General features: G+C 65.4%; 50 protein-coding genes and 1 pseudogene (2 of these 51 running past the window's edge). 16 read left to right on the forward strand and 35 right to left on the reverse strand.

Translation table 11 applies throughout. The features are described from left to right. Positions 1-30, forward strand: the 3' portion of a protein-coding gene (gene treY, locus BH95_RS01520) for a malto-oligosyltrehalose synthase (RefSeq protein WP_037180733.1). The gene continues 2,409 nt to the left of window position 1, outside the view; the window shows 30 of its 2,439 coding nt (coding positions 2,410-2,439); its start codon lies beyond the left edge, outside the window; its stop codon occupies positions 28-30. Continuing rightward, positions 27-1,760, forward strand: a complete 1,734-nt coding sequence (gene treZ / locus BH95_RS01525) for a malto-oligosyltrehalose trehalohydrolase (RefSeq protein WP_052059939.1) — start codon at positions 27-29, stop codon at positions 1,758-1,760. The genes treY and treZ overlap by 4 nt, the downstream gene beginning before the upstream one ends. Positions 1,761-1,837: 77 nt before the next feature. Here treZ and BH95_RS01530 read toward each other — a convergent pair whose 3' ends face one another. Further along, complete coding sequence (locus BH95_RS01530; RefSeq protein ID WP_019665895.1) at positions 1,838-3,361, reverse strand: MFS transporter; 1,524 nt, start codon at positions 3,359-3,361, stop codon at positions 1,838-1,840. 112 nt (positions 3,362-3,473) lie between these two features. Here BH95_RS01530 and BH95_RS01535 point away from each other — a divergent pair, with 112 nt between their 5' ends. After that, complete coding sequence (locus tag BH95_RS01535) at positions 3,474-4,010, forward strand: TetR/AcrR family transcriptional regulator (protein WP_037180739.1); 537 nt, start codon at positions 3,474-3,476, stop codon at positions 4,008-4,010. Here the strand turns inward: BH95_RS01535 and ilvA are convergent. The 3 genes and pseudogenes from ilvA to BH95_RS01550 form a co-directional block, all read right to left on the reverse strand. Then, a complete protein-coding gene (gene ilvA, locus BH95_RS01540) occupies positions 3,998-5,359 on the reverse strand; it encodes a threonine ammonia-lyase IlvA (RefSeq protein WP_020111988.1) in 1,362 nt (453 codons plus the stop codon). The two genes, BH95_RS01535 and ilvA, sit on opposite strands and share 13 nt — an antisense overlap. Positions 5,360-5,402: 43 nt before the next feature. Then, positions 5,403-7,188: pseudogene (locus tag BH95_RS01545) on the reverse strand (pyruvate dehydrogenase). A gap of 16 nt (positions 7,189-7,204) precedes the next feature. Continuing rightward, positions 7,205-7,639 carry a nitroreductase family deazaflavin-dependent oxidoreductase gene (locus BH95_RS01550; RefSeq protein WP_019665899.1) on the reverse strand — a complete coding sequence of 145 codons (435 nt, stop codon included), beginning with the start codon at positions 7,637-7,639 and terminating at the stop codon, positions 7,205-7,207. 139 nt (positions 7,640-7,778) lie between these two features. Between BH95_RS01550 and BH95_RS01555 the strand changes: the two genes are divergently transcribed. Further along, positions 7,779-8,021, forward strand: coding sequence for a hypothetical protein (locus BH95_RS01555; RefSeq protein ID WP_037180741.1), 243 nt, complete (start codon positions 7,779-7,781; stop codon positions 8,019-8,021). 92 nt (positions 8,022-8,113) lie between these two features. On the opposite strand, the gene dnaE is transcribed toward BH95_RS01555, so the two are convergent. From dnaE to lspA, 4 genes are all read right to left on the reverse strand, one after another. Continuing rightward, entirely contained in the window at positions 8,114-11,650 is a 3,537-nt protein-coding gene (gene dnaE / locus BH95_RS01560) for a DNA polymerase III subunit alpha (protein ID WP_019665901.1), read from the reverse strand. A gap of 203 nt (positions 11,651-11,853) precedes the next feature. Next, complete coding sequence (locus BH95_RS01565) at positions 11,854-12,540, reverse strand: hypothetical protein (RefSeq protein WP_037180744.1); 687 nt, start codon at positions 12,538-12,540, stop codon at positions 11,854-11,856. Then, positions 12,537-13,463 (reverse strand): RluA family pseudouridine synthase, encoded by a 927-nt coding sequence (locus tag BH95_RS01570; RefSeq protein WP_020111985.1) that lies wholly within the window; start codon positions 13,461-13,463, stop codon positions 12,537-12,539. The genes BH95_RS01565 and BH95_RS01570 overlap by 4 nt, the downstream gene beginning before the upstream one ends. Continuing rightward, entirely contained in the window at positions 13,460-13,978 is a 519-nt protein-coding gene (lspA, locus tag BH95_RS01575; protein WP_230594098.1) for a signal peptidase II, read from the reverse strand. The genes BH95_RS01570 and lspA overlap by 4 nt, the downstream gene beginning before the upstream one ends. Positions 13,979-14,300: 322 nt before the next feature. Between lspA and BH95_RS01580 the strand changes: the two genes are divergently transcribed. Beyond that, positions 14,301-15,185: a hypothetical protein gene (locus BH95_RS01580; protein WP_037141918.1), complete on the forward strand. Its 885-nt coding sequence runs from the start codon at positions 14,301-14,303 to the stop codon at positions 15,183-15,185. Continuing rightward, positions 15,182-15,964: a hypothetical protein gene (locus BH95_RS01585; RefSeq protein ID WP_244164765.1), complete on the forward strand. Its 783-nt coding sequence runs from the start codon at positions 15,182-15,184 to the stop codon at positions 15,962-15,964. Before BH95_RS01580 ends, BH95_RS01585 begins: the two co-directional genes overlap by 4 nt. 86 nt (positions 15,965-16,050) lie before the next feature. Here BH95_RS01585 and BH95_RS01590 read toward each other — a convergent pair whose 3' ends face one another. The 25 genes from BH95_RS01590 to BH95_RS01710 all read right to left on the reverse strand — a co-directional run bounded on the left by BH95_RS01590 (position 16,051) and on the right by BH95_RS01710 (position 44,803). Then, on the reverse strand, positions 16,051-16,566 hold the full coding sequence (locus BH95_RS01590; protein ID WP_019665908.1) for a hypothetical protein: 516 nt from the start codon (positions 16,564-16,566) through the stop codon (positions 16,051-16,053). Between the two features lie 154 nt (positions 16,567-16,720). Continuing rightward, on the reverse strand, positions 16,721-18,016 hold the full coding sequence (locus BH95_RS01595; protein ID WP_441347090.1) for a DNA polymerase IV: 1,296 nt from the start codon (positions 18,014-18,016) through the stop codon (positions 16,721-16,723). A gap of 118 nt (positions 18,017-18,134) precedes the next feature. Continuing rightward, positions 18,135-18,797 (reverse strand): peptide deformylase, encoded by a 663-nt coding sequence (locus tag BH95_RS01600; protein WP_037180750.1) that lies wholly within the window; start codon positions 18,795-18,797, stop codon positions 18,135-18,137. Beyond that, a complete protein-coding gene (gene ileS / locus BH95_RS01605) occupies positions 18,794-21,979 on the reverse strand; it encodes an isoleucine--tRNA ligase (RefSeq protein WP_037180752.1) in 3,186 nt (1,061 codons plus the stop codon). Before ileS ends, BH95_RS01600 begins: the two co-directional genes overlap by 4 nt. A gap of 384 nt (positions 21,980-22,363) precedes the next feature. Next, positions 22,364-22,534, reverse strand: coding sequence for a hypothetical protein (locus tag BH95_RS28980; RefSeq protein ID WP_037180754.1), 171 nt, complete (start codon positions 22,532-22,534; stop codon positions 22,364-22,366). Between the two features lie 84 nt (positions 22,535-22,618). Beyond that, positions 22,619-23,467 carry a DivIVA-like cell division protein Wag31 gene (gene wag31 / locus BH95_RS01615; RefSeq protein ID WP_037180757.1) on the reverse strand — a complete coding sequence of 283 codons (849 nt, stop codon included), beginning with the start codon at positions 23,465-23,467 and terminating at the stop codon, positions 22,619-22,621. 161 nt (positions 23,468-23,628) lie between these two features. Next, positions 23,629-23,916 (reverse strand): YggT family protein, encoded by a 288-nt coding sequence (locus BH95_RS01620; RefSeq protein WP_019665915.1) that lies wholly within the window; start codon positions 23,914-23,916, stop codon positions 23,629-23,631. 101 nt (positions 23,917-24,017) lie between these two features. Then, positions 24,018-24,707 carry a cell division protein SepF gene (locus tag BH95_RS01625; protein ID WP_037160310.1) on the reverse strand — a complete coding sequence of 230 codons (690 nt, stop codon included), beginning with the start codon at positions 24,705-24,707 and terminating at the stop codon, positions 24,018-24,020. A 54-nt stretch (positions 24,708-24,761) separates the two neighbouring features. Then, a complete protein-coding gene (locus BH95_RS01630; RefSeq protein WP_037180759.1) occupies positions 24,762-25,523 on the reverse strand; it encodes a YggS family pyridoxal phosphate-dependent enzyme in 762 nt (253 codons plus the stop codon). 8 nt (positions 25,524-25,531) lie between these two features. Next, positions 25,532-26,278, reverse strand: coding sequence for a peptidoglycan editing factor PgeF (gene pgeF, locus BH95_RS01635; RefSeq protein WP_020111979.1), 747 nt, complete (start codon positions 26,276-26,278; stop codon positions 25,532-25,534). A 6-nt stretch (positions 26,279-26,284) separates the two neighbouring features. Next, on the reverse strand, positions 26,285-27,511 hold the full coding sequence (gene ftsZ, locus BH95_RS01640) for a cell division protein FtsZ (protein ID WP_019665920.1): 1,227 nt from the start codon (positions 27,509-27,511) through the stop codon (positions 26,285-26,287). A gap of 193 nt (positions 27,512-27,704) precedes the next feature. Further along, complete coding sequence (locus BH95_RS01645) at positions 27,705-28,610, reverse strand: cell division protein FtsQ/DivIB (protein WP_080737932.1); 906 nt, start codon at positions 28,608-28,610, stop codon at positions 27,705-27,707. Then, positions 28,607-30,103, reverse strand: a complete 1,497-nt coding sequence (gene murC / locus BH95_RS01650) for a UDP-N-acetylmuramate--L-alanine ligase (protein ID WP_026347911.1) — start codon at positions 30,101-30,103, stop codon at positions 28,607-28,609. Before murC ends, BH95_RS01645 begins: the two co-directional genes overlap by 4 nt. Before the next feature lie 38 nt (positions 30,104-30,141). Beyond that, complete coding sequence (gene murG / locus BH95_RS01655; RefSeq protein ID WP_026347912.1) at positions 30,142-31,287, reverse strand: undecaprenyldiphospho-muramoylpentapeptide beta-N-acetylglucosaminyltransferase; 1,146 nt, start codon at positions 31,285-31,287, stop codon at positions 30,142-30,144. After that, the gene (gene ftsW, locus BH95_RS01660) at positions 31,284-32,801 is read right to left on the reverse strand and encodes a putative lipid II flippase FtsW (protein ID WP_037160304.1); all 1,518 of its coding nucleotides are present in this window, start codon (positions 32,799-32,801) and stop codon (positions 31,284-31,286) included. The genes murG and ftsW overlap by 4 nt, the downstream gene beginning before the upstream one ends. After that, the gene (gene murD / locus BH95_RS01665) at positions 32,801-34,249 is read right to left on the reverse strand and encodes a UDP-N-acetylmuramoyl-L-alanine--D-glutamate ligase (protein WP_037180762.1); all 1,449 of its coding nucleotides are present in this window, start codon (positions 34,247-34,249) and stop codon (positions 32,801-32,803) included. The genes ftsW and murD overlap by 1 nt, the downstream gene beginning before the upstream one ends. A 27-nt stretch (positions 34,250-34,276) precedes the next feature. Beyond that, on the reverse strand, positions 34,277-35,356 hold the full coding sequence (gene mraY / locus BH95_RS01670) for a phospho-N-acetylmuramoyl-pentapeptide-transferase (protein WP_019665926.1): 1,080 nt from the start codon (positions 35,354-35,356) through the stop codon (positions 34,277-34,279). Continuing rightward, on the reverse strand, positions 35,353-36,831 hold the full coding sequence (locus BH95_RS01675) for a UDP-N-acetylmuramoyl-tripeptide--D-alanyl-D-alanine ligase (protein ID WP_371828304.1): 1,479 nt from the start codon (positions 36,829-36,831) through the stop codon (positions 35,353-35,355). Before BH95_RS01675 ends, mraY begins: the two co-directional genes overlap by 4 nt. A gap of 44 nt (positions 36,832-36,875) precedes the next feature. Next, a complete protein-coding gene (locus tag BH95_RS01680; RefSeq protein WP_020111973.1) occupies positions 36,876-38,492 on the reverse strand; it encodes a UDP-N-acetylmuramoyl-L-alanyl-D-glutamate--2,6-diaminopimelate ligase in 1,617 nt (538 codons plus the stop codon). Positions 38,493-38,667: 175 nt separating this feature from the next. Continuing rightward, positions 38,668-40,509 carry a peptidoglycan D,D-transpeptidase FtsI family protein gene (locus BH95_RS01685; protein ID WP_020111972.1) on the reverse strand — a complete coding sequence of 614 codons (1,842 nt, stop codon included), beginning with the start codon at positions 40,507-40,509 and terminating at the stop codon, positions 38,668-38,670. A 128-nt stretch (positions 40,510-40,637) separates the two neighbouring features. After that, positions 40,638-41,444 carry a hypothetical protein gene (locus BH95_RS01690; RefSeq protein ID WP_027498849.1) on the reverse strand — a complete coding sequence of 269 codons (807 nt, stop codon included), beginning with the start codon at positions 41,442-41,444 and terminating at the stop codon, positions 40,638-40,640. Next, positions 41,445-42,482 (reverse strand): 16S rRNA (cytosine(1402)-N(4))-methyltransferase RsmH, encoded by a 1,038-nt coding sequence (gene rsmH / locus BH95_RS01695; RefSeq protein ID WP_037180767.1) that lies wholly within the window; start codon positions 42,480-42,482, stop codon positions 41,445-41,447. A gap of 249 nt (positions 42,483-42,731) precedes the next feature. Then, a complete protein-coding gene (gene mraZ, locus BH95_RS01700; RefSeq protein WP_019665932.1) occupies positions 42,732-43,163 on the reverse strand; it encodes a division/cell wall cluster transcriptional repressor MraZ in 432 nt (143 codons plus the stop codon). 511 nt (positions 43,164-43,674) lie between these two features. After that, positions 43,675-44,106: a DUF3040 domain-containing protein gene (locus tag BH95_RS01705; RefSeq protein WP_019665933.1), complete on the reverse strand. Its 432-nt coding sequence runs from the start codon at positions 44,104-44,106 to the stop codon at positions 43,675-43,677. Positions 44,107-44,359: 253 nt separating this feature from the next. Next, on the reverse strand, positions 44,360-44,803 hold the full coding sequence (locus BH95_RS01710; RefSeq protein ID WP_037180770.1) for an SAV_6107 family HEPN domain-containing protein: 444 nt from the start codon (positions 44,801-44,803) through the stop codon (positions 44,360-44,362). 192 nt (positions 44,804-44,995) lie between these two features. On the opposite strand from BH95_RS01710, the gene BH95_RS01715 reads away from it, so the two are divergent. Genes BH95_RS01715 through BH95_RS01735 form a run of 5 tightly spaced genes read left to right on the forward strand, consistent with a single transcriptional unit; the run spans position 44,996 to position 49,951 of the window. Then, positions 44,996-45,610, forward strand: a complete 615-nt coding sequence (locus BH95_RS01715) for a GNAT family N-acetyltransferase (RefSeq protein ID WP_037180772.1) — start codon at positions 44,996-44,998, stop codon at positions 45,608-45,610. A gap of 19 nt (positions 45,611-45,629) precedes the next feature. Next, a complete protein-coding gene (locus tag BH95_RS01720; protein WP_080733920.1) occupies positions 45,630-47,243 on the forward strand; it encodes a phytoene desaturase family protein in 1,614 nt (537 codons plus the stop codon). After that, complete coding sequence (locus tag BH95_RS01725; RefSeq protein ID WP_208601133.1) at positions 47,240-48,055, forward strand: carotenoid biosynthesis protein; 816 nt, start codon at positions 47,240-47,242, stop codon at positions 48,053-48,055. Before BH95_RS01720 ends, BH95_RS01725 begins: the two co-directional genes overlap by 4 nt. A gap of 49 nt (positions 48,056-48,104) precedes the next feature. Continuing rightward, the gene (locus tag BH95_RS01730; RefSeq protein WP_019665939.1) at positions 48,105-48,803 is read left to right on the forward strand and encodes an LppM family (lipo)protein; all 699 of its coding nucleotides are present in this window, start codon (positions 48,105-48,107) and stop codon (positions 48,801-48,803) included. Then, positions 48,800-49,951, forward strand: coding sequence for a glycosyltransferase (locus BH95_RS01735; protein WP_037180777.1), 1,152 nt, complete (start codon positions 48,800-48,802; stop codon positions 49,949-49,951). The genes BH95_RS01730 and BH95_RS01735 overlap by 4 nt, the downstream gene beginning before the upstream one ends. A gap of 39 nt (positions 49,952-49,990) precedes the next feature. Here the strand turns inward: BH95_RS01735 and metF are convergent, their stop codons facing one another. After that, positions 49,991-50,917: a methylenetetrahydrofolate reductase [NAD(P)H] gene (gene metF / locus BH95_RS01740; RefSeq protein WP_170947570.1), complete on the reverse strand. Its 927-nt coding sequence runs from the start codon at positions 50,915-50,917 to the stop codon at positions 49,991-49,993. Between the two features lie 120 nt (positions 50,918-51,037). Here metF and BH95_RS01745 point away from each other — a divergent pair, with 120 nt between their 5' ends. The 4 genes from BH95_RS01745 (at position 51,038) to BH95_RS01760 (ending at position 56,603) form a co-directional block, all read left to right on the forward strand. Next, positions 51,038-52,225 (forward strand): polyprenyl synthetase family protein, encoded by a 1,188-nt coding sequence (locus tag BH95_RS01745; RefSeq protein WP_037180779.1) that lies wholly within the window; start codon positions 51,038-51,040, stop codon positions 52,223-52,225. Positions 52,226-52,259: 34 nt separating this feature from the next. Further along, positions 52,260-53,825 carry a phytoene desaturase family protein gene (gene crtI / locus BH95_RS01750; protein ID WP_037160296.1) on the forward strand — a complete coding sequence of 522 codons (1,566 nt, stop codon included), beginning with the start codon at positions 52,260-52,262 and terminating at the stop codon, positions 53,823-53,825. A gap of 143 nt (positions 53,826-53,968) precedes the next feature. Beyond that, entirely contained in the window at positions 53,969-55,615 is a 1,647-nt protein-coding gene (locus BH95_RS01755) for an alpha-(1->6)-mannopyranosyltransferase A (protein WP_033188558.1), read from the forward strand. Continuing rightward, a complete protein-coding gene (locus tag BH95_RS01760; protein ID WP_037109153.1) occupies positions 55,608-56,603 on the forward strand; it encodes a phytoene/squalene synthase family protein in 996 nt (331 codons plus the stop codon). The genes BH95_RS01755 and BH95_RS01760 overlap by 8 nt, the downstream gene beginning before the upstream one ends. Here BH95_RS01760 and BH95_RS01765 read toward each other — a convergent pair. Next, positions 56,575-56,946 (reverse strand): Rv2175c family DNA-binding protein, encoded by a 372-nt coding sequence (locus BH95_RS01765; protein ID WP_019665946.1) that lies wholly within the window; start codon positions 56,944-56,946, stop codon positions 56,575-56,577. The genes BH95_RS01760 and BH95_RS01765 overlap by 29 nt on opposite strands. A gap of 169 nt (positions 56,947-57,115) precedes the next feature. Between BH95_RS01765 and pknB the strand changes: the two genes are divergently transcribed. Next, on the forward strand, positions 57,116-57,671 hold the 5' portion of the coding sequence (pknB, locus tag BH95_RS01770) for a Stk1 family PASTA domain-containing Ser/Thr kinase (RefSeq protein ID WP_019665947.1). 1,469 nt of this gene lie beyond the right edge of the window; 556 of the gene's 2,025 nt are visible here — the first part of the coding sequence; it begins with the start codon at positions 57,116-57,118; its stop codon lies off the right edge, out of view.

The following is a 57,671-nucleotide window of genomic DNA, read 5'->3' on the forward strand; positions in this document are numbered from 1 at the left end:
AGCGATACGTCAGGAGAACGTGACGCATGACCCATCGTTTCGAAGTTTGGGCTCCGACCCCCACCACGGTGCGCGTGGACGTGAACGGCACCGTCCATGCGATGACCAGAGGTGACGGCGGCTGGTGGCACGCCGACGTCGACGCCTCCCCCGATGCCCGGTACGGTTTCGTCCTCGACGACGATCCGGCGGTGATTCCCGATCCTCGGTCGCCGCGGCAGCCGGACGGCGTGCACGCGCGGTCTCAGCTGCACACGCTCGATCCGTCGGGCTGGACGGACTCGTCGTGGACCGGTCGTCAACTGCCGGGTGGGGTGATCTACGAACTGCACATCGGAACGTTCACGTCCGAGGGTACGTTCGACGCGGCGATCGAACGCCTCGACCACCTCGTGGACCTCGGCGTGACGTTCGTCGAGGTCATGCCGGTGAACGGATTCAACGGTACCCACAACTGGGGGTACGACGGTGTGCTCTGGTACACCGTTCACGAGGGATACGGCGGCCCCGACGGTCTGCAGCGCTTCGTCGACGCGTGCCATGCTCGCGGCCTCGCGGTGGTGCTGGACGTGGTGTACAACCACCTCGGTCCGTCCGGCAACTACCTGGAACGGTTCGGCCCGTACATGACGCAGGGCGCCAACACCTGGGGGCAATCCATCAACTACGCGGAAGCTCAGTCCGGTGTGGTGCGTCGGTACGCAATCGACAATGCTCTGCGCTGGTTCTCCGAGTTCCACATCGATGGATTACGGCTCGACGCGGTGCACGCCATCGTCGATCACACCGCCGTCCATCTCCTCGAGGAATTGGCCGTCGACACCCGTCGGCTCTCGGCGCACCTCGGCCGACCGCTGACGCTGATCGCGGAGAGCGACCTGAACGATCCCACGCTGGTGACCGCGCGTTCCGGCGGCGGGTACGGGCTCGACGCGCAGTGGGACGACGACATCCACCACGCAATCCACGCTGCTGTCTCCGGTGAACGTCAGGGGTACTACGGCGACTTCGGATCGCTGAAGGGGCTCGCGAACACGTTGCGCCAGGGCTTCTTCCACGCCGGCACGTACTCGACGTTTCGGGGTCGAACCCACGGCAGGCCGCTCGACACGCGCCGAGTCCCGGCGAGCTCGTTCGTCACGTACACCACCACGCACGACCAGGTGGGTAACCGAGCCGTCGGTGACCGGCCTGGTTTCTACCTCAGCCCGGGTCAGCTGGCCGTGAAAGCCGCACTGGTTCTCACCTCTCCGTACACACCCATGTTGTTCATGGGCGAGGAATGGGGCGCGTCGACCCCGTTCCAGTTCTTCACCTCGCATCCGGAACCCGAGCTGGGCGAAGCGACGGCCGAGGGCCGCAAATCCGAGTTCGCCGAGCACGGTTGGGACAAAGAAGACATCCCGGATCCGCAGGACCCGGACACGTTCCTCCGGTCCAAGTTGGAGTGGACAGAACTGGGCACCGGAGATCATGCCCGGCTGTTGACCGTCTACCGGGATCTGTTGTCGCTGCGGCGTGCGCGGCCCGAACTCACCGATCCGTGGCTTCCGAATCTGAAGGTCGACTACGACGAGGACCAGCAGTGGATCGTGCTGCACCGTGGATCGCTCGCCGTCGTGTGCAACCTGTCCGATTCCACGGTGACCGTTCCGGTCGGGGGTCGCACCGTGCTGTCGTGGGAGGAGCCGACGTCGAACGACACCGGCTCCGCCACACGCGTTCCAGGTCACTCGTTCGCGGTGCTCGAAACGTCCTGAGCAACGCGGCCGAGGCTCGGTTGTCACGTCCGGCGGAGCCGAGCTTGTTTCTACTTCCGGCGGAGCCGAGCTTGTTTCTACTTGCGGCGGAGCCGAAGGACGACGTAGACGGCGGTCGCTGCCATGACGGCGGCCGTCGCCACCGACGCCGTGTGCATGCCCTGAACGAACGCTGCATGCGCCGACTCGGTCAGGGCCGTTCCCAGCTCCGCCGGGAGGTCACGCGCGACTGCAGCCGCGCCGCCGAGTGTCTCCTGGGCGGACGCCGCGCGCTCGGAATCGAGGCCGGAGACGTCGAGCCCTCGGCGGAAGTAGGACATGACCACGGTGCCGAGAACGGCCACGCCCAGCGCGATCCCCAACTCGTATGCCGTTTCCGACACGGCGGACGCCGCACCGGCGCGTTCGGGACGGACGGAACTGACGACGAGGTCCGACGTCAACGTCAGTGCCGTGCCCGCGCCCGCGCCGACGAGAACGAAGCCGATGATGAACAATGCCGGGCCGCTGTCGACGCGTAGCCCGAACAGCACGGCAGCACCGACAGCAGCAGCGGCAAGTCCTGCGCCGAGCACCGTTGCCGGAGACCAGATACGGACGAGGTACGCGGCCACCAGAGACGTCACGATGCTCGACGCCGTGCCTGGCAGCAGTAGCAAGCCCGCTTCCAGTGGGCTGTTGCCCAGCACGAGCTGAAGATACTGGGCGCCGAAGAAGAGCACGCCTGCCAGCGCGAACACCGACAGGAAGTTCGTGAACACCGCCGTCGAGAAGGCGGGGTTGGAGAACAGCCGTAGGTCGATCATCGGGTCGTCGAGCCGCCTCTGCCGCCGGACGAACAGAACGCCTGCACCGACACCGACCAGTGCCGCGCCGACGTTGACGGCGGATATGCCGTGGGCCGCGGTCTCTTTGACCGCGTAGACCAACGGAACCAGAGCGGCCATCGACAATCCCGAGCTGATCAGGTCGAACGTGCCGGGGTTCGGATCCTTCGATTCCGGTATCACGAGAGGACCGAATGCGATCAACGCGAGCATCACCGGGATGTTGATCAGGAACACCGAGCCCCACCAGAAGTGCTCGAGCAACCATCCGCCGACCAGTGGTCCGGCCGCTGCGCCGCCGCCTGCCATTGCGCCCCACACACCGATCGCCATGACACGTTGGCGGGGATCGGTGAAGATCGTCCTGATCAGACCGAGAGTGGCCGGCATCAAGGTCGCGCCCGAGACACCTTGCAGCACGCGAGCGGCAATCAACATTTCCGGGCTGGTGGCAAATGCCGCGACGACGGACGCGATTCCGAATCCGGCAGCACCGATGAGCAGGAGTTTCCGTCGTCCGATCCGGTCCCCGAGAGTGCCCATCGTGATGAGCAGGCCGGCCAGTACGAACGAGTAGACGTCGATGATCCACAGAAGTTGGTTGCTCGACGGTGACAGATCCGAGCTGATGAACGGTAGCGCCAGGTCCAGGACCGTACCGTCGACCGCGATCAAGAGAACCGCGAACGCCAGTACGACGAGACCGAGCCAGTCTTTCGGCGTCGCCCGCTGGGTCTGCGCCTGCGCGGCGGGTCCGACGCTGATGTCTTTCACTTCGTCACTCCTCGATGCTCTCACCCTCGACTGAACCGTCCAGCCGGTACAGCGACCGAGAGTAGCAGTGAACCGTCCAGCCGGTAAAGCGAAATTGGGTAGGGTGACGCACATGGCATCCGACACACGCGATCGCATTCTCGACGCCCTCGAAGAGATGCTCCTCGATCAAGGAGTCACGAAGGTCACCCTGGAAAGCATCGCAGCCAAGGCAGACGTCTCCAAAGGCGGCCTTCTCTACCATTTCAAGACCAAGGACGCGATGATCGCGGCCATGGTTCGACGCCTCGGCGAGCAGGCCGATCTACAACGTGCCGAGGCCGAGCGAGGCGGTACCACCGTCGCGCGGTGGTACCTGCAACCGCCCGAGGGCATCGCCGAGCACGAGGTGGCGCTGTACAGATCGACCCTCGCCGCCCTCCGCAGCGTCGACGGCAACCCCGGCGAGATCCATCAGGCGGTCATCGACATGATGCGACTGTGGGACGAGAGCCTGCGCACCGAGATACCCGACGAGGTGCACGCCGAGATCGTGCGCCTGGTCGGCGACGGAATCTACCTCGGCGCCCTGCTCGAACTTCCGCCCGTCGACGCCGACCTCCACCGGAAAGTGGTCGAGCGCCTGCTCGGGTCGGATCAGGTCAAGTAGCGATACGCGGGCGAACCCGGCTCGAGCTGCTCCACGGTCAACCCGGAGGCCCGCATCCGTTCGAGAAGCGCACTCAGGCCGCTGGCCACGCCCAGCTCGATGCCGACCAACGCAGCGCCCGTCTCCCTGTTGTTCCGCTTCACGTACTCGAACAGAGTGATGTCGTCGTCGGGCCCCAGGACTTCGTCGAGAAAACGGCGCAAGGCACCGGGCTCCTGAGGAAAGTCGACGAGGAAGTAATGCTTCAGACCGAGGTGAACGAGTGACCGTTCGAGGATCTCGCCGTACCGCGAGACGTCGTTGTTGCCGCCCGATATCAGGCAGACGACGGTGCTCCCCGGCTCCACCGCGATCTGCGTCAACGCCGCCACACTGAGCGCCCCCGCCGGCTCGGCGATCACGCCCTCGTTCTGATAGAGCTCGAGCATCGCCGTGCAGATTGCACCCTCGTCGATCTGTGTCATCAGAAATGGGCCCGCGCCCTCATCGCGCGACGGGAACGTCGGCATCGCCACCAGCGGCAACGACGCGTGCGACACGACCTCGGCGCCGAGCGAACGCAGCGCTTCGAACGGGACGTCACCGATCCGGCGCACGGCAGCGCCGTCGACGAACGGGTCGATGTCGGACAACGTCACCGGACCCCCGGCCACCAACGCCGCCGTCATCGACGCCGCACCCGACGGCTCGACGCCGACGAGCGCCGTACCCGGTGCGCGTTCACGCAGATAGGTCGAGATTCCGGCAATGCATCCCCCGCCGCCGACCGGCATGACGACGGTGTCCGGTGCAGAACCCAGTTGCTCGACGATTTCCGCGGCGATCGTGCCCTGCCCGGCCACTGTCCGCTCGTCGTCGAAGGGAGGAACCATGGTCGCTCCGGTGCGCACGACATCCGCGGCGGCCGCTGCCGCGGCGGCGTCGAACGTGTCACCGGTGACGATCAACTCGACGAAATCCCCGCCGTGCACTCGAATGCGGTCCCGCTTCTGCTTGGGCGTGTTGGCGGGCACGTAGATTCGGCCGCGCACCTGCATCGCCCGGCACGCGAACGCGACACCCTGCGCGTGGTTGCCTGCACTCGCCGTCACGACACCGACTGCGAGCTCCTCGGGTGTGAGCTGGGCCATCAGGTTGTAGGCACCGCGGATCTTGTAGGACCGGACGATCTGCTGATCCTCGCGCTTGAGGTAGACGACGGCACCGGTCTCCCGGGACAGCCGCTCGCAGTACTGCAACGGCGTCGTGGCCACGACCTTCGCAATGCGCTGCGCAGCGATGTCGATGTCATCCGCAGTCACTGCGAACGAACCGGTGCTGGGCGCGAAGACGTCAGGCGAGTTGGACACCCACCTATGCTGCCACCAGCGGCGGGTGCTCGACCAATCGGGACTAGCCTCGCGGCGAGAACTGAGACGGCAACGGCACGTTCCGGAGATTCGACTTCGCCATCTGCACGGCTTCCCCGACGCCTCCGTTCATCACCATCCTCGACATCGCGAGAGCGAACCCCTTGACCTGTTGGCCGGTGATGGTCGGGGGCAGAGACAACGCATTCGGGTCGGTGACGATGTCCACCAGGGCGGGGCCGTCGTGTTCGAGCGCAGCGCGAAGGCCTGCTTCCAGATCACCCGGCTCGACGATCCTCTTGGAGAAGATCCCCAGCGCTGCCGCGACCGCTGCGTAGTCGACCGCAGGCACGTCGACGCCGAAGTCCGGGATACCGTCGACGAGCATCTCGAGCTTCACCATGCCGAGCGTCGAGTTGTCGAACACGACGATCTTGACCGGCAACTTGTACATCGCCACCGTCACCAGTTCGCCCAGCAACATCGACAATCCGCCGTCGCCCGACACCGACACGACCTGGCGCGTCGGGAACGCCACCTGCGCACCGATCGCGTGCGGTAGAGCGTTGGCCATCGATCCGTGCAACGCCGAAGAGATGAAGCGCCGCTGACCGTTCGGGTTCAGGTAGCGGGCGGTCCAGACGTTGCACATGCCGGTGTCGGCGGTGAAGATCGCGTCGGCCGCCGCGAGGTCGTCGAGGATGGACGCCGCGTATTCCGGGTGTATGGGAGTGCGTTGCCCCACCGGCTTGGTGTACGCGCCCACGACCTTCGTCATCAGCTTGCGGTGACGCTCCAGCGTACGGTCCAGGAACCCACGGTCGTCCTTGCGCTGCACCAGCGGAAGCAACGCGGCCAACGTGCTCTTCGCGTCGCCGTGCACGGCCAGATCCACGCTGGTTCGGCGTCCGAGGTTCTCGGCGGCGCTGTCGATCTGGGCGGTGCGTACCTCGTCCGGCAGGAACTGGTCGTACGGGAAGTCGGTGCCGATCAGGATCAGCAGATCCGCGTCGTGAATACCGTCGTGAGCAGCCCCGTACCCCAGAAGTCCGGTCATCCCGATGTCGAAGGGGTTGTCGTACTGAACGAACTCCTTACCGCGCAACGAGTGCCCCATCGGAGCACCCACCTTCTCGGCGAGTTCGAGCAACTCGGGCCGCGCGTCCCGGACACCCGCTCCGGCGAAGATCGCGACCGTGTCGGCTTCGTCGATGGCGCCGGCCAGCGCTCGAACATCCTCGTCCGCAGGCACCAGCGCTGGCCTGCCGGTGCGGACGTACGCGGACGTACGCGGGCGCCGAGCGCGCCGCAGGTTCGTCCGCGATGTCCCCGGGCAACGTCACCACCGCGACGCCCGACCTGCCGACGGCATGCTGCAGCGCCGAGTGGACCACTCGCGGAGCCTGTTCGGGCGTACTGACCAACTCCGCGTACACCGAACACTCCACGAACAACCGGTCCGGATGCGTCTCCTGGAAGAATCCGGAGCCGATCTGCACGCTGGGAATGTGCGACGCGATGGCCAGCACCGGCGCGCCCGATCGGTTCGCGTCGTACAAGCCGTTGATGAGGTGCAGGTTGCCCGGCCCGCACGAACCGGCACAGACTGCGAGCTTGCCGGTCAACTGCGCCTCGGCGGCAGCGGCGAAGGCGGCGGCTTCCTCGTGGCGAACGTGAATCCAATCGATGCCACCCGCCTTCGAACCGCCACTGCGTCGTACCGAGTCGACGATCGGGTTGAGACTGTCGCCGACAATTCCGTAGATGCGTTGGACACCGGCCTCGATCAGTTGGCCGACGATCTGATCGGCGACAGTCTCGGTACTCAATTTCTTCGGGCTCCTTCTATGCTCTCGACAGTACGAACACGGGAATCTCGCGGTCGGTCTTCGTCTGGTAATCCGCGTAATCGGGGTACGCCTGGACGGCGCGTTCCCACCACACGGCCTTCTCCTCCCCCGTCACCTCACGGGCGATGTAGTCGGCACGATCGGTTCCGTCCTGCAACTCCACGAGCGGCTCGGCCTTCACGTTGTAGTACCAGACCGGGTTCTTCGGCGCGCCGCCCAGCGAGGCGACGGCCGCGTACTCCCCGTTGTGCTCGACGCGCATCAGCGGCGTCTTTCTCAGCTTGCCGGACTTGTTGCCGCGCGTCGTCAGCAAGATGACTGGCATTCCGTTCATCGTGGTGCCCTCGGTACCGCCGGACCCTTCGAGCAGTTCGGCCTGCTCGCGTGCCCAATCGGATGTGCTGGGTTCGTACTCTCCTGTCAATGGCATGCACTCGAGTCAACACCTGTACCGCCCGGCGCGCCACCGACCGTGCACACGCACATCGAACAGAGAAGTTCGGTGGACCGAATCCTTCTGTGCGTATACCCTGACGTAGGAGAACAGCACTGCCGAAGGAGTCAGCGTCATGACCTACGCACTTCCCAGCACCACCCCGCGTCGGCGCACTCATGTCGATACCGTCGACATCGCTGGGACCGCCTGGCCGGTCTACAAGGTCGAGGCGCTCGTGCTCGGAGCCCTCGTGTTTCTCGGCGCTCTGGCATTCACCACGTCGCTGCAGGTGGCAGTACTGACCAGTGCTGCGGCCACCGTCGTTACGTGGTGGACGCTGCTGTTCGCCGAACGCCGCGCGACCGTCCGCCGATAGCGTTCACGCATCCTTTGCTAGCCGCACCTGCTGTGAACCGGTGATCACGCACGCTCGGTGACCGAATGTGACTCTCGGTCACCGAGCGTGCATCAGCCGGCCAAGCAGCCTGGTCCGAGCAGCGCCTTCAAGTCACCCATCAAAGCCGACGTGGGCGTGACCCGCAGACTGTCGTCCAGCTTCATCGCCGTCACCTTGTCCCCACTGACCAGCCGGAGATGCACGTCGGACGTGCCCGGGTGACTCTTCAGAATCCGCTTCAGTGCTCCGACCTTGTCGGCCGTGCACTGACGGGTCGGGAGGCTGACGGCGAGAGGCTTCGCGACACCGACCGCCGAGAGGTCCGGCACAGCAAGGTCGTTGGCGATCAGGGAGATTCGATCGTCACGTACCGACACGCGCCCCTTGACGAGAACCACCGAATCCTCGGTCACGTCGGCGCCGAACACCGAGTAGGACTGCGGGAAGAACAGAACCTCGATTCCGCCGACGAGGTCCTCGAGTTGAGCCGACGCCCACGTGAGACCGTTCTTGTTGATCCGGCGGTTCACCGACGCGAGGATGCCGCCGATGGTGACCTGCGTACCGTCCTTGACATCGCCTTCGAGAATGGCAGGAATGTTGGTGTCCGACTGGGCCGCGAGCATGTGCTCGACGCCGAGCAGCGGGTGGCCGGACACGTACAGGCCGAGCATCTCGCGCTCGAGCGCCAATCGGTGCTTCGATTCCCACTCGTCCTCGGGGACACGAACATTGAACACCGCGGAAATCGACTCGTCGGCGTCCTCTCCGCCGAACAGATCGAACTGTCCGATTGCCTCGGCCTTCTTCGTGCCCATGACCGAATCGATGGCGTCGGCGTGAATGAGCATCAAGCCCTTGCGCGGATGATTCAGCGAATCGAACGCACCCGACTTGATGAGCGACTCGGTGACCTTCTTGCTGCAGGCCGTCGCATCGATCTTGTTCAGGTAGTCCGAGAAGTCGGTGTACTTGCTCTTCTCCTCGCGTGCCCTGATGATCGAGGCCACCACGTTGGTGCCGACGTTGCGGACCGCGCCGAGACCGAACCGGATGTCCTTGCCCACGGACGCGAAGTTGAGTTCGGATTCGTTGACGTCCGGGGGCAGGACGGTGATCCCGAGCTTGCGGCAGTCCGCCAGGTAGATGGCGGACTTGTCCTTGTCGTCGGACACGCTGGTGAGCAGACCGGCCATGTATTCGCCGGGGTAGTTGGCCTTGAGATAGCCGGTCCAGTAGGACACCAGACCGTATCCGGCTGCGTGCGACTTGTTGAACGCGTATCCGGCGAACGGAAGAATAGTGTCCCACAGGGCCTTGATCGCGGGCTCGGAGAAGTCGTTGGCCAGCATTCCCTCACGGAATCCTGCGTACGCCTCTTCCAGCACCGACAGTTTCTTCTTACCCATGGCGCGACGCAGAATGTCGGCCTGTCCGAGCGAATACCCGGCGACCTTCTGCGCGATCTGCATGATCTGCTCCTGGTACACGATGAGGCCGTACGTGTCCTTCAGGATTTCCGCGAGAGGCTCTTCCAACTCCGGGTGGATGGGCTTGACCTCTTGACGACCGTTCTTGCGGTCGGCGTAGTCGTTGTGGGCGTTCATGCCCATCGGTCCCGGCCGATACAGGGCCAGAACGGCGACGATGTCCTCGAAGCCGGTGGGCTGCATTCGTCGCAGAAGATCACGCATCGCGCTGCCGTCGAGCTGGAACACGCCGAGAGTGTCTCCGCGAGCAAGCAATTCGTACGTCGCGGGGTCATCGAGCCCCAGCGTGTCGAGGTCGAGTTCGATCCCGCGGTTGCTCTTGATGTTGTCGATGGCGTCACCGATGACGGTGAGGTTGCGTAGGCCGAGGAAGTCCATCTTGAGCAGGCCGATGGCCTCGCACGAGGGATAGTCCCAACCGGTGATGATCGCGCCGTCCTGCGCGCGCTTCCACACCGGGATCGCGTCGGTCAGCGGCTCCGAGGACATGATGACCGCGCAGGCATGGACGCCGGCATTACGGATCAGCCCTTCCAGGCCACGCGCGGTCTTGTAGATCGTCGCGACATCGGGATTGGAATCGATGAGCGCACGAACCTCGGTCGCTTCCTTGTACCGCTCGTGCGCCGGATCGGTGATGCCCGCGACCGAGATGTCCTTGGCCATGATCGGCGGAGGCAACGCCTTGGTGATCTGATCGGCGATCGCGAATCCGGGCTGCCCGAACTGGACACGAGCCGAGTCCTTGATGGCGGCCTTGGTCTTGATGGTGCCGAACGTGATGACCTGAGCGACGCGGTCGCTTCCCCACTTCTCCGTCGCGTACCGAACCATCTCACCGCGGCGACGATCGTCGAAGTCGATATCGATATCCGGCATCGACACACGTTCGGGATTGAGGAACCGCTCGAACAGCAGACCGTGCGGCAGCGGATCGATGTTGGTGATACCCATCGCGTACGCGACGAGAGAACCCGCGGCCGAGCCTCGGCCGGGACCGACGCGAATACCGACGTCGCGGGCGTGTGCGATGAGGTCACCGACGACGAGGAAGTACGCCGGGAAGCCCATCTCCAGAATCACGCTGATCTCGTACTTGGCACGATCGCGGTATTCCTGGGGCACACCGCCGGGGAACCGCCATTCCAGACCCTTGTCGACCTCTTTGGCCAACCACGTACCCTGCGTCTCGCCTTCCGGCACAGGGAAGATCGGCATCCTGTCACGGTGGGCCCACACATCGTCGTACGGCTGGACGCGCTCGGCGATGAGCAACGTGCTGTCGCACGCACCCGGCACCTGATCGTCCCAGAGGGCCCGCATCTCGGCGGCGGATTTGAGGTAGTAACCGTCGCCGTCGAACTTGAAACGGGTGGGATCGCTGAGCGTCTTACCGGTCTGGATGCACAGCAACGCCTCGTGGTTCTCCGCGGCGTCCTTGGTCACGTAATGGCAGTCGTTGGTGGCGAGCGGCGGAATCTGCAGCTTCTTGCCGATCTCGAGCAAACCCTCACGGACCCGACGCTCGATCGACAGACCGTGGTCCATGAGCTCGAGGAAGAAGTTCTCCGGACCCCAGATCTCACGCCACTTCGCTGCCGCTTCGAGCGCCTCACGGTCCTGACCGAGACGCAGACGCGTCTGCACCTCACCCGACGGGCACCCCGTCGTCGCGATGATCCCCTCCGCATGCGCGGCGATGATCTCCTCGTCCATCCGGGCCCACTTGCCCAACTGCCCTTCGATGGACGCGAGAGAGGACAGCTTGAACAGGTTGCGCACACCCGTCGCGTTCTCCGCGACCATCGTCATGTGCGTGTACGCGCCGCTACCGGACACATCGTCGGACTTCTGGCTGCGGTCACCCCACAGCACACGCTTCTTGTTGAACCGAGACTCCGGCGCGATGTACGCCTCGATACCGATGATCGGCTTGATGCCGGCCTTCTTCGCCTCGTTGTAGAACTCACTCGCGCCGTACATGTTGCCGTGGTCGGTCATACCGACCGCCGTCATCTCCAACCGACTCGCCTCTGCGAACAACGGCGCAATCTTGGCCGCTCCGTCGAGCATCGAATACTCGGTGTGGTTGTGCAGATGTACGAACGAGTCAGTCACGAAGATGTCTCCTACTGGGTCGAGCTAGATCGAGCCGGGTCGTACGGGCCGAGATGTCCGCGCGCGAAGTGCACCTGATTCTAAGCGCTCGAACCGACAGAGCATTCCTGGCTCTCGGTGTGTCCGGCCCCCGCGCGTGTCGGCCCTGGCCCGGCGTGCCGACGGTGTCGCCGCGCCTGCAACCGCTGCCGAACGGGCGTACGTCACGGAGTAGGAACGGGCCCGTCGTCCGGTAGCGGGCCGACGACGTCCGCATAGTCGGGAAGTAGGGCGCGCACGGCGAATCGGCCTGCGATCGCGTCCGCGGGCAAGGCCTCGACCGCCCGAACCCCGTCCCCGGCGTCGACGGTTCCGAGTTGCTCCGAAGAGCCGCGGACGATCAGTCCGACGACACATTCGCACCCCTCGAGCAAGCGTGCGGAAGACACTGCATCGATCTGCGATTGGCGATCCCACTGCCCGGTCGAACCATGAAGTCTCGATCCCGCAACGGCCGCCGAGCCCAGCACCGACGCCTCGGTTCCCGGCACTCCGATGGAGATGACCTGGGTCTGGACGCGCTCTAAGGGAACTCGGAGCAGAACCTGCGCGATCCGTACGTCCTGCACCGCGTCGTACGCGCGCGCGGGTGCAACCTCGGCGTCGAACGACACCAACGCCCACTGCATCTCGGAATTGCTCCCCGCCGAGTCCTGGTCGGCGGAGTCCTCCGCGAGCGTCTCCTCCGCCCGCGCCAGGTACTCGGACACTGCTTCTCCGGTGTCCGGACCGAGGGTGTCGGTGTTCACCCCTGGCCGGGGCACCGGATTCGCGGTTCCGAGGGCGAACAGCAGAACCACCGCGGCCAGGACCGTCGCCGCGGCCGTTGCCGCACCCGACATCCGCGTCATGCCGCGCGCAGCACCTCGAGTGCGTGCTCGAGGTCAGCTGGATACTTGCTCTCGATCTCGACCCACCGACCGTCCGACGGATGCGCGAATCCGAGTGTCTTGGCGTGCAGCCATTGACGTTCCAGGCCGAGACGGTCGGCGAGCTTCGGGTCGGCGCCGTAGGTGAGGTCTCCGCAACACGGGTGCCGCAATGCGGAGAAGTGAACGCGAATCTGATGAGTCCGACCGGTTTCGAGGTGCACGTCGAGCAGGCTGGCCGCCTGGAACGCCTCGATGGTGTCGTAGTGCGTGATGCTCGCTTTACCGTCGGCCCGCACCGCGAACTTCCAGTCGTTGCTGCCGTGCCTACCGATCGGTGCGTCGATGGTGCCACTGCTCGGATCCGGATGGCCCTGCACGAGCGCGTGATAACGCTTCTCGATCGTGCGCTGCTTGAACGCCCGCTTCAACACCGTGTACGCGCGCTCGCTCGTGGCGACGACCATCACGCCCGACGTCCCGACGTCGAGGCGATGCACGATGCCCTGCCGCTCATGGGCACCGGACGTGGAAATTCGGAACCCCGCTGCAGCAAGCCCACCGATCACCGTCGGTCCCGTCCACCCGACGCTCGCGTGCGCCGCGACCCCGACCGGCTTGTCGACCGCGACGATGTCGTCGTCCGCATAGAGAATCTCCATGCCCTCGACCGGCTCCGCTTCGATGGTCAGCGCGCGAGCAGGTTCGGGAAGCAGCACCTCCAAGTACGCACCCGCCGACAACCGATCCGACTTCCCCAGTGCCGACCCGTCGACGGAGACGGACCCTTCCTCGGCGAGAGTCGCCGCGACCGTCCTGGACAGACCCAGCAGCCGCGAGACGCCCGCATCGACCCGCATGCCGTCCAAGCCGTCGGGAATCGGCATGGAACGCGATTCCCTCATTTCTGTCCCGCCGTTCCCGAGTCGGTGCTCGCTGCGGCATTCTTCTTCGACGTGGTGGCCCGCTCACCGTTCGGTTCGAATCCGAACAGGCTCAGCGCGACGAGGAGTATCGCCCCACAGACGATCGACGAGTCCGCGACGTTGAACACCGGCCACCATCCGATGGACACGAAATCGACCACGTGTCCCTGCAGCGGTCCGGGCGATCGGAAGAACCGGTCGATGAGATTCCCGAGAGCCCCGCCGAGCACGAGTCCGAGGCCGAGAGCCCACCACGGAGAGCGAAGGGTACGGCCGATCCGGATCACCCCGATGACGACGCATACCGCGACGATCGTCAGAAGCCAGGTCATGCCGGTGGCCATCGAGAACGCTGCGCCGGGATTACGCACCATCCGAAGTGTGACGACGTCGCCGATGATCTCCACCGGGTTGCCCGGCTTGATCCAGTGCACGGCCGCGATTTTGGTGATCAGGTCGAACGCGAGGACGACAACGGCGATCAGGACCAGCATCCTGGTACGCAGCGGCTTCGGTGCCACACCGGTGGCAGGGTCTGCGTCGGTGCCGGACACCACGGTGTCGTCGGGTTCGGCCTTCTGATCGCGGTGCGGGTCGGAGCTCGTCGAATCGGTCGGGCGGTCGTCACTCACCCCCCTATCATGTCGCATCGCCCCGGCACAGCCGAATCCCGGATCGACACCGAGGGGTCCGCGGGCGGGCCGCACGCGCACGGCTTCGCCGACGGTGTCCGGTGAAGTGGCCGGAGCGTGTCCGTAGCCTGGTCCCGTGATCTCGCCTTCCCGAAACCCGATTCGACGTATCCGAGTTCTCGCTGTGGCCGTCGCCGCCACCACACTGCTGGCGGGGTGCGGGTCGTCCGACGACGAGGCATCGTCGGAGACGGACACCTCCGCCACGACGTCGAGTGTGTCGCTGCCGGTGACTCCGGTGACGACCACCCTCGTCGACCCGGGCGCCGAGCCCAGGACCGCGGTGACGCGAAACATCTCCGGCGAACAGTCGGTACGGTTGACGACGCGGTCGACCGTCACCCAGCAGATCGACGACCAGGCAGTACAGGACTTCTCGACGCCGAATCTGACGGTCCCGCTGACGGCACGTGCGTCGGGGGCCAGCGGTGACGAGGTCGATCTCACGATCGGGGTCGCGACGTCGGCGGATCAGCGTCTGACGGACCAGCTCGCCGCGGCCGACGGTTCCGGCGCCGGGTTGACCGTGACCGACGGCGGGGCCGTCACCGCGCTGTCCATCACGCCTGCGGACGCGGCACAGGACGCAGCACGTGCGGCAATAGAACAAGCGTTGAACCAAGCGGTGTACCGGTCGATTTCCTTTCCCGAGGAAGATCTGGGAATCGGCGCGGTCTGGACGGCTCAACAGCAAGTCATCAGCGGTCTGACGCTCAATCAGACGACCACCGCAACTCTGCGCGCGCGGGAGGGTGACGTGCTGACGATCGACCTGCGAATCGATCAGACGCCGGAATCCACGACCCTGGAACTGCCCGACGACGCCGGCCAACTCGCGATCGACAACTACACGATGTCCGGCACCGGAACTCTGCGCATCGACCTGACGAAACCGCTTCCGGTATCGGGAGAGGTGACCGTCGGTGGCAGTCAGCAATACAGCGACACCGACGGCACGACGGTTCTGCGTCAGGACATCAGTGACACCCTGGAATGGGCGTCGGAGTGAGGTCCGCAGCTGGATCGGTACGTACTGCCGCAGTGTGCGCGGGGGCTCTTCTGGTCCTCGGCGCCTGCGGTGGGACGGACGACGCGGGTGCCGCCGGTGCCGACACCGACACTTCCCCGGCTGCTCCGGTCACGGTCGTCGACGCCCCTGACGTTCTCTCCGGGTCCGTCGTCACCGACTCCGTAGATCTGCAATCCCGCATGCTGACGACCAGCGACCTTCCCGACGGGTATGCGGTGGTTCCGGATCCGGTGCGTGATCTCGGGCTGGACCCGGCTCCGGAGTACGACTCGCCTGATCGGTCCGGCACCGAGCCGCAGGAGTGCGCCGACGTTCTCGCGGCTGTGGGGACGCAGTCGGCGGGCGCATCGGCGGTGGCGGACGTCCGGTACTCGGGACCGAATTTCTCGTCCATCGACGAAGACGCCGCCAGTTACGCAGGCGGCGAGGACGGTGCCGGAGGCGCTGGAGAGGCGTTCCGCACCGTGCAGGACACGCTCGTCGGCTGCGCCGAGTACACGGGCACGGACGCCGACGGGATCGACGTCGACTTCTCGCTGTCGGCTCGGGACCAGTCCCCGGTGGGTGACGCGTCGACGTCGTTTCGGCTCGCGACCACCAGCGAAGGGTTCACGCTGGTGTCCGACGTAGTGATCGCAGTAGTCGACCACACCGTGTTCCAGCTGTCCGTCACCAGTCAGGAAGGCGTCGACGCGGCATCGTTCACCGCACTCGCCGATGCAGCAGCCGAGCGTATTCGTGGTGACCTCGGGTCCTGACCGAGACGAAGGCACACGAAAGCCGGTGCCGCACTCCGAACGAGGAGTACGGCACCGGCTTCGAGGTACCGCGAAAACCTAGGTGACTATGCGCACGCAGGCGAGGTCAGCTGCGCCAGCTGGACGAGACCACATGCGTTCTCCTTGGACAGCTTCCATGCGCCGTCCTCGGCAACGAAGATGAAGTTGCCCGGGTTCGCCTGACCGTTGATGGTCAAGGTCGCGCCCGTGTTCAGGGTGCCGTCGCCGAGGTCGTCGACACTGGTGATCTCGACGGTGGCGCCGTTCTGCACAGCAGCGGCCGCGACCTGCTCGATGAGGCCCGGATCTTCCTCGGCGCCCTGGATGAGGGCCGCCTTCTCCTCGACCGGGACAGCCGGGTCGAGACCGCGAGCGAGTTCGGCGTTGAGCTCTTCAGCCGTGGGCACAGGTGGGTAATCGCCCGATGCCTCCGGTGCCGCCGACGCCGAGGACGTCGTGGAAGCTGCCGACGTCGTGGTCGTCGTGTCGCCACCGTCGTCCGAGCTACATGCGGTCATCGTCAGCGCAGCAGCGATCGCCACGCCGGCGACTACGGCCTTTCGGGTGTTACGGAGCTTCAAGTGCTTATCCCTTCGGTTGTACTGCTCAGTCGTTCACGTGAACCGGACATAGAGGCCGGTCTCGGCTGTTCCACTATGCCATTGGAGGCCTCGGGCGGAAAGAAGCGTCGCTACTCGCCGGTAGCCGAGAGCGTCATTTCAGGACGAGTCACTGTCATTTCAAACTGTCCAGTGGATCCGCCACAACGAGCTGCTCGTCCCCCTCTGCGAAAGTACGGGCTCGACCCGGTCCGGTGGACCGTGTCTCGAACCGAACCGTCACCACGGAGTGGCCTGCCCCTTGCACCCATCCGTGTCCGTGTTCAGGATGCCTCACGTCCATGCCCGGATGCCACCTCTGCTGCGGTTCTCTTACCGAAGGCACAATTTCGCCCGTGGTCGTGGGCGACGTGGACGTGTCCTCCGGTTCGTGATCGAGTTCGGGAAACAGCGACCCTTGCTGCACGGTGGACAGCCCGGCGAGGCCGACACCGACCAGCCGGATCGGACCGAGTTCCACCGGGTCCAGCACCTGACGCTGTGCCGTCGCGACGATGGTCTGCTTGTCCACGGTCGCGTACGGCAACGTCGCCGACCGAGTCACGATGCTCATGTCCGATTTCCGCAGCTTCAGCACCACCGTGCGTGCGCCGCGCCCGTCCTTCACCAGGCGTCGGTGCGCGGCTTCCGCGCTCCGTTCCACCGCAGACCTCAACTGCGCCAAGGTCACCAGATCGTGTGCGAACGTCGTCTCGGCGCTGACCTGCTTCGCTTCGGCGCGCTCGGCGACGGCTCGATCGTCGATCCCACGCGCCAGCCTGTGCAGCCCCGGACCCACCGTCGCACCGAGGATCGACGCCACTTCCGACTCCGGCGTCGCGACGAACTTACCGATCGTGTCGATGCCGAGCTTTCGAAGTTTCTCGTCGGCGACCGGCCCGATTCCCCACAACTTCCGCACCGGCAACGCAGCCATGAGAGCACTTTGTTCGGCCGGCGCGACCACAGTCACGCCGTCCGGCTTCGCCAGACCGGACGCGATCTTCGCGATCTGTTTACCGGAACCGGCGCCCAACGACGCCACGAGGCCCGTCCGTTCCATGACGAGTGCCCGCAGCATCTCGCAGAACTCCGCCACCTCGGCCGCGGTGGCGCCGACGAGTTCGACTGGCTCGCCGAACGCCTCGTCCATCGACAGCTGCTCGAGAACAGGCATCCTCGTGCGCAGACCGTCGAACACCGTCCGACTGACGCTCTGGTACAGCGCGCCGCGCGGCGGCAGCACGATCGCGCCGCCGCCCACCAATCTGCGAGCCTGATGCATCGGCATGGCGGAGCGCGCGCCGAAGACACGCGCCTCGTAGCTGCAGCCGGCGACGACACCGCGACCGCCTGCTCCGCCGACCAGAACGGGGCGTCCGCGCAAGGTGGGCCGGGTGAGCTGCTCGACCGACGCGAAGAACGCGTCCATGTCGAGATGCAGCACCCATCGCCTACTGCGAGCGTCGGTCACGACCGAAAGATACTCCGGAACGCAGACATCACAGTCCGTGCCTCATGGGATGCCGACACGACGGTCGAAGGCCATGTCACGACGCGTCGCCTCGGCCGGTACCGAGGTCGAAGCCGAGCGCTGCAGCCGCGTGCTCGGGCGTCGGATCGGCCCACAGATCCGCGTACACGTCGTTCGCGGACAGCGACCGCGTCACCGCTCTGTCGATGTACACCGTCCCGTCGAGGTGATCGGTCTCGTGCGCCACGATCCGCGCGGGCCATCCAACGAACTCCTCGTCGACCACGGCGCCGTGCAGGTCGGTGCACCGAAGCCGCACCGACGCCGCCCGAGGGACGACCGCCTGGTAGCCGGGCATGCTCAGGCATCCCTCGTAGAAGCTTCGCCGAGCCGACCCGACGTCGTCGTAGCGCGGGTTGACGATCACTCGGAACGGCAACGGCGTGCGCTCCCGCTGCGTCGCGACCTCCTCGGACACCGGGTACATGTCCTCGATCACCGCGATTCGCAGCGGGACGCCGATCTGCGGCGCAGCGAGACCGACACCGGGCGCGTCGTGCATCGTGGCCCGCATGACCTCGACGAGGTGTTCGAGCGTGCGCGGCTCGAGCTGATCGGTCAACGCGGCTGCCGCTGTGCGCAGCACCGGATCACCGACCGTGACGATCGGAAGGACGCCGTCGTGCGCGTGCGACAGCAGCTCACGGACGGCGCCTTCCATCACCGCGTCGCGGGTCATCGCGAACGGGTGACCGATACGCGGGTACCTTCCCCGAGTTCGACGGCGTCGTCGCCCGGATCACCGTCGACCAAGCTCAGGGCCAGAACCTCGCCGGCGATCAACGAGCGGTGCGTGTCGAGCCATTCGCGGCGTTCGGCCGGAACCTCGATGACGATGTCGATCCGATCGGACACCTCGAGGCCCAGTGTTCGGCGGGCCTCCTGGAGCTCACGGATTCGGTCTTTCGCCCACCCCTCGGCCTCCAGCTCCGCGGTCACCTTGGAATCGAGCACGACCAGACCGGCGTTGCCCGGCAGAGCGGCAGTGGAGTCCGGTTCGGCCGCAACCAGCTTGCGGGTGTACTCCGTCGGGAGCAGTTCGATGCCTGCGGCACTGACCGTGCCCGATGCATCCTCGCTCCACTCCCCTGCTTTGACCGCCTTGATGACCTTCTGGACGTCCTTGCCGATCCGAGGACCTGCCGCACGCGCGTTGACGACCAGTTCGAATTTGCCGTGCACGGCAACATCGTCGGTGAGGTCGACCTTCTTGACGTTGACCTCGTCGGCGATGATGTCGGCGTACGGACGCAGTCGTTCCGCGTCCTCGGCGGCGACGGTCACCTCGGGGAGCGGCAACCGCACCCGAAGGTTCTGGGCCTTCCGAAGTCCGAGTACCGCGCCGCACACCGAACGCACCTCGTCCATCGACTCGACCAACTCCGGATCGGCAGGCAAGTCTGCTGTCGCCGGCCAGTCCGCGAGGTGGACCGACCGTCCACCGGTCACACCGCGCCACACCACTTCGCTGACCAACGGCAACAGCGGCGCAGCAAGTCGCGTCACGACCTCGAGCACCGTGTGCAACGTGTCGATCGCGTCGGAGTCCTCGCTCCAGAACCGCGAACGTGACCGTCGCACATACCAGTTGGTGAGCGCGTCGCAGAACGTACGCAGCTCGTCGCACGCCCCTGCGATGTCGTGGACCTCGAGCGCTTCGGTGATCGCGTCCCGCGTCGCCGCCAGCTTGGCCAGAACGTACCTGTCCAGCACGTTCGGCGAATCCGTTCGCCACGTACCCGGCTTGCCTGCGTACAACTGCAGGAAACTCCACGCATTCCAGATCGGCAGCAACGCCTGGCGGACGCCCTCACGGATGCCTTGCTCGGTGACGATCAGGTTGCCACCGCGCAGGATCGGCGACGACATCAGGAACCAGCGCATCGCATCGCTGCCGTCTCGGTCGAACACCTCCTTGACGTCCGGGTAGTTGCCCTTGGACTTGCTCATCTTGAGACCGTCGTCGCCCAGCACGATGCCGTGCGCCGCAACGGTCTTGAACGCAGGACGATCGAACAACGCGGTCGCGAGCACGTGCAACGTGTAGAACCAGCCACGAGTCTGGCCGTTGTACTCGACGATGAAATCGCCCGGGTTGTGTGCTGTGGCATCCCCCGTCGTTCCGCTCGCCCCGGAAAACCACTCTGCATTCTCGAACGGGAAATGCACCTGCGCGTACGGCATCGACCCGGACTCGAACCAGCAGTCCAGGACCTCGGGAACCCGTCGCATCGTGGACTTGCCCGTCGGATCGTCCGGGTTGGGACGCGTCAGATCGTCGATGTACGGACGGTGGAGATCGTTCGGACGCACGCCGAAGTCACGCTCGAGCTCGTCGAGGCTGCCGTACACGTCGATACGTGGGTACTCGGGATCGTCGGACGTCCACACCGGGATCGGGCTGCCCCAGTATCGGTTTCGACTGATGTTCCAATCGCGTGCGCCTTCGAGCCACTTGCCGAACTGCCCGTCCTTGATGTGCTCGGGCACCCAGGTGATCTCTTGGTTGAGCTCCACCATGCGATCGCGGAACTTCGTCACCGCCACGAACCACGACGGGACCGCCATGTAGATCAGCGGCTGCCCGCTGCGCCAACTGTGCGGGTAGGAGTGCTCGATGGTCTCGTGACGCAGCAACCGACCGGACGCCTTCAGATCCTTGATGATGACGGGGTTGGCGTCGAACACCATCAGGCCCTGATACGGCGGCACAAGTGCCGTGAACTTGCCACCGGGGTCGAGCGGCTGAACGACCTCGATGCCGTTCGCCGTCGCGACGTCCATGTCCTCTTCACCGAATGCCGGTGCGAGGTGCACGATTCCGGTACCCGAGTCGGTGGTGACGTAGTCCGCCTGCAGAACACGATGCGAATTGGCGTGTCCCAGAAAGAAATCGAACGGCGGAGTGTAAGTGAGGCCGACGAGTTCCGCGCCGGTGTGCTCGGACAACACCTCGGGCTCGTCGCCGAGTTCGCGGGCGTAGTGCGCGAGACGTTCCGCGGCCAACACGTAGCGTTCGCCGTCGGTTCCGCGGACCTGCACATAGCGAACATCGGGATGCACTGCGATCGCCAGGTTCGACGGCAGAGTCCAGGGCGTCGTCGTCCAGATCAGTGCACCTGCACCGTCGAGAGGCGACGCGGGTGCCGTCAGCGGCATCGTGACGGTGACCGCCGGGTCCTGACGCATCTTGTAGGCGTCGTCGAGCCGAGTTTCCTGGTTGGACAACGGGGTCTGTTCGTACCAGGAATACGGAAGGACTCGATAACCCTGATAGATCAGGCCCTTGTCGTACAACTCCTTGAACGCCCACATGACCGATTCCATGAAGTCGACGTCGAGCGTCTTGTAGTCGTTGTCGAAATCCACCCAGCGGGCTTGACGGGTGACGTAGTCGCGCCACTCGTCCGTGTACCGCAGAACCGACTGCCTGCAGTAATCGTTGAACTTGGCGAGACCCATCTCGTCGATCTCGGATTTGTCCTTGATCCCCAACTGCTTCTCGGCTTCGAGCTCCGCGGGCAACCCGTGGCAGTCCCACCCGAACCGACGCTCCACCTTCTTACCGCGCATCGTCTGAAAGCGCGGAACGAGGTCTTTGACGTACCCGGTCAGCAGGTGACCGTAATGGGGAAGACCGTTGGCGAACGGCGGGCCGTCGTAGAAGACGAACTCGTCCGCACCCTCGCGACGGTCGACGCTGGCACGGAACGTTCCGTCCTCGGCCCAGAAATCGAGCACTCTGCGCTCGAGGTCTGGAAACGACACACCCGCGGCTTTCGGACCAACCATGTCGACCAACGGGTACTTGTCACCGTCGGTCCTCGCGACATCGCCGCTCTTCGAATCTTCGGTACTCATGACGGACGCTCCTGCCGTGCCGACGCCGTCGCTTCTGCGACGGCGATAGTTTCCTCGGCACGGGGACGACGATCGACGTGTGGGACGTCGACTACCGCGGTACCACCCCGCTTGCTTCATCGACGCCGGAAAGCGATCCCTCGTCGACGAAGCCTCTCGCACTGCTGTGACGGGCTTACCCGTTCGGTTCTACTGAGCCGACCCGACCTCGACGGTCGATTCGGCCGTTCTTCCGAATGCTCCCCGGGGATGACCGGATCATCGCGTTCTTCTCGACAGTCGTTGTTCTCGACAGTCGTTGTTCTGTTCTCGATGTTCGGGATGACGACTTCGGACACCTCGAGGGTAACCGAAACGTCCACACAATCGATTCTCGGGTGGCGACTACTTCTCGGGTGGCGACCTGCGGCCGGTCAGCGCGCCTGTTAGCAACAGAATCGCGCCGACGATGCAGACACCGATGCACCCGTACGCCCAGACGACCGATCCGGTCGTCAGGGCGATGACAAGCAGCGCGAACCCGACACCCGCTGCGCACAGCGTCAAGACGAGCACTGTGCGCCTCGTTCCGCACGAGCCGGCTCACGCCGGGCGGGTTTCACGTCCGCAGCCATGCCGAACAGGCTGGGCGAGAATGCGTCAGTTGTTGCCCTTGACATACGACTGGCTGTAGCCCGACGACTGCTCGTTCTGGTTGAAGCTGTCCGACCCGTTGTCCACCGGCAGAGCCGAGGAACGGTTCTCGAGCTCTTCGAGCTGGGATTCCAGGTAGGACTTGAGACGGACACGGTACTCGCGCTCGAACGTCTTGAGCTGCTCGATACGACCCTCGAGCACCGAACGCTGCTCGTTGATCGTCGCCATGATCTCGGTGTGCTTGCGCTCGGCGTCCGCCTGAAGAGCATCGGCCTTCTCCTTGGCCTGACGAAGCTGTGTCTCGGACCTCGTCTGAGCGTCGGACAACAGCGATTCCGACTTCTGACGTGCGTCGGTGACCATTGCCTCGGAGCGGGTCCGTGCGTCGGTGACGAGACGCTCTGCATTGGTGCGAGCGTTCCCCAGCAGCTGCTCGGACTCGGTCTTGGCGTCGCTGGTGAGCCTGTCGGCCATCTCCTGCGCGAGTCCGAGAATCTTCGCGGCCTGCATATTGGAGTCGCCGCCCTGCGCCGGCGCAGCCGCAGCCACGGGAGCAGGCGCCACCACCGGGGCAGGCTTGGGTGGCTCGACGGGGCGCTGAGGCTCCGGAGCCTTCTGCTGAACCGGAGCGGGCTGAGCCGGACCGGACTGACGAGCCGACTTGGCATCCGACAGTTCCTGATCGAGCTCGCCCACGCGCTGGCGCAGGTCTGCATTTTCCTCGATCAGTCGCGACAGCTCTTGCTCGACGAGATCGAGGAAAGCATCCACCTCGTCTTCGTTGTAACCGCGCTTACCGATAGGCGGCTTGCTGAAAGCGACATTGTGCACATCAGCTGGAGTCAGCGGCATGGAAGGATCCCTTCACGCGTCTTGAGGCGGTAGAGCAAGCATTCAGTTATATCCCATTCCGCACTTGCCGGAACAATCAAACTGTAACTGGCGTCCATTCTGTCACATCGGTTGCGCAGGTCGCGCCTGTCCCCGATGTCTTTCATCAAAGTTCGATCAGTTCACGATCCCAGACTCCGCACGACGGACATCAGGATGAAAACGCCGAACAACAACACCATGATCGACAAGTCCAGTCGAACTCCCCCGAGATTCACGGGGGGAATCACTCTTCTCAGCAGCTTGACCGGTGGATCGGTCACGGTGAATATCGCCTCGAGCAAGACAACGACGATTCCCGACGGCCGCCAATCCCTGGCGAACGTCCTGATGAATTCGACGATGATGCGGCCGATGAGAAGAAGCCAGAAAATGAACAGTATGAAGTAGATCACCGCGAACAAGGCCACAGGTCATACTCTGCCCGAAAAGGTCGGCTCGATCAAAGCGAGCAGGTCAGAGACCTGTTCGAATCGATCGAGCCGAAGGAACGCACCAGTGCTGTCGATTGTCATTGCTGACTGTAGAAGCCCGTCTCGGCGATGCGACGCCGTTCCTGGGGGGACACGTCGATATCTGCCGGCGAGAGAAGAAATACTTTTGTTGCGACCTTGTCGAACGAGCCGCGAAGGGCGAAGGCGAGCCCTGCGGCGAAATCGACCAGACGCTTGGCGTCGGCATTGCTCATCTCGACGAGATCCATGATGACCGGAGTTCCGTCACGGAAACGCTCGCCGATCGTCCTAGCTTCGCTGTAATCGCGGGGACGCAGGGTGGTGATCTTCGACAACGCGCTGCCGTCGTCCGCCACCGGGCTACGGCGGGTCTCCGCGCGCGTCATCGGCTCACTGCGCAGGCTGCGCTCCTGCGCGTCCATACGGGTGTCCACCGCGAGGTTGCCGCGAGTGGACACGCCTCGTCCGGCCCCGGCCGACCGCGACGAGCGACCGCCGATGGGGGCAAGTGTCGGCGCGGAGCGAGGTGCCTCGTACTCGTCGTAGTCGTCCTCGAGGTCCTCGATCTCGGCACGGGACGAGCGCCGCGAGGAGAACGACGGCTTCGCGAACTCCCGGTCGTCGTCCGCGTAGGGATCGCGGCCGCGGACGGAGTGCCGCGATTCCGGCTCGTCGAGGTAGTCGTCTTCGTAGTCCGCAAGAGGAACCATGCCGAAGTACGCCTTGAACTTGTGCAGGGTACTCATTGATGCAGCCTTCCGTGCCGGGTACTTCGTTGCCGGTCTCCAGGTTCGCAAGTGTCAGGTGTGACTGATGTGATCCGTGGACTGTACTGGCGAGGTTATCGGCCGAGGGCCGAGTATTGCGGTACCGACACGCACGCACGTCGATCCGTGTAGAACAGCAGCCTCCAGATCGCCCGTCATCCCCGCGGACAGCTCGACTGCATCCGGGTGCTGCTCGAGCAACTGCTGGTGTACGGCCGACAGATCGGCGAATGCGTGATCCGGATCCGAGTCCAACGGCGGAACGGCCATCACTCCGGACAGGGTGAGCCCGTCGGTGTCGGCCACCTGATCGGCCAGCTCGAGTAGATGCTCTCGCTCGACTCCACCGCGATGGACGTCTCCGTCCAGACTCACCTGAATCAGGACCTCGAGCGGAGTGGACCTGGCCCCGTCGGACTGCGCTGCGTCCACCGCCTTGCCGAGAGCGGACACCAAGCGATCACTGTCGACCGAGTGGATCGACGTGGCCCATCTCGCGACGGATTTGGCCTTGTTACGTTGCAGATGCCCGATCATGTGCCACCGGGCCGGTTCGGTACCGAACGCTCCGGCCAATTCGTCGACCTTCGCCGACGCGTCCTGCTCGCGTGACTCGCCGAAGTCGCGGCATCCGAGACCGTGCAGAATCTCGATGTCCGACGCCGGGAAGAATTTGGTGACCGGAAGCAACATCACGTCGTCCACCGAACGGCCGGCGGCGGCACACGCGGCGGCAAGCCGAGCCTTCACCGAGCGAAATGCCTCCGAGATCTCGGATTCTCTGGTCGTCGTCATATCGACAGTCAAGCAGGACCGTCGGTGCGGCCGGCCGAGGTGTCCATCCAGATCACGCTTGCCGATCGTCCCGTCGGCGACCCGCGCCGATGGCTGAACAGGGTTCGGTCTTCGATGGTGCACCGAGGATCGACGGCGATCGACGTCACGCCGAGTCCGTGAAGTTGCCGTCTGATTCCGTCGCGGATGTCGAGGCCGGGCGTCTTTCTGACGGTGGTCGTGGCGCTACCGGGAAGGTGCTTCTCCACATCGGCCTGCATGTGCGCGGGCACCTCGTACTGACGCCCGCTCGCGGCCGGACCGAGGAAGGCACCGATTCGACGTGTGTCGGCTCCGAGCGCCACCATCGCCTCGACCACACGGGGAACGATGCCGATGCGCGCTCCGACCCTTCCGGCGTGTACAGCCGCGATCACACCGGCCTCGTCGTCGGAGAGCAGGACCGGCACGCAGTCCGCGGTGAGGACGACGAGTGCTAGATCACGGCTGGTCGTGACCAACGCGTCGGTGACCGGAACGGGCTCGGGGGTCGGACCGTCGACAACAGTGACGGTCCGACCGTGGACCTGTTCCATCCACACCAGTCGACCAGCGCCCATGCCGAGCTCACTACCGAGCCGCTCGCGGTTGGCGGCCACGGCCGACGGTTCGTCGCCGACGTGGTCGCCGAGGTTGAAGCTGTCGTACGGCGGCGCCGACACCCCGCCTGCCCGCGAGGTGGTGACCCTACGAACCTTGAAGTCGTTCTCCGCCATCGGCGATCAACGACGCATGAACGACGGCACGTCCACATCGTCTTCCCCGTCGTCCTCGGTGACGGGCACACGCCGACCCGAGTTGTTCGACCCTGACGATCCCGAGTTCGAGGACTGAAGCGGAGGCAGGCTGCTGCCGTTACCTGCACTGCCTGCACCGACCGGGTCACGGAACACGGCACCGGATTCGGTGGAGTCGGACCGAGACGACACCTCGCCGGATCGTGCGGATCCGATGGTGCTGCGTGAGGCGCCCGGAGCTGCTTCGACGGGACGTCTCGTCGGCGTCCCTCCATCGAAACCGGCTGCGATGACGGTGACGCGCACCTCGTCGCCGAGGGAATCGTCGATGACGGTTCCGAAGATGATGTTGGCGTCGATGTGTGCCGCTTCCTGGACGAGCGACGCAGCTTCGTTGATCTCGAAGAGTCCCAGGTCCGAGCCTCCCGCGATCGACAGCAGCACGCCGCGCGCACCTTCCATCGACGCTTCGAGCAACGGCGAGTTGATGGCGGACTCGGCCGCCTTGATGGCGCGACCCTCGCCGCGCGACGAACCGATTCCCATCAGCGCGCTACCTGCCCCCGACATGACGCCCTTGACGTCGGCGAAGTCGACGTTGATCAGGCCAGGCGTGGTGATGAGGTCGGTGATGCCCTGAACGCCGTTCAGGAGCACCTCGTCGGCGCTGCGGAACGCGTCCATCAGGCTGACGGCTGCGTCACCGAGCTGGAGCAGTCGGTCGTTGGGGATGACGATGAGGGTGTCGCAGGACTCGCGCAGTTGCTGGATCCCGGTATCGGCCTGCCCTCCGCGCCGCTTGCCCTCGAAGGAGAACGGGCGCGTGACGACGCCGACGGTGAGAGCGCCGAGCTTGCGAGCGATGTTGGCGACGACGGGTGCGCCACCGGTACCGGTGCCACCTCCCTCGCCTGCGGTGACGAAGACCATGTCGGCGCCCTTGAGCACCTCTTCGATCTCGTCCTTGTGATCGTCGGCTGCCTTGCGGCCGACTTCGGGATCGGCGCCTGCGCCGAGACCACGGGTGAGCTCACGGCCGACATCGAGCTTGACGTCGGCGTCGCTCATCAGCAGCGCTTGAGCATCGGTGTTGACCGCGATGAACTCGACTCCCTTGAGTCCCTGTTCGATCATGCGGTTGACCGCGTTAACGCCGCCGCCGCCGATGCCGACGACCTTGATTACGGCGAGGTAGTTGTGCGGGGGCGTCATTGGCTCTCGCCTTCCGTGGTTGTGTACTGGTCCGTCTTCGTACTCGGCTGATGCGCTTCGACAAAACCCTCAACCTAAACCATAGGCTTAAGGTTATGTCAAGTACTCGACGCTCGGAACGCTATTCACCGCAACGGAGATACGCCATTAGGCGCGCCGAGAAGTCGAGAAAAGAATTTGGGTTTCGTGAAAGTCACTTGGTGGTGGGCAGGTCCGGACTCGACACATCCAGGATTTGCCCCGGTTGAGACAATAGCGCAAGAGCCACAGCGGATTTCCGCTCGGATCTGTCGCGGTCTCCCCACACCACCGTCCTACCGTCGAACAGGATCACGGACACGTCCGACGCCGAACCCGCCCGAATCTCCCCGACCTGCACCCGCAGCGGTTCGGGCAACGAATCGAGCACTGCGAGAGCACTTTCCGTCGGCGGATCGCCTGTCACCGGGTTGTCGGTGACCAGACGAATCACTCCGGGAGGCGGCGGGGCGACGGCGAAATCCACGGCATCGGCGTCGAGCAGGTGGGTTCCGTCCGGTCGGTCGACGAACACGACCGGTACCCGCTCGGTGACGGTGACCCGGATGGTCGACGGGTACATCCGTTGCACCCGAACCGAAGCCAACGACGGAATCGACGCGACGCGCCGAGCGGCCGCGCCGGTGTCGACTCGAACGAGCTTCTCCCCCATCGGCACCGCCAGATCGGCGATCACCTCGTCCTCGGAGACCGACACCGCACCGCGTACGTCGATGGTCCGCACCGTCAGCACAGGTGAGAAGTACACGACGGCAAACCCCGCAAGTACGACGGCGACCACGGCGGCCGCGATCGTTCCAGCGCGTCGACGCGATCGCGACACCTTCGCGCGTTCGTCCTCGCGAGCCCGACGACGATCCGCTCGTTCCTGGGATTCGGCGCTCGGACGGGTGGTGTCGCGGTTGTCCCGGCGTGCGTACGCGCCCCGGTCCCGAGCTCCGCCCTTCGATGCACTGCCTGTGTCGACCTTGCCCGGGCCGCTCGGCGTTCCGGTGTCGGTCCGAGCGGCGTCCTCGCCGGAGGACGTGTCCTCGGTCGGACGCTTCGGACGAGACGTCACTGCGACGCCCGGCCGTGCCCGATCCGGAAACTCGTCCTCGAACGCAGCGCGTCGAGGATCGGCCCGGCCAGCATGGTGACGTCCCCGGCACCCATGGTGATGACGACGTCGCCGGGCTCGGCAAGAGACGCCACCTGCTTCGCCACCAGCGACAGGTCCGGTTGATAGATGACGGGCTTGGTCACCGCAGACGCGACGAGAGCTCCCGTCACGCCGGGAAGCGGTTCCTCACGGGCACCGTAGACGTCGAGGACGACCACCTCGTCGGCGATGGACAGAGCCTCACCGAACTCCGCTGCGAACGTCTCCGTACGGGAGTACAGGTGCGGTTGGAACACGACGACGACCCGGCCGCGTTCGCCCGCCCCTGCGGCGCTCGTGACGAGTTGCTGAGCTGCGCCCAGCACGGCACGCACCTCGGTGGGATGGTGCGCATAGTCGTCGAACACGCGGATGCCGTGTTCGCGCCCGCGAATCTGAAAACGTCGGTGCACACCGCCGAAGCCCGCAAGACCTTCCAGCAGATCCGTCGCTGCGGCGCCTGCCTGGGTTCCGGCTGTGAACGCGGCCAGTGCGTTCAGTGCCGTGTGTCGTCCGGGAACGCCGAGTCTCAACGTCCGCGGGCTCTCCTCCCCCGCGATCAACAGTTGGGCGACGCCTCCGACGTCCTCGGGTTCCCACTTCAGCAACCGGACCGCCATGTCCACGTCGCCCGCGTCGGTGTCCTCGGATCCGTATCCCAGCACGCGTACGCCCGGGAGCGCTCGTTCGTGGACGCGCCGAGCCAGAGCGGCCGATCCTGGATCGTCCATGCAGGCAACGAGCACTCCACCCGGTCCGAGCAACGCCGCGAAATCGTCGAAGACCTGCGTGTACGCCTCGGGGGTACCGAAGTAGTCGAGGTGATCGGCCTCGATATTGGTGACGATGACGACGTTCGGGCTGTACTGCAGGAGCGAACCGTCGCTCTCGTCTGCCTCGGCGACGAACACGTCACCACTGCCGTGGTGCGCGTTGGTGCCGGCCTCGTTCAGTTCTCCACCCACCGCGAACGACGGATCGAAGCCACAGTGCTGCAGCGCGACGATCAACATCGACGTGGTCGAGGTCTTGCCGTGCGTGCCGGACACCAGCAGTGCCCGATAACCCTCCATCAGCGATGCCAACACCGTCGGCCGGAGCACGACGGGAATTCCTCGGCGCCCGGCTTCGACCAGTTCGGGGTTGGTCTTGGGTATCGCGGCGTGCGTGGTGACCACCACCGTCGGACCACCGGAGATCAAGTCGAGAGCCGAGGCATCATGACCGACACGAACCTGTGCACCACGAGCCCGCAGTGCCAGAACCCCTCGGCTTTCCTTCGCATCGGAGCCGGAGACTTCGCCGCCACGAGCGAGCAGAATCCTGGCGATGCCGGACATGCCGGCACCCCCGATTCCGACCATGTGAACCCGTCGGAGATCCTCCGGCAGTTCAGCGGGTAACTCGGGCATGTCCGTCCTTTCGGTACCACCTTGTCGTGCCACGACCGTCACACGCCTCGTCTACGCTGCGAGGCGACGTCGAGCACGATTTTCGCCACGGTCGCCGCGGCGTCGCGGTGGCCCGCGCTCGCGGCGCTCTTCGACATCGCTTCCACTCGTGCAGAGTCTGTGATCAGGTCGATCACCTCAGCGGCGATGTATTCCGGAGTCACCGATCCGTCGGCCACGAGTATGCCTCCCCCGGCGTCGACTACGGGGCGTGCGTTGAGTTCCTGTTCACCGTTCCCGTGCGGCAACGGAACGTACACCGCGGGCAGACCCGTCGCCGACACTTCGGCAACCGTCATGGCGCCCGATCGACAGATGGCCAGATCCGCAGCGGCGTACGCCAGGTCCATGCGGTCGATGTACGGAACGGCGACGTACGGTGCTGGCGCATCGGCCGTCGGTACCTCGATCGAATTCTTGGGTCCGACGGCGTGCAGTACCGACACTCCGGCTTCGGCCAATCGGTCCGCGGCGCCCGACACGGCGTCGTTGAGCGACCTGGCACCCTGCGATCCGCCGAACACCAGCAGTACGGGGCCGCTCCCCGGCAACCCGAAGTACTCGCGAGCCTCGGCGCGCATCGCCGCTCGGTCCAGCCCGGTGATGGTCGGTCGCACTGGAATTCCGACGATGTCCGCGTCCGAGCGGCCACGAGCGGACACGCCGGATCCGGCCACCGCGGCGAGGACACACGTCGCGACCTTCGCACCGACCTTGTTCGCGATCCCGGCACTGGCATTGGCCTCGTGGACGATGACCGGAATCGACCGGCTGCGTCCGAAGGTTCGCCGTGCAGCAAGGTAGGCAGGCAGGGCCACGTAGCCACCGAACCCGATCAGTACGTCGGCGTCGACGGCCGCGAAGACCGCCCGGGTGGCCCGTACCGACCGAATCACACGCCCCGGCAGCCGGACCAGATCCAGGGTGGGCTTACGCGGAAGCGGGACCGGAGGAATCAACTCGAGCTGGTAGCCCCGCGCCGGTACGAGCGTGGTCTCGAGTCCACGCTCGGTTCCCAGAGCGGTGATCCGTACCGAGTCGTCGAGCGCGCGCAGTGCGTCCGCGACAGCCAACGCCGGCTCGATGTGTCCCGCGGTCCCACCGCCCGCGACGACGACGGACAAGTGTGTGGGAGATGCATTCACCGTCGATATCCTCGCGTATCCGAATGTCCGTACGCACCGCGGGGTTGAGCGCCTGCGCGCGGTGCTGCGCTGCGGCCTCCAACTGCACCGCCACGGGGAAGTGCCGCGCCGGTTCTGCGTGGTTCGGAACGACGAGGGGGCTCGCCCCCTCGAACTCGACCCGCCCTGCCACCGGCGTCCGGTGCACGACGCTGCGACGAACCGCTCTCGATCCGACGGCGATCCTCGCGATCGAGCGCAGGCCGGGTCGACTTGGATCTGGCCGCGGCGGCACGCAACGGAGAGAACGATGCGGGCATCGGGAGTCGCAGCACACGGTCCAACCGCGAGTCCTGCCCGGAGTGCAGAGCCGCGATGGCTTCCGGTTCGTGCCGGGCGGCGTTGGCGATGATGCCGAACATCATCAGCGTGATCGCCGTCGACGAGCCGCCGTAGGACACGAGCGGAAGCTGAAGCCCGGTGACCGGAAGCAGCCCGACCACGTACCCGATGTTGATCATCGCCTGCGCGAAGATCCAGGTCGTCGAACCCGCCGCGAGCAGACGCAGGAACGGATCCACCGAACGCATCGCGATGCGCAGACCGGTGTAGACGAACAACGCGAACAGGCCCAGTACCGCGAGGCAACCGATGAAACCCAGTTCCTCGCCGATGATCGCGAAGATGAAGTCGTTGTGCGCGTTGGGCAGGTAGCTCCACTTGGCGCGACTCTGCCCGAGACCGACACCGAACGGCCCACCGTCGGCGAGCGAGAACTTGGCCTGGTTCGACTGGTAACCAAGACCCTGCGGATCGTCGCCGGGGTTCAGCCAGGCCTTGATTCGGTTCGAGCGATATCCCGCGGTGAACGCGAGCACCGTCGCCGCGGCGATACCGCCGCCGACGATGATCGCGAAGAGCCTGGCGTCGAGACCGGCGAACCACAGCAGCGACACGAGAATGATGCCGATCGCGATGGCGGTACTGAGATTCGGCTGCAGAACGACTAGTCCCGCCATCAGCAGCGCTGCGGGCACGAGCGGAATGAGAAGTGATTTGAGGCTGGCGTGCTCGCTACGGCGCGATGCCAGCAGATGAGCACCCCACAGAACGAGCGTGACTTTCGCCAGCTCCGACGGCTGGAACGAGACGCCGGCGACATTGAACCACCGGCGCGCGCCGTCGGCGCCCTCCGATCCGATACCGGGAATGAGCACCATCATGAGCATGACGACGGATAGGCAGAACAGCGGAAACGAGACCTTCCGCAGCACGCGCACGGACGTACGCAGCGCGACGTAGAACGCCACGACGCCGAGACCGACACCGATCAGCTGCTGTGTGAACAGGGTGTACGCCGATCCGTCGGTGGCGTACGCCTCGGCTGCCGACGACGACAGCACCATCACCAGGCCGAGAATCGTGAGCAGAGCGGCAACGGTGACGATCAGGTGGAACGACGCCAGAGGACGGCCGAGCCACAATCCGATCCTGGTGCGCGGCGAGTTCGCCGGGGCATTCTCAGGACGGGCCATCAGGATTGACCGCCCGACCGTGTAGTGCCGAGCGCGTGCACGGCGTCCGCGAAGCTGCGGCCACGGTGGCCGTAGTCGACGAACATGTCGAGCGACGCGGCGGCGGGGGCGAGAAGCACCGTGTCTCCCGGTCCGGCTCGCCGGGCGGCCTCGTCGACCGCGGCGCGCATCACGACTTCAGCATCTTCCGCCACATGAGTCACACCAGCATCGTCTCTCAGCGGGAACTCGACAACGGGAACATCCGGTGCGTGTCGCGCCAAAGCCTCTGCGATCTGCGTCCCATCACGCCCGATCAGCACCGCAGCGACGAGTCTGGGCGCCACTTCGGCCACGAGCTCGTCGACCGATGCTCCCTTGAGGAGACCACCTGCGATCCAGACGACGTGCTCGTGCGCGAGCAACGACGACCTTGCTGCGTGCGGGTTGGTCGCCTTGGAATCGTCGACGAACGTCACACCCCCCACGGTGCGGACGACCGACGCACGGTGCGGCCCCACGTCGTAGGTGCGAATCCCCTCCGCCACGGCCTCTGCCGGGGCGCCGATCGCGCGGGCGAGCGCCGACGCCGCCAACGCGTCCATCGTCCCGGCCGGACCGGACGGGCTGACATCGTCCACCGACATCAAGTGCAGACGCTCGCCGAAAGCGTTGTCCACCAACTGCCCGTCGATCACGCCGAGTTCCCCGGGCGCGGGGTCTCCGAGGCGGAATCCGACCACTCGATCGGCGCGAGCCGAGCCTGCCAGGGCCGCTGCCCGCGCATCGTCGAGACCCACCACCCCGACATCGCCGACGAGCGCTCGTGCTTTGGCGTCGACGTAGCCGTCCATACCACCGTGCCAGTCCAGATGATCCTCGGCGATGTTGAGGACGACACCCGCCGCGGGCCGGACGGACGGAGCCCAGAACAACTGGAACGACGACAACTCGACGGCGAGGACCTCCGGATGCGGGTCCGACTGCAGAGCGTCGAGCACCGGCAGACCGATGTTTCCGCACGCCGCACTCGCCATACCGGCCGATTCGAGGATGGACGCCAACATCGAGGTGGTCGTGGTCTTCCCGTTCGTTCCCGTGACCACCAGCCATGTCGTCGGCGGGCCGTACACACCCGCGCGGTCGACGTGCCAGGACAGCTCGATGTCTCCCCAGATCGGAATACCGAGTGCGGCGGCACGCGCGAGCACCGGCGCGTCCGGGCGAAAGCCCGGACTGGTGACGACGAGCGCGATCGAATCGAATGCGGATTCGTCCGCGAGAAGGTCGTCCTGCAGGATGCCGTCGGCACCGGCTGCATGCGCCTTGTCCACCGCGGCCGGGTCGGTATCGGTGACGAGTACTCGCGCACCGAGGGCGCGGAGCGGCCCGACGGTCGCCAACCCGGATACCCGTCCCCCGGCGACCAGCACGGTCTTGTCCCTCAGCCACGCCACGTCGTCGGACATCGCACTCCCCTTCACCGGATTCGAGCTCTATCCACCGACAGCGGCGAGGTACTCGCTGTAGAACAAGGCAAGGCCGACGGCCGACGCGATGGCCGCCAGTAGCCAGAACCTGATGATCACCGTGGTTTCTGCCCAGCCTGCGAGCTCGAAGTGGTGATGGAACGGCGCCATACGGAACACACGCCGTCGACTCGATCGGAACACCGCGACCTGGATCACGACGGAGGCTGCCTCGGCGACGAACAGTGCCGCGATGACGACCATGATCAGTTCGGTGCGCGTCACGATGGACAAGCCGGCGATGAGTCCACCGAGGGCCAACGACCCGGTGTCGCCCATGAAGATCTTTGCTGGAGCTGCGTTCCACCACAGGAAACCGATGCAGGCACCGGCAGCGGCCGCGCAGATGAGCGCCAGGTCCAGAGGGTCACGCACGTCGTAGCATCCGGGGCCCGGATTGGTGGAGCAGGACTGGCGGTACTGCCAGAAGGTGATGACGGTGTAGGCGCCGAGGACGAGCGTCATCGAACCGGCCGCAAGACCGTCGAGTCCGTCCGTGAGGTTCACGGCATTGGACCATGCCGTGACGAGGAAGTAGCACCACACGATGAACACGAGTGGGCCCAGGCTGACCGTCGCGATATCGCGCACGTAGGAGAGCTGCATGCTAGCTGGAGTGAGCCCGTTCTCACCCTTGAACTGCAGTGCGAGGATGCCGAACAGAACTGCGGCGAACAGCTGGCCGACCAGTTTCGCTGTCTTGTTCAGACCCAGATTGCGCTGCTTGCGAATCTTGATGAAGTCGTCGAGGAAACCGACGAGACCCAGGACCGTGGTCAACCCGAGAACCAGCAACGCGGACGCCGACGGCCCGTCGGCGTCGTAGCCGATTCCGATCAGGTGCGAGCCCCAGTAACCAGCCCAGAGACCGGCGAGAATCGCGACTCCGCCCATCGTCGGCGTGCCGCGTTTGGATTGATGACTTGCCGGGCCTTCGACGCGGATCTCCTGGCCGAAGCCTTGTTTGGAGAACGCCTTGATCAGCACCGGTGTCAGCAGAATCGCCACAGCGAGCGCGATGCCTCCGGCGAAGAGGATCTGTCTCACTGCGGTGCCTCCCCGTTGGTTGTCGTGTTCTCCCCGGCGTCCTTGCCGTCCTGCAGCAGTGTGTCGGCGACGGTCCACAGTGCGACGGACTGGGATGCCTTCACCAGCACGATGTCATCCGGTCGAAGTTCTTCCCTCAACACCGCGACGGCAGATTCCCGATCGGGAACCAACATCGATTCGTCGCCCCAGGAGCCTTCCATGACTGCGCCCTGGTGCATGGCTCTGGTCGGGCGGCCCGACTCGACGATGATCAACCTGGACACGTCGAGCCGTACCGCAAGGCGTCCGATCGCGTCGTGTTCGACGACGGAATCCGGCCCCAGCTCGCCCATCTCCCCCAGAACCGCCCATGTTCGACGCGGAGGCCCGGTTCCCGACCTCGACATCGTGACGAGAGCCTTGAGCGCTGCGCGCATGGAGTCGGGGTTGGCGTTGTAGGAGTCGTTGACGACGGTGACGCCGTCCGGTCTCGTCCGAACGTCCATGCGCCGGACGGACGCCGCGGTGGAACCGGCGAGTGCATCGGCGATCCCGGTGAGGGTGCCGCCGCATTCGAGAGCGACGGCGGCGGCTGCGAGGGCGTTGCCGACCTGGTGCTCACCGTGGACGGCCAATGCCACGTCGACGGTTCCGGCCGGGGTGACCATGGTGAAACGGGCTCGCGCTTCGGCGTCGAGTGTGACGTTCTCGGCCCTGATGTCCGCGTCCGGAGACATCCCGACGGTCACCACCCGAGCCGACGTGCGCGTGCGCATGGCCGACACGAGTCGGTCGTCGGCGTTGAGGATGGCCACGCCGCCGTCCGCGGCACTCGGAAGCGCTTCGACCAGTTCACCTTTGGCGACGGCGATGATGTCTCGGGAACCGAATTCACCGAGGTGGGCTGTGCCTACGTTGAGTACGACGCCGATGCGAGGAGGGGCAGCGTGGGCAAGGGCGGCAATATGTCCGACACCCCGCGCGGACAGTTCGAGCACGAGGAAGTCCGAGGACTCGTCGGCGCGCAGGACTGTCCAGGGATGGCCCAGTTCGTTGTTGAACGAGCCCGGCGGCGCGACGACGGATCCGAGTGGCCGCAGCACCGCGGCCAGTAAGTCCTTCGTCGAGGTCTTTCCGGACGAACCCGTCACTCCGACGATCGTCAGCCCGGTATCAGCGGTCAGTTCCACCGCCGAGGCGCGGGCGAGCGCGCTGAGCGCCGCCAGAACCGCGGCACCGGACCCGTCGGAGTCGTGTTCCAGTGCCATCGCCTTGCCATCGTGCGGCTTCGGTGCGAGGACGACGGCCGGGACGCCGACCGGCCGCGCCGCCAGCACCACGGCAGCGCCTGCCGCGACTGCTGCAGCCGCGTGGTCGTGGCCGTCGACGCGCGCACCGGGGAGCGCCAGGAACAGCCCGCCTGGGCCGATCTTGCGTGAATCGAACTCGACCGAACCGGTGACCAGCACGGACGGGTCTTCCACGTCGTGCATGTCACCCCCGACGATGTCGGCGATCTGTGCGATGGTCAGGTCTTTCACGAACTGGCTCCTGCGTGTTCATCGGTCGCGCGATCGAGGGCATCGGCGAGCACGACGCGGTCGTCGAACGGATACTTCACCCCATCGATCTCCTGACCTGTTTCGTGGCCCTTACCCGCGATCAGCACGACGTCGCCTTCACGCGCCCAGTTCACCGCGTCGGCGATCGCAGCGCCGCGGCCGGCAATGTTCCTGACCTCACCCCGGGCCGACTCGTCGACCGAGAGGGCACCCGCCATCACCGCATCACGAATGAGTGCAGGATCTTCGGATCGCGGATTGTCGTCGGTGATGACGAGAAGATCGGCGCCTCGGGCACCCGCGGCACCCATCAACGGACGTTTGGCGGTGTCACGGTCGCCGCCTGCACCGAGGACAACCGCGATTCTGCCCTGAGTCTGTTCGCGCAGTGTCTCGATCACGGCTTCGACGGCAGCAGGCTTGTGTGCGTAGTCGACGACGGCGAGGAACTTCTGGCCGCGGGAGATGCGCTGCACTCTGCCCGGGACGTCGACGTCGGCCATTCCGGCGACAGCCCGACGCACGTCGACGCCGGCAGCCGCACAGACCGCGGCCGCCAGTGCGGCGTTGGCGACGTTGTATCTGCCCGGCAGTCGGATCGATGCAGCGTGTCGGTCGCCGGCAGTGTCGACGAGGGTGAATCGTTGAGTTCCCGTCGGTTCCTTCGACCACCCGTCGACACTCCAGTCGGCGTCGCCGAGGACGGACACGGTGAGCAGGGTCGAGCCCGCCGATCGCGCGATGTCGGCCATGCGCTGGCCCCAAGCGTCGTCGACGCACACGGCAGCCGACCGCGTGTGGACGCGCGACTCGGCGGCGAACAGTCTGCTCTTGGCGAGGAAGTACTCCTCCAGCGTGTCGTGGAAGTCGAGGTGATCCTGCGAGAGGTTGGTGAACGCCCCGACGGAGAAGACCGTGCCGTCGACCCGCCCGAGAGACAGTGCGTGGCTGGACACTTCCATGACGACGGTGTCGAGACCTTGCTCGACCATCGCCGCGAACAGCGCGTGCAGATGCGGCGCCTCCGGTGTGGTGAGGGCACTCGGCACTCGGGTGCCGGCGATCTTGGTCTCGATGGTGCCGATCAGGCCGGTTCGCCGGCCTGCGGCCGACAGTGCCGCTTCCAACAGATACGACGTGGTCGTCTTACCGGACGTCCCGGTGATGCCGATGACGGTCATCTTCTCCGACGGATTGCCGTAGACGAGCGCCGACACGTGTCCCAGCACCTCCCTCGGCCGGTCGCGCACGAGGACGGGCACCGGTAGCTGCGGATACTGCGCCGAGACGAGCGCCAGACCTTCGGAGTCGGTGAGGATCGCGGCTGCTCCCCTGTCGATCGCTGTCGCGACGAAGGAGGCGCCGTGCGCGGCCGATCCGGGCAGTGCCGCGAAGAGATCGCCTGCGACGACTCCCTGCGCTCGAAGATCGACTCCCGTGACGAACGGCGACGGCAGCTCGGAGCCGTCCGCTGTGGCCGCGTGAACCAGCCTGGCTTCCGCCGCGGCTGCGATGTCCTCGACCGCGGTACGCGGTGGGTTCGACGGTCTGAGCGACGACGGAGCATCGGTCGACTCTGCTGGCACGGACACTGCGCTCCTTTCTGCTCGACGTACTACTTCAGGCCCACCCGCAGGCCGTGGTGCTGCGCCGAGCGCTGCAGGACGGACTTTCGGTTTCGGGCCGACGAGTCAGGTTACCGGCGCGGCTCGGCCACGCTGACCCCCGACCCTTTCAGCCGAACCACACGCGAGGTGCGCGTCACTGTCAGTCGGCTTGCAGCACCAATTTCGGTCCGGAAGCAGACAGTGGAACGCTGTCGCGCTGGAGCATCCAACTGGCGATGTTGTGGAACAGCGGCGCTGCAGACTGTCCGCCTGATCCGTCTGCACTCCTGGTCGGGGCGTCCAGCATGATGCCGATGACGTACCGGGGGTCGTCGGCCGGGGCGATGCCGGCGAACGTGATCCAGTAGTTCGAGTTGGAGTAGCAGCCGCATTCCGGATCGACCTGCTGCGCAGTGCCGGTCTTCCCGCTGATCTGGTACCCGGGGATCCCCGCTGCGACACCGGTTCCTCGTTGGTTCCCGGTGTCGTCCTGCGTGACGGAACGGAACATGTCGCGAACGGTCGTCGCGGTCTGTGGGCTCACCACATAGACGCCTTCGGGCCTGTCGGTCTCCGTACGATTTCCGTCCGGGTCGACCGTCGACTTGACGATCCGGGGTGGAATCCGCATCCCGTCGTTGGCGATCGCCTGGTACATCGCCGTCATCTGCAGCAACGACATGGACAGACCCTGACCGATGGGGAGGTTGGCGAACGTGCCGCCGGACCACTGATCCCGACTCGGCACGCTGCCTGCACTCTCTCCTGGAAGCCCGACATCGGTGCGTTGACCTAGCCCGAACCTGGAGAGCATGTCTGCGAAGCGATCTTCGCCGACGCGCTGAGCGAGCATGAGTGTGCCGACGTTCGAGGACTTTCCGAACACACCGGTCGACGTGTAGGGAACCACGCCGTGATCCCACGCGTCCTTCACCGACACACCGGACATGAAGATGTCGCCGGGAACTTGCAACACCTCGTCGGGCGTCGTGAGGCCGTATTCGATTGCGGCGGCGGCAGTGATGATCTTGTTGACCGAACCGGGCTCGAACGGAGTGGAGACGGCGAGGTTGCCCATCTCCTTGTTGCGGTCGTTGTTGCCGACGCCGATACCCGGGTTGAACGTGTTGTCGTTGGACATCGCCAGAACCTCGCCGGTGTGTGCGTCCTGCACGACTGCGGACGCATTCTTCGCACCGGACAGGTCTTTTGCGAGCTGCACCTGTTGTTGGACGTAGTACTGCAGATCCGCGTCGATGGTCAGCTCCACTCCCGAGCCGTTCACCGCGGTCTGCTTGTCGCGCCAGCTGCCGGGTATGACGGCGCCGTCCGACCCGCGGTCGTAGGTCTGCGATCCGTCGGTTCCGGCCAGGGTCGCGTCGAGCGAATCCTCCAGTCCCAGAAGGCCGTGGCCGTCCCATCCTGTCGCGCCCACCATGTTGGCGGCGAGTGATCCACCCGGGTACTCGCGAATGTCCTGCCGCTCGAGGCCGACTTCTTCGAATTCTTCGCTGATCCGTGTCGCCACGGTCGAGTCGACTCCCCGGACTAGGTAGGCGAACGTGTCGTTGCTCTTCAGCTTGGCGAGAATGTCCTTCTCGTTCGCGATGTCACCCAGTTCGTCGTGGATGCCTGCGGCGATCTCGGCCAGCCTGTCGTCGGTTTGGGGCGCAGAGGGATCCTTGGCGCGTGCCTCGTCCAACTCCTGCCGGACGCGCACGGGTTGGAACGTCAGGGCCTTGGCCTCCATCGTGAATGCGATGGGCTTGCCGTTCCTGTCCGTGATGGAGCCTCGTGCTGCTGCGTCCACCAGGGTGGTGGTGCGCTGCGACGCGGCTTCGACGGACAGGCGAGTTCCGTTGACCCCCATGATCCAGACCAACTGCAGTACGACGACACCGAGAATGCCGAACATGACGATGCGGCCGAAGCCGTTGCGGAAGGTGAAGGACGAGGCGTCGAAGCGACTGCCCGCTCTGGGATGCGGGCGACGTGGAGGCACCCCGCCTCGCGCCGGGGCGGGCCTTCGGTCGGACGCAGTGCCGCCGGATGCGTTCCGCCTGGAATCATTCCGCCGGCTCCGCTCGTGCGGCGCTGGTGTACGACGAGTGTTCCCGGATGTCGGCCTGGTCACTGCCGACTACCCGAAGGACTCGCCGACGGGATGCTCATAGGAACCAATTGTTCACCCATGGCTTCGGTTCCCGCGCCATTCGACGTGTTCGGCGTGGCGGATGTGGCTGATGGTGCGACGCCGGACGGTGTACCTGCGCCGTCGGATGCCGCCCGCGTGCCCGACGGGTCGGAGGCCGAGCGTGGAGCAGTCGAGTCCGATGCCGATCGCGGCGCGGTCGTCTGCGGCTGATTGCGCACCTGCAACGGGTTACGGGCCTCGGAATCGGCCGATTGCGACGTGCCTTGCGAGGTGGGTGGATCGAGTGGTGCAACCGGGTTGCCCTGTGCGGGAGCGGGAGTGCCGACGACTTGAACCGAACCGTCTTCCGCCACCACGATGCGCGCAGCGCCCGCGGCAGGGACCATCCCCAACTCCGCGGCTTTGCGCGCGAGTTCCGGTGCGGAATCCGCCAATTCGACATCACGCTGCAGCGACGCACGTTCCTGAACGAGACGCTCGTTGTGAGCCTTCGCATCGCTCAGTACATAGGAGTCACCGGCAGATCTCGTCGTCAACAGCAGTGTCAAACCGAGACCGAGGGACAGGAGTCCGATCACCAACGCGACGAACGGAACTCGCGCACCGATGGACGCGGACATCGTCCTCGCTGCCGCATGTCCGCTCGATGCAAGCTCCACCCCGCGCGAGGACGCGCGTTGTTGACGACGCTCGTACGCCCGCGATGCCGCGCCGGAGCGACCCGAGCCGGCGCCGCGGCGCTGGCGCCGTGTGGTCGGTGACGAAGTCGAGGTAATGGTCATCTACGATCTCCTCGCAATTCGCTCGGCCGCGCGCAGGCGCACCGCGGCCGAGCGCGGGTTCTCCTCGATTTCTTCTTCCGACGCGCGTTCCGCTCCCTTGGTCAGGAGACGAAACTCGGGTCCCATCCCGGGTAGCTCGACGGGAAGCCCCTCGGGGCTTCGTGATTTCACGCGGGGCGTGAGCTCTTTCTTCACCACGCGATCCTCGAGCGACTGGTAGGACATGAACACGACACGTCCTCCGACGGCCAATGCATCGAGTCCGGCGGGTACGGCAGTCTCGAGCGAATCCAACTCGCCGTTCACCTCGACCCGTAGCGCCTGGAAGGTGCGCTTGGCGGGATGACCTCCCGTTCGCCGCGTCGCGGCCGGAATTGCCGAGTAGAGCAGTTCGACGAGGGCCGCGCTCGTGGTGAACGGGGTGGTTTCGCGACGTTTGACGACAGCCGACGCGATGCGTCCGGCAAATCGTTCTTCACCGTACGTGCTGAGCACGCGGGCGATGTCACCGTGCGAGTAGGTGTTCAAAACGTCCGCCGCAGTCAGCCCGACCGTCGGATCCATCCGCATGTCGAGTGGGGCGTCCACCGAGTAGGCGAATCCGCGGTCTGCTTCGTCGAGCTGCATCGACGACACTCCGAGGTCGAACAGAATGGCGTGGACCGAGTCCTGCGGCGCGAAGCCGGACTGCTCGAGGGCGCCGGCAATTCCGTCGTATGTGGTGTGCACGAACGATGTTCGATCCGAGAACTCGTCCAGCCGCCGGCCGGCACGCGCGAGCGCGTCCGGGTCTCGGTCGAGGCCGATCAGATGCAGCGTCGGATAAGTACGCAGGAAGTGTTCGGAATGTCCGCCGAGGCCGAGCGTCGCATCGATCATCACAGGTGTGAGACCTGACGCGTGAGCTGCGGTGAGGGCGGGTCCCAGAAGTTCGTCCGCGCGTTCGAGGCGAACGGGGATGTGTTTCGGCTGGGGCCGGTCGACGGAGTCGTCGCCCTCGGGAGCGCTGTCAGAGGCGGCTGACGATTCGCCTTCCACGATGATTCCTCCCGGTTCGTGCGTCTGCGCGGTGGTGCGTCGAGATCGCGCATCGATCGATGGTGTGGACGAATGCCTCGAGGTCCCTGTCCGATAGGAACCTGACGTCGGGGAAGTACGTCAGGGTCCTGATCTTCGAAACCTGGCGTTGGGGAAGAACGTCAGGGTTCTGATCGGGCAGAGGCCTCGCGGCACTCGGCGGTTGATCCGGGCGGTTACAAGATTCCTGCGGTTACAAGATTCCTGCGGTTACAAGATTCCTTCCAGGGACGCATCCACTGCATCCGAGAAACTCTGCTCACCCTCGGACGAGTAGCGAGCCCAGGCTTCTTCGTTCCAGATCTCGATGAACTCGATGGATCCGTTCACGACGACATTGCGTTCCAGACTCGCGTAGCGCCTGTGGTCCGAGCTGAGCATGATGCGGCCCTGACCATCGAGCTTCTGCTCGTCCGTGCCCGCACCGAGCTGCCTGATGTACGAGCGGGCAACCGGATTGGAACGAGATGCTTCGGTGAGCTTTCTTACCTTTTCCGCGAACGCTTCCTGGGTGTAGATCGCAAGGCTATGGTCTTGACCTTTGCTCACCATCACACCCTCCTTCAGCGCATCCCGGAACTTCGCCGGCAACGTGAGCCGGCCCTTCTCGTCGAGCTTGGGCGTGTAGGTACCGAGGAACACTCGACACCTCCCGCTCTCGCTGCTGCCACCACATTACCCCACTTTCCTCCACTTTCAATCCATCGGGAGGAATATTTTTGGGATGTACCCCAATTACCGCAGGTCAACTTGGTGGTTGATTGTGGGGAAGCGTATCGGCACCGATCGACGATTGTCGACCTACACAGAGCCCCGAACGAGACGATCGAACAAAAGTCCAGGCCAGAAGGTCGCACCCGACAATGGATCGGTCATCGACGATGGTGGTGGTTGAAAGTGGGGATTGCGCAGTTCGCTCCCCCACGCGGTGGGGGGAAGTGGGTGACGAGGTTCTGGTTCGTCCTCGACAGGGCCGGATCGCACCCCCATGCGGGGTGCGGGCCATACACAACCGGGACATACGAAAGCGGTGCCCACCCATTCGGGTGAGCACCGCTTCTGTGGTGTTCCGTTGTCTCTGAATCTATGGCTTTTCCGGCTTCACTGCATCCGGCCCAGTGGCGCAGCGCCTGCGACATGGAGACGGAGAGAACTAGTCCTGTTCGAATCGCTTCCGGAAACGATCTTCCATACGGGAAGTGAAACCGCCGCCGCTCTTGCGGCCGGACTTGGGTTTCGGCCCCGAACTCTTGGGTCCGCCCGAGCCAGTCGCTTCGGACTCCTCCTGTGACGCAGCAGCGCCCTTACGAGACCCACCGAGTAGGAACAGCACACCGGCGCCGAACATGAAGACGAAGCCGACGAGACTGATCACCGGGAAACCACCGGGCTTGAACGGCAGCGCCAGCCCGGCGATGAGCAAAACAAGCCCCAAGACGAACAAAGCGGCCGCTTGGAAGCGACGTTTGCTCGAAGCCGTACGCATACGGCCGCTTCTCACGTGAGAAGCGAACTTGGGATCCTCGGCGTAGAGAGCGCTCTCGATCTGATCGAGCATGCGCTGCTCGTGCTCGGAGAGTGGCACGGTACCTCCCCCTGCACAGATATTAGAAGTCATTTCGGGTGCGAAACGACGGGAAGCTGACTCTGGCGGCTACCTGCTATTGATAATACGAGGTGAATCGACTGCTTACCACCTACTCGGTCCATGTGTTCCTGAGAATGTCCGAAGTTTCCCTGCGCAGACCCCTGACAAGTCGCATGCGGACTCGGCAACTCGACTCCTCCGGCGCACCGAACTCCGGCGAACGACACCACGACCGCAACAGAATCAGCCTTCACGCCGACATCGATCTGGGCGGGAAGAGTGCACGATCCAGACGTGAATCCGCACCGATGAAATCCTCCACCACATGCAGGAAACGGCCGACTTCGCGATAGAACGTGTCCGCAGCGTCCTGGTCGATGGAGCGAGACACACCGGCCTGGAGAGCGGCCCGCAACGATGAGTAGCTCGCGAAGTACTCCGCCCAGGCTTCGAGCTCCGGCTCGGCTTTTGCCAGCAGCACCCATGCGCTGCGTGATCTTGCTCGCGTCGCGGGAGCGACTTCCAGGATGGCAGCCGCTCCACGGAGGGCTGCCATGTAGCAGTCCAGAAATTGGTCGGCGACCGACTCGGCGCCGAGGGAACCCGACAGCAAGGCATCTGCCCGGCCCAGTAGTACACGAGCACGCGGCGACACCGGCGGACGCACATCACCACGGAGAACCTTCGTAGCCATACTCGAACACCTCCCGATTTCGTTCGCCGTTCGTGACCGCAATTTCCGAAACGACCGGACGTCGACGACGATCTAAGGTCAGGGATCCAGCGAGCCCCGCTTCCCTCGGGGTCATCGCCGGATCACCGACATCGAACATCCGTTCGACATATTCAATATAGCTGTGCCCACCGACAAGTCGTCAAGGAAAGGTTGAGAACAGTCGCTACCGACGCGGAACCGACCCCGTACCTGGTCGATCTGTCCGCCCGAGAACTCCGTCGTCGCCTTCCCGAAGCGCTGGCGATCTACGTCGAGGCAATGGGTTACCCGCAAGGCACGGAGTATCACCGCGCCCCGATGTGGTCCGAGCACGTCCTCCGACCCGGATGGTGCGCTGTCGGTGCAGTCCTGCCCACGCCCGACTCCCCTCTCGTCGCCGTCGCGTACGGGTACAGGGGTGCTCGGCATCAGTGGTGGCACCAGCAGGTCAGGGACGGTCTGCGCATATCCGGCGCCGATGACGAGTACGTCGACTCGGTCCTCTCGGACTACTTCGAACTGACCGAGCTGCACGTGTCCCCGCGTGCGCAGGGTCACGGACTGGGCCGTGCCCTGACACGCAGACTCCTTCGCGACCGCCCCGAGCGCACCGTGCTGCTGTCCACTCCGGAAGTGGAGAACGAGAACAACCGCGCATGGCGCCTGTACCGAAGCCTCGGCTTCGGAGACGTACTCCGCGATTTCACCTTCGCGGGCGACCGTCGACCGTTCGCAGTTCTCGGTCACGCACTGCCGTTCGAAACGGACGAACCGCCCAATCGGTGACGATCTATACGCTGGTGCCGTGATCGATGTTCTCGTAGTGGGCTCAGGCCACAATGCCTTGACTTCCGCGTGTTACCTGGCCGACGCCGGCCTGTCCGTCGAAGTCGTGGAGAAGGACACGATCGCCGGTGGTGGTGTGTCGTCCGCCGAGCGCTTTCCCGGACACCGAGTCGACCGTGGCTCGTCTGCTCACATCATGGTTCGGCATACCGGCATCGTCGAGGAACTCGGTCTGGCCGACCATGGTCTCGCCTACGTCGATTGCGATCCGTGGGCGATCGCTCCCGGCGCACCCGGTACCGACGACGAGGCCATTGTGTTTCGTCGCGACCTCGACGCCACCTGTGACTCCATCGCGCGGTCGTGCGGTGCTGCGGATGCGAAAGCGTATCGGACGTTCGTCGCGTCCTGGGGGCCGCGCAGCGCACGCACCATGAAAGCGTTCTCGGCGGCGCCGACGGGAGCCAATCTGGTGCGCTCCTTCTGGGGACTCGATGCGCCGGACGGCGGGAGTGCTCTCTCCCGCGAGTTCCTCACGACCGGCGACGCGCTGCTCGACGCCACGTTCTCGTCGGAGAGGCTGAAAGCTGCCCTCGCATGGTTCGGTGCGCAGTCCGGCCCGCCGATGTCGGAACCGGGCACCGCCCCCATGGTTGGCTTCGCCGCGCTGATGCACACACTTCCACCCGGTCGCGCCGTCGGCGGAAGCGGCGCGTTGACCGAGGCAATGATCTCGAAGCTCGTCGCCACGGGGGGTCGGCTCACCGTCGGTGACGGCGCCGTATCAGTGGCGCGGTCCGGCGACGGGTGGACGACGCACACGGAATCGGGTCGGTCGATTCGCAGTCGCACGGTCGTCGCCGGCTGCCATGTTCTGACGACTCTGGACCTGCTCGACGCCGGAGGATTCGATCGTCGACGAACGGAGGCGTGGCGCCGAGGAATCCGCGTCGGGCCCGGCCTGGGAATGGCGGTCCGACTCGCGACCTCCGCCGTGCCGCAGTATTCCAGTGCACCATCGGTGCAGGACGGTACCTCCGGTCTGCAGTTGCTCGTGCACGATCGTCGGCAACTGCGCCGTGCGCACGGTCACGCCTTGGCAGGAGATCTGCCGCCCGAGCCTGCCGTCCTCGGGATGTCGTTCACTGCAATCGAACCGAGCGTGGCACCGGAGGGTGAACACCAGGTGTCCCTCTGGTCGCAGTGGCATCCGCACACCCTGTCCGACGGACGGCGATGGCGTGCGTCGGACACCGAGCGCGTGGCGACGGATCTTGCGGAGACCGAGGCCGACCGCATCGTGGACTCGCTCGAGTCGTACGCGCCCGGCTTCCGCGACACGATCCTGCACCGTTACGTCCAGTCCCCCACCGACATCGAGCGCGAACTGGGAATGATCGGCGGGAACATCATGCACGTGGAGATGTCCTTGGACCAGATGATGATCTGGCGTCCCGTCCCCGAACTCGCGGGCCATCGTGTGCCCGGTGCGCAGGGGTTGTACCTGACGGGCGCATCCACCCATCCCGGCGGCGGCGTGTCCGCGGCCAGCGGACGGACGGCGGCGAAGATCGCGTTGTCCGACCACGGCGGCGGCCGTGTCCGAGCGTGGCTGGGACGGAAGCGGCGATGAACAGATTCGTGTGGATCCTCGCCGGAAGTGCAGTGACGGCGCAGATCGTCTATCCGCTCGTGAGCGGCTCGAACCGCGATGTCGTGACTGTCGCCGTCGTCGCGCTCCTCGCGGCGTCCGCTCTCGCGCACGCCGCGATCACCCGGGGCGTCAAGTGGGCGGCAGTACTGTTCGTCACCACGGCCGGGCTCGGTATCGTTGCCGAGATCGTCGGCACCGCAACCGGGTTCCCGTTCGGCTCGTACTTCTACGCCACGAGTCGACTCGGCCCGGACATCCTCGGTGTTCCCGCGGTGGTGCCGTTGGCCTGGACGGCCGGCTTCTACCCCATCTGGTGCGCGGTCTCGCTTCTGCTGCACCGTGTCGGTCCGGATCAGCGAGCGCCGCTGCACCGGATCGTCATGACGGCGGTCGCAATGGTCGGTTGGGACCTCTACCTCGACACCCAGATGGTCACGGACGGGCAGTGGACATGGACCTCGCCCATCGCCGGACTCCCCGGGATCCCGTCGATTCCGGTGACGAATTATCTGGGCTGGTTCGTCGTGGCACTGTCGATGGCCGTGATCGTGGAGTTCGCCGGAAAGTCGGTGATCCGGACGGATCCGCCTCGTCTCACAGATTCCGCACCCATCGTCCTGTTCATGTGGACGTGGCTGGGCTCCGCCTTCGCGCACGCAGTCTTCCTCTCCGGTCCCGAATTTCGATTCTCCGCGATCTACGGGTTCGTCGTCATGGGGACCGTCGGCGTTCCCCTCGCGTGGACGTGGACCACCCGATCGAGGCGAAGGACGATCGACACGGCGCGGTGATCGTCACCGTGCGTCGTCGACCGGTCTGGTTCTCTGGCACGATGTCGCTGTGCAGTCGACATCACGCGAACGTAGTACTCGTAGACGGAACCGCATCGCGAAGGTGCTCGCGCTCACCCTGTTGCTCGCGCCGCTACTGACCGGGTGCCTCCGCGCCCAGGTGTCGATCGGTGTGTCCGCGGACGATCGGGTGTCCGGTCAGATCGTGGCCGCGACGATTCCCACGTCGGACGCCGACACCGGCCCCCAGTTGGTCGCACCGTCGACTCTTGCCAGCAAGATCCGCATCCAGGAGTACCGCCAGGACGGATACGTGGGCACCGAAGCTCGATTCAACGATCTGTCCTTCGGAGACGTGCAGACCCTCGGCCAGATGTCCGAACAGGCAACGGGCAGCTATCAACTGGTGCTCCAGCGCGCTGGGGACACCGTCACTCTGGACGGCAAGGCCGATCTGCAGAACGTTCCCGCTCAGGGCACGGACGTGCAGTTCACCATCGCGTTCCCGGCTCGAATCGGTACCACCAACGGAACCCGTGAGGGCGACAACATCATCACCTGGAAGTTGCCGGCGGGTGAGGTCACGTCGATGCGCGCCGAGGTCAACTACCCCGACCCGAACACACGCAGTTTCGCAGGATGGGCAGGAATCGTCGGGGGCGTCACCGTCGGCATCGCAGCGATCGTCGGCGCCATGGCGTGGGTGACACGCAATCCTCCCGTGCGACGCACACCGTCGTCCGTGTGACCGATTTCCGCGACGCGGTCAGGCGGGCGACGGCGGCCGGTGCGGCTCTCGCTGGTGTCGGTGCGGCGACGACGCTCGTCAATGCGCTGTCGATGAGGTCGCTGCGGCGGCCCACATCCGATGTTCCCGGCTCGGTCGCCGTCTGCATACCGGCAAGGAACGAGGTCGATCTGGTCTCGGCGGTCGTCACCGATCTACGGCAGCAGGTTCACTGCCCCACCCTCGAGGTGTTCGTTCTCGACGACGGGTCGACCGACGGCACGTTCGGCGCTGCCGTCGCCGCGGCTGATTCCGATCCACGGTTCGAAGTACGCCGCTCGACGACGGAACCGCCACCGGGATGGACGGGCAAAGCGGCTGCCTGCCGCACGCTGGCGGCGCGAGCTCTGGCGGGCGAGCCCGACTGGATAGCGTTCGTCGACGCCGACGTGCGCCTGTCGGCCGGGGCGATAGCTGCGGCCGTGACGGAGCTCCGACGCGGGCGTAGCGCCCTCGTCAGTCCGTGGCCACGGCAACGGGCGGACAGCGTCGCCGAGCGTCTCGTGCAACCACTCCTGAGTTTCTCCTGGTTGTCGACGCTGCCGGTACGGGTCGCCAACACCTCGACCAGGCCGTCGACCGTCGTTGCGTGCGGTCAGTTCCTGATGTTCGACGCCGCCGCGTATCGAGATGTCGGGGGACACGAGTCGGTCGCGAGCAGCGCCACGGAGGATCTGGACATCGCCCGGGCGCTACGCAGGGCCGGGCACCGTACGGCCGTGGTGTTGGGTGGTGAGCTGGCCCGGTGCCGGATGTACGACGGTTGGTCCGATCTCCGCGCGGGATACAGCCGCTGGCTGTGGAGTGCGTTCGGCGGTCCGGTCGGTTCGACCGCGGTTCTCGGCGCGGCTGCGCTCGCCTACGTGCTTCCGCCCGTCGCTGCAGTGTTCGGCTCGGGCCGTACTCGTCGGTGGGGGCTCGTGGGGTACGGCGCGGCGGTGGCAGCACGTGTCGTGGCCGCCCGAGCCGAGTCGGGGGTCGTCGGTCCAGGAGCTGTTGCTGCAGCGTCGGTTCACCCGGTGTCCGTGCTGCTGTACGGCGCACTGACGGTCGACTCGTTTCTCAGATCGAGGACCGGCTCGATCACCTGGAAGGGTCGTCCGCTCTGACGAGTTCTCCGGGCACGTGCTACCGACAACCGTTGGGTCCTAGACCCTGGCGGCGCACAATCCGAGGTTGGTGAGCACTTCGCGCGTCGCCTTCGCGAAGTTCAGGGTGATGAAGTGCAACGCCGGTGCGCCTTCGGCGATCAGCCGCTCACCGATCTGCGTCGCGAGTTCGATACCCACTTCGCGCACCGCTGCCCTGTCCTCTTCTCGGCCGGTCCCGGCTGCGGCGGTGAAGCGGTCGTCCAACGCTTTCGGCAGCGCAGACCCGGACAGCGCCAGGGCCCGTCGCACCGTGCGAAGCGACGTGATCGGCATGATCTCCGGGACGATGGGCTTTGCCCCCTGCTCGGGGTCGAACGCGGCCACCCGATCTCGCAGACGGAGGTAGTCGTCGACGTCGAAGAACATCTGGGTGATGGAGTACTCGGCTCCTGCACGGAGCTTGTTCACCAGAACCTGGGTGTCCTGTTCCAGATTCAGCGCACGGTAGTGGCCTTCGGGGAACGACGCGACACCGACGTGGAAGTCGCCCAACTCCCGCACGAGCGTGACCAGCTCGTCTGCGTATTCGACACCGTCCGGATGCTTTTCCCAGTCGCCGAGCGGATCACCGGGAGGGTCACCACGAAGGACCAGGATGTTGGAGATTCCGCGGTCCGCATAGGAACCGACCATGGATCGCAGCTCGTCCACACTGTGCGAGACGGCGGTCAGGTGCGCCACGGGCAGCAGCGTCGTTTCCTCGGCTATCTGGCCGGTGACACGCACCGTCCGATCCCTGGTGGACCCACCCGCCCCGTAGGTCATGGACACGAACGCAGGCTGCAGCTGCTCGAATTCCCGCACCGCGCGCCACAAACGCGCTTCACCGGCCTCGTCGCGAGGAGGTGAGAACTCGACGGAGAACGGAATCCGTGCCGCGCCGTCACTGCGCAGCCGGTCCACTATCGACGGCGTCCTCGTCACGAATCCGTCGCTCGACCGCCCCCTGACGGAATCAAATGTCACCGAGACATCATAGATTCTCGCCTGAGGTGGTGCGAGGGAAGGTCGCGGAGCGTGCGAATCGGACGCGGACCGCTACTGTTGAAACCGCAGCCTGCACGTTCGGATCGACTGGAGGATCTTCTGTCCGGGAAAACGACCACGCCCAGCACCGTCGACCTGACGACCGTCGACGCCTCCGTCGGCGCACCGGTCGACTCGGCCGGTGCCACCGCACCTCGCGAGTTGGTCGAGACCGCTCTCGCGGAGTTCTTCGAATCCCGTCGTGAACAGGTCGCCGCCGTGGGCGGTGGGTACGCCTCCGCCGTGCGCGACCTGACCGAATTCGTTCTCCGGGGCGGCAAGCGCGTCCGCCCGTCGTTCGCGTGGAGTGCCTGGCTCGGCGCAGGCGGGCAGCCGTCGGGCGATGCGGCTGCGGCGGTGATCAAAGCCTGCTCGTCGCTCGAGCTGGTTCAGGCCTGCGCACTGATCCACGACGACATCATCGACTCCTCCACGACGCGTCGCGGTTTCCCGACGGTGCACGTTGCTCTCGCCGATCGCCACCGGTCCGCCGGCTGGGCAGGCTCGTCGGCCAGGTTCGGTGAATCGGCCGCGATTCTGCTGGGAGATCTCGCCCTGTGCTGGGCGGACGACATGCTGCGCGAGTCCGGAATCGATGCGGACGCCTCCGCGCGCGTGTCGCCGGTGTGGTCGTCGATGCGACTCGAAGTGCTCGGTGGACAACTTCTGGACATCGAAGCCGAGGCCGGGTTGGACGAGTCCGTCGAGGCAGCGATGCGCGTCAACCGCTACAAGACCGCGGCGTACACCGTCGAACGTCCTCTGCACCTGGGCGCCGCCCTGGCCGATGCGTCACCCGAGCTGATTGCGGCGTTCCGTTCCTTCGGCACCGACATCGGACTGGCGTTCCAACTCCGCGACGATCTGCTCGGCGTGTTCGGCGATCCGGCGATCACCGGGAAACCGTCGGGCGACGACATCCGCGAGGGTAAGAGGACCGTGCTGATGGCCGTTGCGTTGGCCGATGCGGATGGGCCGTCCGCCGCGTTGATCCGCGAGTCGCTCGGCGATCACGAACTGTCCGAGGAGCGTATCGGCGACGTCCGAACGGCGTTGACCGAGCTGGGTGCCGTCGACGATGTCGAACGCAGGATCTCGGATCTCACCGAACGAGCATTCGTGGCGCTCGACAACAGCGAGTGCGAGCCAGGTGCGGCCGAACAACTGCGGCGCATGGGCACAGCAGCAACACAGCGCAAGTACTGACGTACACGCTCCGAACACCTGACGAAAGGCTCACGTGCGCGCCATCAATGGACCCACGAACTCGGTGGTCGTCGTAGGAGCCGGATTGGCCGGTCTCTCGGCAGCACTGCGTCTCCTCGGTGCGGGACGGTCGGTGACGGTGCTCGAACGCGAGCAGTCCGTCGGCGGCCGGGTCGGCATCTATCCCGTACAGGACGAGGACGGATCGCACCTGTACGACATCGACAACGGGGCCAGTGTGCTCACGATGCCCGACCTGATCGAATCCGCCCTCGCCGCCGTGGGTGAGACGTTCCAGTCCGTCACCCCGGCGATCGAACTCGAATCGTTGGCGCCGAGCTATCACACGCGCTACGCCGACGGCACGTCCATCGACGTCTTCGCGGACCCGGAGGTGATGGCCGCGGAGGTGGAGAAGAAGTGCGGCGCTGCCGAGGCCGAGGGGTATCGATCGCTGCGCCGCTGGCTCGCTGCGATCTTCGACTCGGAGTTCGATCGGTACATCGACTCCAACTTCGACTCGCCTCTCGATCTCGTGTCGACTCCGGCGGCCTTGCGCGACACCCTCACCCTTGCCCGTCTGGGCGGGTTCGGCAAGCTCGGACCCAAGGTGGATCGCTTCCTGAAGGACGATCGCTTGCGTCGAGTGTTCACTTTCCAAGCCCTGTACGCGGGGATGGCGCCTGCGCGGGCACTCGCGGTCTACGGCGCGATCGCTCACATGGACACTTCGCTCGGGGTGTACTTCCCCGTGGGCGGAATGGCGACGATCGCGGCGGGAATGGCCGATGCAGTCCGCAAGCACGGCGGTTCCGTCGTCACCGGCACCGAGGTCGCGGACATCGTGGTCACCGACGGCCGGGCGACGTCGGTGGTCACGTCCGACGGCACCGAGTTTCCGTGTGACGCACTTGTCCTGACGCCGGATCTCCCCGTCGTCGACGCGCTGTTGGACCGAGCGGACGTCACTTCCGCGGGCCGACGCCGTGGCTACGGCCGGGTGTCGCCGTCGGCGGTGGTCTTCCACGGCACCGTGCCCACGTCCGTGACCGCGACGTGGCCGAGCGAGTCGCACCACACCATCGACTTCGGGGCGGACTGGGCGGCAACTTTCCGCCGTATCACCGCTCGTTCCGGGCGTGGCTCCCTCATGAGCGATCCGTCGCTACTGATCACGCGTCCCTCGGTGTCCGATCGGTCGTTGCTGGTTCAGCGGGGTGGAACGGCGTGTGAGCCGGTGTCCGTGCTCGCCCCGTGTCCCAATCTGGACAGCGCACCACTGGACTGGGCGCGGCTGCGCGACCCTTACGTCCAGGAGCTGGGGATCGAGCTGGAGCGCCGCGGGTACCACGGGATACGGTCGATGACGATCGATCACATCGACACGCCGCAGACGTGGGCCGATCGCGGGATGGTGGAAGGATCGCCGTTCTCCTCGGCTCATGTCTTCCGTCAGACCGGCCCGTTCCGACGTCGGAATCTCGTGGCCGGGCTCTCGAACGTCGTGTTGGCGGGTTCGGCGACCACGCCGGGTGTCGGCGTGCCGACGGTACTGGTGTCCGGCAAACTGGCCGCCGAGAGAATCGTCGGCGCACCGTGACATCCGCCCGAGTCGCGGGATGGTTCGGATCGTGCGAAATCACCAACTAAACTGACTGCGGCCATCGGCGCGGTGCTTCGTGTTCACCGTCCGGACCACACGCACTTCAAGTCCGCGACACCGAGAGGAGGATGACAGCAACGATGTCCCCGGTTCAGGGTTCGGCCCCATCCGAGAAACCCGGCGACAGCACCGTTTCGAGCACTGCTTCCTCCTCGGGTGCGGCGGGTGATTCCCGGGTTCGACACCTCGCTTCGTTTCTTCGTAGTCCGGAAGGCCACGCTGCCGTCCTCGGCGTCGTGGGCGCGGCGCTCATCACGTTCGGTGGCTTCGGCGCAGGCAGTGTCCGGCGCCGCGATCCGTTGCTCGAAGCCATGCACCTGTCGTGGCTACGGTTCGGCCACGGTCTGATTCTCTCCAGCATCCTCGTGTGGGTCGGTGTCCTTCTGATGATCGTCGCCTGGGTCCGGCTGGGCCGCGCGACGCTCGGTGGCCGCACCTCGCTGCGAGAGTTGCGTTGGGTAGTCCCGGCGTGGACGGCGCCGTTGTTGCTGGCCGTCCCGATGTTCAGCCGGGATGCATACTCGTACTTGGCGCAGGGGGCGTTGCTACGCGACGGCTTCGACCCGTACGCCGTCGGTCCGGTGGCCAATCCCGGAATGCTGTTGGACAACGTGAGCAATGTCTGGACCACGACGACGGCACCGTACGGGCCGCTGTTCCTCCTGCTGGGTCAAGCCATCACGAGTATCACCGGCGACAACGTCGTGGCGGGGACGATGCTGCTGCGGATCACGATGCTGCCGGGCCTCGTGTTGATGATGTGGGCCGTCCCACGTCTGGCGTCGCACCTCGGCGGCAAGCCCGCTATCGCGCTGTGGCTCGCCGTCCTCAACCCACTCGTACTCATCCATCTGATCGGCGGCGTTCACAACGAGCTCCTGATGGTCGGTCTGATGACCGCTGGAATCGTCCTGGTTCTCGAACGCAAGCACGTTGCGGGCGTCGCGCTGGTCGCGGTGGCGGTCGCGATCAAGGCAACGGCCGGGCTGGCGTTGCCGTTCATGGTGTGGATCTGGATGATTCACGAACGGGAGAAAGCCGTCGCGGAGAATCGTGCACCGTCCTCCCCCATCGTGTCGTTCGCCAAGACAGCGGGAACCGGCGCAGGAGTGTTCGCCGCGGTGTTCGCGATCGCGTCCGTCGTGGCCGGTGTCGGAATCGGGTGGCTGACGGCGTTGTCCGGCTCGGCCAAGATCATCAACTGGCTATCCCTGCCCACGATCCTCGCGCACCTCGTCACCGTCAGCACGTCGTGGTTCCTGGATCTCCGTCTCGGCCCTGTACTCGAAGTGACACGGATGCTGTGTGCGCTCGCGTTGGCGGTCATCATCGTCGGTACCTGGTGGTTGTTCCGCAGAACCGAACGGGACGCGGTGAAGGGCATCGTCATCGCGCTCGTCGCTATCGTCGTTCTCTCCCCCGCCGCTCTGCCGTGGTACTACTCGTGGCCGCTGGCGCTCGCGGCCGGTTTCGCGTTGTCGACCAGGACGTTGATGGTTCTCGTGGGGCTGTCCACCTGGTTGATGCTCGTGTTCCGGCCCGACGGATCGATCGGGCTGTACACGGTTGCGCATGTCGCGCTCGCAACGTTCGCGGCCGTGGTCGCTGCGGTGTCGTTGACTCGGGTGGATCCGCTCCGCCTACGCGGACACCCCGAGAAGAGAAGTCCGAGGAAGACGTCCGAGCTCGACACGACGGACCGCACGAGTACGGCCGACCATGGGTGAACTCGACGCGATCGACCCAGCGCTGCACGACGCATACCGCCTGTGCCGGGATCTCAATGCCCGCCACGGTAAGACGTACTTCCTCGCGACGAGGCTTCTTCCGGTCGAGAAGCGCGCTGCCGTGCATGCTCTCTACGGGTTCGCGCGCATGGTGGACGACATCATCGACGTCGACGTCGACGGGTCTCTGACCGAAACGGACACGGCTGCAACGTCTCTGGCGCCCGCGGACGAACGTGCGGCCGCCTCCGTCGACGAGCTCGAACTGCGAGTGACGGCGGCTCTGAACGGCGAGCAACTCGGCACCGGTCCGTCGGACATGGTCCTTCGCGCCTTCGTGGACACCGTGAACCGGTACCACATCGATCACGAGTACTTCCGTGCGTTCTTCCATTCGATGCGCATGGACATCCCGGGCACCGAGTTCTTCAAGGCCCGCTACCGGACCATGCCCGAACTTCGTGAATACATGTACGGGTCCGCGGCCGTCATCGGCCTCGAGATGCTGCCCATTCTGGGCACCGCCGTCGACGGTGCGGAGGAGCCTGCCGCTGCCCTCGGCGAAGCCTTCCAGCTGACCAACTTCATTCGGGACATGGGCGAGGACCTCGACCGAGACCGGATCTACCTGCCCACCGACGAGCTAGCGGCGTTCGGCGTGGACGAGGATCTTCTTCGGTACTGCCGTCGGGAGAAACGAACCGATCCGCGGGTGGACCGCGCGCTTGCCCACTTGATCGTGCACACCCGTGCGATCTACCGGGTCGCGGATCCAGGGATCGATTTTCTCGATCCTCGGGTGCGCCCAGGTATGCGGACCGCGTCGCTCCTCTACAGCGGAATTCTGCGCGAGGTCGAGGAGAACGGCTACCGAGTGCTGTTCGAGCGCGCGCGGGTGTCGCGCGGACGGAGGCTGTCGGTGGCGGCGCCGAGGCTGCTCGCCACCGGGTGGATCAACCTCAGAACGCCATCGCCTGCGCGCGCCTGATCACCTCGCGCATGAGGTGACCGTGCATCGCGTCGATAGGCCGACCGGGGAGGCTGTCGTCGGCCTCGAACAGCCACTTCAGAATCTCCTCGTCCTCGAATCCGCCGTCGTGGAGAACGGCGAGCAGTCCGGGAAGTCCTTTGACGATCTCGCGGCGTTCGGCGTCGAGAAAGACCTCGGGTACGCCGGGGACGCGTTCACGCTTGACTGCCAGGAGCTGGCGGTCGCGAAGCATCTGCTCGACCCTCGACTTCGGAACCTCGAGGATTTTGCTCACGTCCGTCAGCTGTAGCAGCGATTCGGACGGATCGAGGACGTCGCCTGAGTAAGGGATTGTGCTCACTGCAGTAACGTTAACTGCTTCGGTCTCGTATACGAAAAACGCCCGTACCGCGCACGAACGCGGGCCGAGACGACGTCGGTGCTCGGTGCGGCCGAGACGAAGTCGATACCAACCCTGGCTACCATCACGTAGGCAGCGCCCACTTTTTCCACAGGAGGTAGACGAGGTGATGTGGAAAGATCTGCATGGATCCGTTTCGACGGGTTCGTTGCTGGATCGGCGCTACCGGATCGACGCGCCCATCGCACGTGGCGGAATGTCGACCGTGTACCGCGCACTCGACACCCGGCTGGACCGACCGGTCGCAGTCAAGATCATGGACCCCAAGTTCGCCGAGGATCCGCAGTTCGTCGCCCGGTTCGAGTTCGAGGCGAGGGCCGTGGCCAGGCTCAACAATCCGGGCCTCGTCGCTGTGTACGACCACGGCCGAGACGGAGAGTTCGCGTTTCTGGTCATGGAGTTGGTGGAGGGCGGAACCCTGCGCGAACTTCTCCGTGAGCGTGGGCCGATGCCGCCGCACGCGGCTGCCGCAGTGGTCCGACCGGTTCTCGACGCCCTGGGTACCGCTCACCGTGCAGGCCTCGTTCACCGCGACATCAAACCCGAGAACATTCTCATCTCGGACGGCGGGGACGTGAAGATCGCCGATTTCGGCCTCGTTCGAGCCGTGGCGGCCTCGAATGCCACGTCGAGTTCCGTCATTCTGGGCACAGCCGCCTATCTCT

It is taken from the genome of Rhodococcoides fascians A44A (genome assembly GCF_000760735.1).
Lineage (GTDB): Bacteria > Actinomycetota > Actinomycetes > Mycobacteriales > Mycobacteriaceae > Rhodococcoides > Rhodococcoides fascians_E.

What these genes read in the sequence shown, in the direction of transcription:
- treZ (WP_052059939.1), top strand. Translation starts at nt 27, where the DNA reads ATGACCCATCGTTTCGAAGTTTGGGCTCCGACCCCCACCACGGTGCGC.
- BH95_RS01535 (WP_037180739.1), top strand. Translation starts at nt 3,474, where the DNA reads ATGGCATCCGACACACGCGATCGCATTCTCGACGCCCTCGAAGAGATG.
- BH95_RS01550 (WP_019665899.1), bottom strand. Translation starts at nt 7,639, where the DNA reads ATGCCATTGACAGGAGAGTACGAACCCAGCACATCCGATTGGGCACGC.
- BH95_RS01555 (WP_037180741.1), top strand. Translation starts at nt 7,779, where the DNA reads ATGACCTACGCACTTCCCAGCACCACCCCGCGTCGGCGCACTCATGTC.
- BH95_RS01565 (WP_037180744.1), bottom strand. Translation starts at nt 12,540, where the DNA reads ATGACGCGGATGTCGGGTGCGGCAACGGCCGCGGCGACGGTCCTGGCC.
- BH95_RS01570 (WP_020111985.1), bottom strand. Translation starts at nt 13,463, where the DNA reads ATGAGGGAATCGCGTTCCATGCCGATTCCCGACGGCTTGGACGGCATG.
- lspA (WP_230594098.1), bottom strand. Translation starts at nt 13,978, where the DNA reads ATGCTGGTCCTGATCGCCGTTGTCGTCCTCGCGTTCGACCTGATCACC.
- BH95_RS01595 (WP_441347090.1), bottom strand. Translation starts at nt 18,016, where the DNA reads ATGGACGCGTTCTTCGCGTCGGTCGAGCAGCTCACCCGGCCCACCTTG.
- BH95_RS01600 (WP_037180750.1), bottom strand. Translation starts at nt 18,797, where the DNA reads ATGACCCGCGACGCGGTGATGGAAGGCGCCGTCCGTGAGCTGCTGTCG.
- ileS (WP_037180752.1), bottom strand. Translation starts at nt 21,979, where the DNA reads ATGAGTACCGAAGATTCGAAGAGCGGCGATGTCGCGAGGACCGACGGT.
- wag31 (WP_037180757.1), bottom strand. Translation starts at nt 23,467, where the DNA reads ATGCCGCTGACTCCAGCTGATGTGCACAATGTCGCTTTCAGCAAGCCG.
- BH95_RS01625 (WP_037160310.1), bottom strand. Translation starts at nt 24,707, where the DNA reads ATGAGTACCCTGCACAAGTTCAAGGCGTACTTCGGCATGGTTCCTCTT.
- BH95_RS01630 (WP_037180759.1), bottom strand. Translation starts at nt 25,523, where the DNA reads ATGACGACGACCAGAGAATCCGAGATCTCGGAGGCATTTCGCTCGGTG.
- pgeF (WP_020111979.1), bottom strand. Translation starts at nt 26,278, where the DNA reads ATGGCGGAGAACGACTTCAAGGTTCGTAGGGTCACCACCTCGCGGGCA.
- ftsZ (WP_019665920.1), bottom strand. Translation starts at nt 27,511, where the DNA reads ATGACGCCCCCGCACAACTACCTCGCCGTAATCAAGGTCGTCGGCATC.
- murC (WP_026347911.1), bottom strand. Translation starts at nt 30,103, where the DNA reads ATGCCCGAGTTACCCGCTGAACTGCCGGAGGATCTCCGACGGGTTCAC.
- ftsW (WP_037160304.1), bottom strand. Translation starts at nt 32,801, where the DNA reads ATGGCCCGTCCTGAGAATGCCCCGGCGAACTCGCCGCGCACCAGGATC.
- murD (WP_037180762.1), bottom strand. Translation starts at nt 34,249, where the DNA reads ATGTCCGACGACGTGGCGTGGCTGAGGGACAAGACCGTGCTGGTCGCC.
- BH95_RS01675 (WP_371828304.1), bottom strand. Translation starts at nt 36,831, where the DNA reads ATGCACGACGTGGAAGACCCGTCCGTGCTGGTCACCGGTTCGGTCGAG.
- BH95_RS01690 (WP_027498849.1), bottom strand. Translation starts at nt 41,444, where the DNA reads ATGACCATTACCTCGACTTCGTCACCGACCACACGGCGCCAGCGCCGC.
- BH95_RS01710 (WP_037180770.1), bottom strand. Translation starts at nt 44,803, where the DNA reads ATGGCTACGAAGGTTCTCCGTGGTGATGTGCGTCCGCCGGTGTCGCCG.
- BH95_RS01725 (WP_208601133.1), top strand. Translation starts at nt 47,240, where the DNA reads ATGAACAGATTCGTGTGGATCCTCGCCGGAAGTGCAGTGACGGCGCAG.
- BH95_RS01755 (WP_033188558.1), top strand. Translation starts at nt 53,969, where the DNA reads ATGTCCCCGGTTCAGGGTTCGGCCCCATCCGAGAAACCCGGCGACAGC.
- BH95_RS01760 (WP_037109153.1), top strand. Translation starts at nt 55,608, where the DNA reads ATGGGTGAACTCGACGCGATCGACCCAGCGCTGCACGACGCATACCGC.